Source organism: Micromonospora sp. NPDC005305 (assembly GCF_040607315.1).
Lineage (GTDB): Bacteria > Actinomycetota > Actinomycetes > Mycobacteriales > Micromonosporaceae > Micromonospora.
The window spans coordinates 55599-104227 of sequence record NZ_JBEXGL010000021.1 but is presented as its reverse complement, the minus strand read 5'-3'; the positions used below and the strand labels follow the sequence as shown (position 1 = coordinate 104227).

General features: G+C 73.3%; 56 protein-coding genes and 1 riboswitch (1 of these 57 only partly in view). Of the genes, 20 read left to right on the top strand and 36 right to left on the bottom strand.

Features of this window, described 5'->3' with window-relative positions; all coding sequences use genetic code 11:
* On the top strand, nt 1-271 hold a 271-nt coding region (locus tag ABZS80_RS27090), incomplete at its 5' end, for a C39 family peptidase (RefSeq protein ID WP_355060142.1).
* Nucleotides 272-331: 60 nt separating this feature from the next.
* Here ABZS80_RS27090 and dusB read toward each other — a convergent pair.
* Nucleotides 332-1504 carry a tRNA dihydrouridine synthase DusB gene (gene dusB / locus ABZS80_RS27085; RefSeq protein ID WP_355060140.1) on the bottom strand — a complete coding sequence of 391 codons (1173 nt, stop codon included), beginning with the start codon at nt 1502-1504 and terminating at the stop codon, nt 332-334.
* A gap of 176 nt (nt 1505-1680) precedes the next feature.
* On the opposite strand from dusB, the gene ABZS80_RS27080 reads away from it, so the two are divergent.
* Complete coding sequence (locus ABZS80_RS27080) at nt 1681-2655, top strand: hypothetical protein (protein WP_355060138.1); 975 nt, start codon at nt 1681-1683, stop codon at nt 2653-2655.
* A gap of 53 nt (nt 2656-2708) precedes the next feature.
* On the opposite strand, the gene ABZS80_RS27075 is transcribed toward ABZS80_RS27080, so the two are convergent.
* The 3 genes from ABZS80_RS27075 to ABZS80_RS27065 form a co-directional block, all read right to left on the bottom strand.
* On the bottom strand, nt 2709-4088 hold the full coding sequence (locus ABZS80_RS27075; RefSeq protein WP_151465759.1) for a glycine--tRNA ligase: 1380 nt from the start codon (nt 4086-4088) through the stop codon (nt 2709-2711).
* 113 nt (nt 4089-4201) lie between these two features.
* Nucleotides 4202-4705, bottom strand: a complete 504-nt coding sequence (locus ABZS80_RS27070) for a hypothetical protein (protein WP_355060152.1) — start codon at nt 4703-4705, stop codon at nt 4202-4204.
* Nucleotides 4706-4838: 133 nt separating this feature from the next.
* A complete protein-coding gene (locus ABZS80_RS27065) occupies nt 4839-5180 on the bottom strand; it encodes an antibiotic biosynthesis monooxygenase family protein (RefSeq protein ID WP_355060136.1) in 342 nt (113 codons plus the stop codon).
* A gap of 27 nt (nt 5181-5207) precedes the next feature.
* Here ABZS80_RS27065 and ABZS80_RS27060 point away from each other — a divergent pair, with 27 nt between their 5' ends.
* The 8 genes from ABZS80_RS27060 (at nt 5208) to ABZS80_RS27025 (ending at nt 9670) form a co-directional block, all read left to right on the top strand.
* Nucleotides 5208-5465, top strand: a complete 258-nt coding sequence (locus ABZS80_RS27060; protein ID WP_355060134.1) for a DUF6703 family protein — start codon at nt 5208-5210, stop codon at nt 5463-5465.
* A gap of 70 nt (nt 5466-5535) precedes the next feature.
* Nucleotides 5536-6474, top strand: a complete 939-nt coding sequence (locus ABZS80_RS27055) for a metal ABC transporter substrate-binding protein (RefSeq protein ID WP_355060133.1) — start codon at nt 5536-5538, stop codon at nt 6472-6474.
* Nucleotides 6471-7232 carry a metal ABC transporter ATP-binding protein gene (locus ABZS80_RS27050; RefSeq protein ID WP_355060132.1) on the top strand — a complete coding sequence of 254 codons (762 nt, stop codon included), beginning with the start codon at nt 6471-6473 and terminating at the stop codon, nt 7230-7232. Before ABZS80_RS27055 ends, ABZS80_RS27050 begins: the two co-directional genes overlap by 4 nt.
* Complete coding sequence (locus ABZS80_RS27045) at nt 7232-8104, top strand: metal ABC transporter permease (protein WP_355060130.1); 873 nt, start codon at nt 7232-7234, stop codon at nt 8102-8104. Before ABZS80_RS27050 ends, ABZS80_RS27045 begins: the two co-directional genes overlap by 1 nt.
* 43 nt (nt 8105-8147) lie before the next feature.
* On the top strand, nt 8148-8450 hold the full coding sequence (locus tag ABZS80_RS27040) for a metalloregulator ArsR/SmtB family transcription factor (protein ID WP_262282078.1): 303 nt from the start codon (nt 8148-8150) through the stop codon (nt 8448-8450).
* Nucleotides 8447-8839 carry a Fur family transcriptional regulator gene (locus tag ABZS80_RS27035; protein WP_355060127.1) on the top strand — a complete coding sequence of 131 codons (393 nt, stop codon included), beginning with the start codon at nt 8447-8449 and terminating at the stop codon, nt 8837-8839. The genes ABZS80_RS27040 and ABZS80_RS27035 overlap by 4 nt, the downstream gene beginning before the upstream one ends.
* Before the next feature lie 48 nt (nt 8840-8887).
* Nucleotides 8888-9493, top strand: a complete 606-nt coding sequence (locus tag ABZS80_RS27030; RefSeq protein ID WP_151465203.1) for a hypothetical protein — start codon at nt 8888-8890, stop codon at nt 9491-9493.
* A gap of 9 nt (nt 9494-9502) precedes the next feature.
* Nucleotides 9503-9670, top strand: a complete 168-nt coding sequence (locus tag ABZS80_RS27025) for a hypothetical protein (RefSeq protein ID WP_167537054.1) — start codon at nt 9503-9505, stop codon at nt 9668-9670.
* A 57-nt stretch (nt 9671-9727) separates the two neighbouring features.
* Here ABZS80_RS27025 and ABZS80_RS27020 read toward each other — a convergent pair whose 3' ends face one another.
* The 5 genes from ABZS80_RS27020 to ABZS80_RS27000 form a co-directional block, all read right to left on the bottom strand.
* Nucleotides 9728-11647 carry an acyl-CoA dehydrogenase family protein gene (locus ABZS80_RS27020; protein ID WP_355060150.1) on the bottom strand — a complete coding sequence of 640 codons (1920 nt, stop codon included), beginning with the start codon at nt 11645-11647 and terminating at the stop codon, nt 9728-9730.
* 249 nt (nt 11648-11896) lie between these two features.
* Nucleotides 11897-12400, bottom strand: coding sequence for a DUF6328 family protein (locus tag ABZS80_RS27015; protein ID WP_355060125.1), 504 nt, complete (start codon nt 12398-12400; stop codon nt 11897-11899).
* Between the two features lie 89 nt (nt 12401-12489).
* Nucleotides 12490-13239 (bottom strand): SIS domain-containing protein, encoded by a 750-nt coding sequence (locus ABZS80_RS27010; RefSeq protein WP_151465205.1) that lies wholly within the window; start codon nt 13237-13239, stop codon nt 12490-12492.
* A complete protein-coding gene (locus ABZS80_RS27005) occupies nt 13236-14048 on the bottom strand; it encodes an AAC(3) family N-acetyltransferase (protein WP_355060123.1) in 813 nt (270 codons plus the stop codon). The genes ABZS80_RS27010 and ABZS80_RS27005 overlap by 4 nt, the downstream gene beginning before the upstream one ends.
* Nucleotides 14045-14869 (bottom strand): alpha/beta hydrolase, encoded by an 825-nt coding sequence (locus tag ABZS80_RS27000; RefSeq protein ID WP_355060121.1) that lies wholly within the window; start codon nt 14867-14869, stop codon nt 14045-14047. The genes ABZS80_RS27005 and ABZS80_RS27000 overlap by 4 nt, the downstream gene beginning before the upstream one ends.
* Before the next feature lie 77 nt (nt 14870-14946).
* A riboswitch (TPP riboswitch) is annotated at nt 14947-15053 on the top strand.
* A 74-nt stretch (nt 15054-15127) separates the two neighbouring features.
* On the opposite strand from ABZS80_RS27000, the gene ABZS80_RS26995 reads away from it, so the two are divergent.
* The 3 genes from ABZS80_RS26995 (at nt 15128) to ABZS80_RS26985 (ending at nt 18107) form a co-directional block, all read left to right on the top strand.
* Nucleotides 15128-15706, top strand: a complete 579-nt coding sequence (locus ABZS80_RS26995) for an ECF transporter S component (RefSeq protein WP_355060119.1) — start codon at nt 15128-15130, stop codon at nt 15704-15706.
* Between the two features lie 114 nt (nt 15707-15820).
* Nucleotides 15821-17236 (top strand): ABC transporter ATP-binding protein, encoded by a 1416-nt coding sequence (locus tag ABZS80_RS26990; protein WP_355060117.1) that lies wholly within the window; start codon nt 15821-15823, stop codon nt 17234-17236.
* Between the two features lie 70 nt (nt 17237-17306).
* Nucleotides 17307-18107, top strand: coding sequence for an energy-coupling factor transporter transmembrane component T (locus ABZS80_RS26985; RefSeq protein WP_355060116.1), 801 nt, complete (start codon nt 17307-17309; stop codon nt 18105-18107).
* A gap of 6 nt (nt 18108-18113) precedes the next feature.
* On the opposite strand, the gene ABZS80_RS26980 is transcribed toward ABZS80_RS26985, so the two are convergent.
* Together ABZS80_RS26980 and ABZS80_RS26975 are read right to left on the bottom strand one after the other, a co-directional pair.
* A complete protein-coding gene (locus tag ABZS80_RS26980; RefSeq protein WP_355060114.1) occupies nt 18114-18764 on the bottom strand; it encodes a response regulator transcription factor in 651 nt (216 codons plus the stop codon).
* On the bottom strand, nt 18761-19957 hold the full coding sequence (locus tag ABZS80_RS26975) for a sensor histidine kinase (protein ID WP_355060112.1): 1197 nt from the start codon (nt 19955-19957) through the stop codon (nt 18761-18763). The genes ABZS80_RS26980 and ABZS80_RS26975 overlap by 4 nt, the downstream gene beginning before the upstream one ends.
* A gap of 154 nt (nt 19958-20111) precedes the next feature.
* On the opposite strand from ABZS80_RS26975, the gene ABZS80_RS26970 reads away from it, so the two are divergent.
* Nucleotides 20112-20807 (top strand): hypothetical protein, encoded by a 696-nt coding sequence (locus tag ABZS80_RS26970; protein ID WP_355060110.1) that lies wholly within the window; start codon nt 20112-20114, stop codon nt 20805-20807.
* Nucleotides 20808-20894: 87 nt separating this feature from the next.
* On the opposite strand, the gene ABZS80_RS26965 is transcribed toward ABZS80_RS26970, so the two are convergent.
* Complete coding sequence (locus ABZS80_RS26965; RefSeq protein WP_355060108.1) at nt 20895-21131, bottom strand: hypothetical protein; 237 nt, start codon at nt 21129-21131, stop codon at nt 20895-20897.
* Nucleotides 21132-21483: 352 nt separating this feature from the next.
* Here ABZS80_RS26965 and gndA point away from each other — a divergent pair, with 352 nt between their 5' ends.
* Nucleotides 21484-22926, top strand: a complete 1443-nt coding sequence (gene gndA, locus ABZS80_RS26960) for an NADP-dependent phosphogluconate dehydrogenase (RefSeq protein WP_355060106.1) — start codon at nt 21484-21486, stop codon at nt 22924-22926.
* 3 nt (nt 22927-22929) lie between these two features.
* On the opposite strand, the gene ABZS80_RS26955 is transcribed toward gndA, so the two are convergent.
* The 4 genes from ABZS80_RS26955 to recO form a co-directional block, all read right to left on the bottom strand.
* Entirely contained in the window at nt 22930-23160 is a 231-nt protein-coding gene (locus tag ABZS80_RS26955; protein WP_151464139.1) for a thioredoxin reductase, read from the bottom strand.
* Between the two features lie 139 nt (nt 23161-23299).
* Nucleotides 23300-23485, bottom strand: a complete 186-nt coding sequence (locus tag ABZS80_RS26950; RefSeq protein WP_091269936.1) for a hypothetical protein — start codon at nt 23483-23485, stop codon at nt 23300-23302.
* Between the two features lie 69 nt (nt 23486-23554).
* Complete coding sequence (locus ABZS80_RS26945) at nt 23555-24355, bottom strand: isoprenyl transferase (protein WP_151464144.1); 801 nt, start codon at nt 24353-24355, stop codon at nt 23555-23557.
* Nucleotides 24356-24363: 8 nt separating this feature from the next.
* Nucleotides 24364-25239, bottom strand: coding sequence for a DNA repair protein RecO (gene recO, locus ABZS80_RS26940; RefSeq protein ID WP_151464138.1), 876 nt, complete (start codon nt 25237-25239; stop codon nt 24364-24366).
* Between the two features lie 102 nt (nt 25240-25341).
* Between recO and ABZS80_RS26935 the strand changes: the two genes are divergently transcribed.
* Entirely contained in the window at nt 25342-26121 is a 780-nt protein-coding gene (locus ABZS80_RS26935; RefSeq protein ID WP_355060103.1) for a DUF4097 family beta strand repeat-containing protein, read from the top strand.
* 12 nt (nt 26122-26133) lie between these two features.
* Here the strand turns inward: ABZS80_RS26935 and ABZS80_RS26930 are convergent, their stop codons facing one another.
* The 8 genes from ABZS80_RS26930 to ABZS80_RS26895 all read right to left on the bottom strand — a co-directional run bounded on the left by ABZS80_RS26930 (nt 26134) and on the right by ABZS80_RS26895 (nt 33547).
* A complete protein-coding gene (locus ABZS80_RS26930; protein WP_355060101.1) occupies nt 26134-27267 on the bottom strand; it encodes an acyltransferase in 1134 nt (377 codons plus the stop codon).
* A gap of 192 nt (nt 27268-27459) precedes the next feature.
* Entirely contained in the window at nt 27460-28356 is an 897-nt protein-coding gene (gene era / locus ABZS80_RS26925; RefSeq protein ID WP_355060099.1) for a GTPase Era, read from the bottom strand.
* Nucleotides 28353-28739, bottom strand: a complete 387-nt coding sequence (locus ABZS80_RS26920; RefSeq protein ID WP_355060097.1) for a cytidine deaminase — start codon at nt 28737-28739, stop codon at nt 28353-28355. Before ABZS80_RS26920 ends, era begins: the two co-directional genes overlap by 4 nt.
* Nucleotides 28732-30141, bottom strand: a complete 1410-nt coding sequence (locus ABZS80_RS26915) for a hemolysin family protein (RefSeq protein ID WP_355060148.1) — start codon at nt 30139-30141, stop codon at nt 28732-28734. The genes ABZS80_RS26920 and ABZS80_RS26915 overlap by 8 nt, the downstream gene beginning before the upstream one ends.
* Nucleotides 30117-30590, bottom strand: a complete 474-nt coding sequence (gene ybeY, locus ABZS80_RS26910) for an rRNA maturation RNase YbeY (protein WP_355060095.1) — start codon at nt 30588-30590, stop codon at nt 30117-30119. Before ybeY ends, ABZS80_RS26915 begins: the two co-directional genes overlap by 25 nt.
* 18 nt (nt 30591-30608) lie before the next feature.
* Complete coding sequence (locus ABZS80_RS26905) at nt 30609-31667, bottom strand: PhoH family protein (protein ID WP_091269927.1); 1059 nt, start codon at nt 31665-31667, stop codon at nt 30609-30611.
* Between the two features lie 131 nt (nt 31668-31798).
* Entirely contained in the window at nt 31799-33175 is a 1377-nt protein-coding gene (locus ABZS80_RS26900; protein ID WP_355060093.1) for a serine hydrolase domain-containing protein, read from the bottom strand.
* A 21-nt stretch (nt 33176-33196) separates the two neighbouring features.
* Complete coding sequence (locus tag ABZS80_RS26895; protein ID WP_355060091.1) at nt 33197-33547, bottom strand: histidine triad nucleotide-binding protein; 351 nt, start codon at nt 33545-33547, stop codon at nt 33197-33199.
* A gap of 93 nt (nt 33548-33640) precedes the next feature.
* Between ABZS80_RS26895 and ABZS80_RS26890 the strand changes: the two genes are divergently transcribed.
* Nucleotides 33641-34402 carry an SDR family oxidoreductase gene (locus tag ABZS80_RS26890; protein WP_355060089.1) on the top strand — a complete coding sequence of 254 codons (762 nt, stop codon included), beginning with the start codon at nt 33641-33643 and terminating at the stop codon, nt 34400-34402.
* A gap of 87 nt (nt 34403-34489) precedes the next feature.
* On the opposite strand, the gene ABZS80_RS26885 is transcribed toward ABZS80_RS26890, so the two are convergent.
* The 3 genes from ABZS80_RS26885 to hrcA form a co-directional block, all read right to left on the bottom strand.
* Complete coding sequence (locus ABZS80_RS26885) at nt 34490-35224, bottom strand: 16S rRNA (uracil(1498)-N(3))-methyltransferase (RefSeq protein ID WP_355060087.1); 735 nt, start codon at nt 35222-35224, stop codon at nt 34490-34492.
* A gap of 1 nt (nt 35225) precedes the next feature.
* Nucleotides 35226-36368 (bottom strand): molecular chaperone DnaJ, encoded by a 1143-nt coding sequence (gene dnaJ, locus ABZS80_RS26880; RefSeq protein WP_355060146.1) that lies wholly within the window; start codon nt 36366-36368, stop codon nt 35226-35228.
* Between the two features lie 72 nt (nt 36369-36440).
* Nucleotides 36441-37463, bottom strand: a complete 1023-nt coding sequence (gene hrcA, locus ABZS80_RS26875) for a heat-inducible transcriptional repressor HrcA (RefSeq protein WP_151464126.1) — start codon at nt 37461-37463, stop codon at nt 36441-36443.
* Between the two features lie 232 nt (nt 37464-37695).
* Here hrcA and ABZS80_RS26870 point away from each other — a divergent pair, with 232 nt between their 5' ends.
* Entirely contained in the window at nt 37696-38319 is a 624-nt protein-coding gene (locus ABZS80_RS26870; RefSeq protein ID WP_355060085.1) for a DUF4870 domain-containing protein, read from the top strand.
* A 39-nt stretch (nt 38320-38358) separates the two neighbouring features.
* On the opposite strand, the gene hemW is transcribed toward ABZS80_RS26870, so the two are convergent.
* A complete protein-coding gene (gene hemW / locus ABZS80_RS26865) occupies nt 38359-39582 on the bottom strand; it encodes a radical SAM family heme chaperone HemW (RefSeq protein ID WP_355060083.1) in 1224 nt (407 codons plus the stop codon).
* A 19-nt stretch (nt 39583-39601) separates the two neighbouring features.
* Between hemW and ABZS80_RS26860 the strand changes: the two genes are divergently transcribed.
* Together ABZS80_RS26860 and ABZS80_RS26855 are read left to right on the top strand one after the other, a co-directional pair.
* Complete coding sequence (locus ABZS80_RS26860; RefSeq protein ID WP_355060082.1) at nt 39602-40387, top strand: enoyl-CoA hydratase-related protein; 786 nt, start codon at nt 39602-39604, stop codon at nt 40385-40387.
* A gap of 101 nt (nt 40388-40488) precedes the next feature.
* Complete coding sequence (locus ABZS80_RS26855; RefSeq protein ID WP_355060080.1) at nt 40489-41349, top strand: hypothetical protein; 861 nt, start codon at nt 40489-40491, stop codon at nt 41347-41349.
* Nucleotides 41350-41356: 7 nt separating this feature from the next.
* On the opposite strand, the gene ABZS80_RS26850 is transcribed toward ABZS80_RS26855, so the two are convergent.
* The 8 genes from ABZS80_RS26850 to ABZS80_RS26815 form a co-directional block, all read right to left on the bottom strand.
* The gene (locus tag ABZS80_RS26850; protein ID WP_355060078.1) at nt 41357-41998 is read right to left on the bottom strand and encodes an MOSC domain-containing protein; all 642 of its coding nucleotides are present in this window, start codon (nt 41996-41998) and stop codon (nt 41357-41359) included.
* A 67-nt stretch (nt 41999-42065) separates the two neighbouring features.
* Nucleotides 42066-42896 carry a carbohydrate ABC transporter permease gene (locus tag ABZS80_RS26845; RefSeq protein ID WP_151464922.1) on the bottom strand — a complete coding sequence of 277 codons (831 nt, stop codon included), beginning with the start codon at nt 42894-42896 and terminating at the stop codon, nt 42066-42068.
* Complete coding sequence (locus tag ABZS80_RS26840; RefSeq protein ID WP_355060076.1) at nt 42893-43879, bottom strand: sugar ABC transporter permease; 987 nt, start codon at nt 43877-43879, stop codon at nt 42893-42895. The genes ABZS80_RS26845 and ABZS80_RS26840 overlap by 4 nt, the downstream gene beginning before the upstream one ends.
* On the bottom strand, nt 43876-45168 hold the full coding sequence (locus ABZS80_RS26835; RefSeq protein WP_355060074.1) for a sugar ABC transporter substrate-binding protein: 1293 nt from the start codon (nt 45166-45168) through the stop codon (nt 43876-43878). Before ABZS80_RS26835 ends, ABZS80_RS26840 begins: the two co-directional genes overlap by 4 nt.
* Before the next feature lie 219 nt (nt 45169-45387).
* Nucleotides 45388-45672, bottom strand: a complete 285-nt coding sequence (locus tag ABZS80_RS26830; protein WP_355060072.1) for a GlsB/YeaQ/YmgE family stress response membrane protein — start codon at nt 45670-45672, stop codon at nt 45388-45390.
* Between the two features lie 259 nt (nt 45673-45931).
* On the bottom strand, nt 45932-46219 hold the full coding sequence (locus tag ABZS80_RS26825; RefSeq protein ID WP_151464918.1) for a GlsB/YeaQ/YmgE family stress response membrane protein: 288 nt from the start codon (nt 46217-46219) through the stop codon (nt 45932-45934).
* A 234-nt stretch (nt 46220-46453) separates the two neighbouring features.
* Nucleotides 46454-48331: a translation elongation factor 4 gene (gene lepA, locus ABZS80_RS26820; protein WP_355060070.1), complete on the bottom strand. Its 1878-nt coding sequence runs from the start codon at nt 48329-48331 to the stop codon at nt 46454-46456.
* A 122-nt stretch (nt 48332-48453) separates the two neighbouring features.
* Nucleotides 48454-48629, bottom strand: the 3' end of a protein-coding gene (locus ABZS80_RS26815; RefSeq protein ID WP_355060069.1) for a DUF4240 domain-containing protein. 361 nt of this gene lie beyond the right edge of the window; the window shows 176 of its 537 coding nt (coding positions 362-537); its start codon lies off the right edge, out of view — the gene reads right to left on this strand; its stop codon occupies nt 48454-48456.

The following is a 48629-nucleotide window of genomic DNA, read 5'->3' as shown; positions in this document are numbered from 1 at the left end:
CGACAAGCAGACCGACACCCTGCGCGCCGACATCGTGCGCACCGTCGACGACGGCCGCGCCGTGGTCGCCAACATCGCCGGCACCGCCACCGACATCGACGGCAACACCCACTCCTTCGAGGGTGGCCACTACATCAGCGTCGTGGGCTACCGCGACAACGGGAAGATCGTGACCATCGCGGACTCGGCCGACCCGAACATGGCCTCCTACCGCATCAGCGTGGACAACCTCGCCGACTGGATCGCCACCCGCGGCTACTCGGCGTCCTGATCCACCGGAAGCCACACGACAAGGGCCCGACCCCACCAGGGGTCGGGCCCTTTTCGCGCGTCAGCCGCCGGAGTCGTCCAGCTCGGCGCCGTCCGGCGGGGTGTCGTCGTCGCGGCTGGCCAGCCAGCCGTCCGGCAGGAAGACCTTGCCCGGGGAGTTGGTCCGGCCGCGCGGCTGGCCCAGCGTCTCGACGGGGAACGGCACGGTCGGGTCGAGCTTGCCGAGCAGGTCGTCGAGCTGGGCCAGGCTCTCGATCATCGCGAGGGAGCGCCGCAGCTCGCTGCCGACCGGGAAGCCCTTGAGGTACCAGGCGACGTGCTTGCGGAAGTCGGTGCAGCCGTCGCGCTCGCCCCGGGCCGGGTTGCGGGCGCCGGCCACGAACTGGTCGACCAGCAGCTCGGCGTGCCGGCGCATGGTCGCCGCCACCTCACCGAGGTTCGGCAGCCGCCGCTCGGTGCGGCCGTTGAAGGCGGCCTCCAGGTCGGCGAAGAGCCACGGCCGGCCCAGGCAGCCCCGCCCGATCACCACGCCGTCGACGCCGGTGTGGGCGACCATCCGCAGGGCGTCGTCGGCCTCCCAGATGTCGCCGTTGCCGAGCACCGGCACGTCGAGCGCCTGCTTGAGGGTGGCGATGGCGTCCCAGTCGGCGGTGCCCGAGTAGCGCTGCGCGGCCGTACGCCCGTGCAGGGCGACCGCGGCGACGCCGGCGTCCTGGGCGGCGAGGCCGGCCTCGAGGTACGTCAGGTGGTCGTCGTCGATGCCCTTGCGCATCTTCACGGTGACCGGCACCCCGGCGGGCGACGCGGCGGCCACGGCGGCCCGGACCAGCCGGGCGAAGAGCCGGCGCCGCCACGGCAGGGCCGACCCGCCGCCGCGCCGGGTGACCTTGGGGACCGGGCAGCCGAAGTTCAGGTCGATGTGGTCGGCGAGGTTCCGCTCCACCACGATCCGCACGGCGGCGGCGGTGATCTCCGGGTCGGTGCCGTAGAGCTGGAGGCTGCGGGGGTGCTCGTCGGCGCCGAAGGCGATCATGCGGAGCGTCTTCGGGTTGCGCTCGACGAGCGCGCGGGTGGTGATCATCTCGCAGACGTAGATGCCGCCGCCCTGCTCGCGGCAGAGCCGGCGGAAGCCGACGTTGGTGATCCCGGCCATCGGCGCGAGCACCACGGGCGGCCACACCTGGTGGGGGCCGAGGGTGAGCGGACGCAGCGCAGCACGAGTCGGGGCGGTCACCGCCCAAGTGTAAGGAGGGGTCCCCTCCTAACGCCTCCTGCATAGCAGGGGCCCCCTTTTAACAGGGCGCATATCACAGGGCGCCGGGCGGTGCGGGTTGTGCACAGGGGTTGGGGCGATCCACAGGTGCGGGCCACGGGGCAGGGGCTGAGGGGGCTTGTCGGGGAAGGTGCGGCATGGTCAATCTTTCGCCCGAATGGGAAGAGACGGCTCACCGCCAGCAGCAGATCCTGACCCGGGCCCAGTTGCTCCGCGCCGGGTTCGACGACATGTTCCTCTACCGCCAGGCCCGCCGCGGGCACTGGCAACGGGTTCTGCCCGCGACGTACGGCCTGTTCAGCGGGGTGCTGACGGATGAACAGCGACGGATCTCCGCCGTTCTCTACGCCGGGGCGGAGGCCCAGCTGACGGGCCTGGCCGCGCTGGCCTGGTACGGCTTCCGCTACGGGCCGCCGACCAACGCCGTACACCTGATCGTGCCCCATCACTCACGCCGGAAGTCCTCCGGTCATGCAGTGATTGCCCGAGCACTGACCCTGGATGCGAAGGCCCGGCATACGCCCCTCTACCCCGTCTGCTCGCCGGCGCGGGCCGTGGTCGACGCCGCCCGGGATCTACGCCAGCTCAGACCGGTACGTGCCCTGGTCGCCGAGGCCGTCCAACGCGGCTTCACGGACCTCGCCGCCCTCGACGGGGAGATCACGCGAGCGAGGCGGAGCCGCACGGCGCTGATCAGGAAGGCCTTCGCAGAGGTTGTGGCCGGTACGCGCTCCGCACCGGAGGCCGAGCTGCGGGAGTGCCTGTCCGACAGCCCGCTGCTGCCGGAGGTGCTCTGGAATCCGCGCCTGTTCACCGCCGACGGCCGATCACTTCCCACCCCGGACGCCTACGTGAGTGAGGCAGCGGTGGCGCTGGAGGTGGACTCGCGTGAGTACCACTTCCGCCCGGAGGACTGGGCGCGCACCCTCGACCGGCACAACGAGCTGAGCCGCCTCGGCATCCTGATCCTGCACTTCACGCCCGCGCAGATCCGCCGTGAACCGGCCCGGGTCCGGCAGATGGTCGAGGAGGCGTACGCGGCGCGGCGCGGACTGACCGTCACTGCGGGAGTCCGCGCCGAGCCGCGCCCTCAATCAGGACCGGGGTGTTAAGAAGGGGCCCCTTCTCTACCGGAAACGTTAAGAAGGGGCCCCTCCTTACAGCGTCAGCAGCCGGGCAGGCGCTCGATCAGGTAGCGCTCGACCTGGTCCAGGGAGATGCGCTCCTGGGTCATGGTGTCCCGGTTCCGGACCGTCACCGCGTTGTCGTCGAGGGTGTCGAAGTCGACGGTCACGCAGAACGGGGTGCCGATCTCGTCCTGCCGGCGGTAGCGGCGGCCGATGGCCTGCGAGTCGTCGAACTCGACCACCCAGCGCTTGCGCAGGTCGGTGGCGAGCTGCTTGGCCTTGGGCGACAGCGCCTCGTTGCGGGACAGCGGCAGCACCGCCACCTTGACCGGGGCGAGCCGCGGGTCGAAGCGCATGACGGTGCGCTTGTCCACGCCGCCCTTGGTGTTCGGGGCCTCGTCCTCGTCGTACGCCTCGAGCAGGAACGCCAGCACCGCGCGGGTGAGGCCGGCGGCCGGCTCGATCACGTACGGCATCCAGCGCTCCTGCTTCGTCTGGTCGAAGTACGACAGGTCGACGCCGGAGTGCTTGCTGTGCGTGGACAGGTCGAAGTCGGTGCGGTTGGCGATGCCCTCCAGCTCGGCGAACTCGGTGCCGCCGAACTGGAACCGGTACTCGATGTCGACCGTGCGCTTCGAGTAGTGGGAGAGCTTCTCCTTGGGGTGCTCGTAGAAGCGCAGGTTGTCCTCGGAGAGGCCCAGGTCGAGGTACCAGTTCCAGCGCTCGGAGAGCCAGTACTCGTGCCACTGCTCGTCGGTGCCCGGCTCGACGAAGAACTCCATCTCCATCTGCTCGAACTCGCGGGTCCGGAAGATGAAGTTGCCCGGGGTGATCTCGTTGCGGAACGACTTGCCGGTCTGCGCGATGCCGAACGGGGGCTTCTTGCGGGCGACCGTCTCCACGTTCTTGTAGTTGACGAAGATGCCCTGGGCGGTCTCCGGCCGCAGGTAGTGCAGGCCCTCGTCGCTCTCCACCGGGCCCAGGTAGGTCTTCATGAGGCCGTTGAACATCTTCGGCTCGGTGAAGGTGCCCTTGTTGCCGCAGTTCGGGCAGTTCAGCTCGGTCAGCGACGTGAGCGGCTTGCCGTGCTTGGCCTCGTACGCCTCTTCGAGGTGGTCGGCGCGGAACCGCTTGTGGCAGGACTGGCACTCGGTGAGCGGGTCGACGAACTCGGCGATGTGGCCGCTGGCCTCCCAGACCTTACGGGCCAGGATGACCGCGGAGTCCAGGCCGACGACGTCGTCGCGCTGCTGGACCATGGTCTTCCACCACTGCCGGCGGACGTTCTCCTTGAGCTCGACGCCGAGCGGACCGTAGTCCCAGGCCGACCGGGTGCCCCCGTAGATCTCGCTGGAGGGGAAGACGAAGCCCCGGCGCTTGGCGAGGCTGACGACGGCGTCGATACGGTCGGCTGGCATGTTTCCTCCTACGCCGGCTGGCGGTCGGCGGGGGCGATGTGAGTGGAACCGGACGGTTCGGGACAACGGTACGACCACCGACGTCCTGAGCCCAGCAGAATACCGGGGGCCCGTCAGCTCACCCCGCACACCTCCATGCCGCCGGTCTGCTGGTCGGGCGCCAGCGTGACGGTCTGGGCCTCCCGCCGGCCGCCGGCCAGGGTGACGTCCACCGGCACGGTCAGCGTCGCGGTGTCGACCTCGCCCACCCGGTAGCCGGAGATCTGCGGTTCGGTGGCCACCCGCTGCTCGAACTCCGGCCGGGACTCGCGCCGCCGGGCGTCGTCGCAGAGCCGGTCGTACGCCTTGGACCAGTCCTTGACGACGAGCGCCTGGTAGTAGTCGTCGGTGACCGCCCGGCCCTGTTCCTCGACGGCCTGCACGTTGCTCACGGCGAGCCCGACCACGGCCGCGCCGCCCCCGCCGCAGCAGAGCAGCACGGCCAGCGCGCCGACGCCGAGGCCGAGCCAGAGCCGGGCCCGGCCGCCCTCGGTGGGCGGCGCGGCGAACGGCGGGGCGACTCCGGGACCGGGCGGCGGCGCGGGGACGCCCGGCTCGCCCGGCGACACCGGCGGCATGCCGGGCGGCGGCCCGGGGACGCCGGGTCCGGCCGGGGAGCCCGGCACCGGCGGCACGCCGGAGGGCACGGGCGGGGGTGGTGGGGCGGCCGGCCCGGGAGCGGTCATACGCGCCAGGGTAGTGCCCCCGGCCTCAGCGGTAAGGGCCTGCGGCCCGATCACTGGCCGCCACGACGATCTCCCCGTCCGGCGCGGCACTGGCCAGTGTCTCGTACGCGGAGGGCTCGTCCACCGACCGGGCGAGCAGCGGGACCGCGGTGACCTTGACGTCGAAGCCGCCGAGCGCCCGGCGGTACGCCCCGACCGACTCCCACTCGGTGAGCAGGCACCAGTGGGCGGGGTCGTCGAGCGCCCGGAGCAGGTCGCCGCGCAGGTAGCCCGGGCGGGCGGCGAGCGCGGTGAGCGCGGCGTGCGCCTGCCGGGTGAAGTCGTCCGCCTCGTCGGCGTCCACCACGAACCGGTTGGTGACCAGCACCGGGTTCCTCCTCGTAGAGTCTGTGGCATGCAGCGTACGCAGACTCCCGTGCTGTCCCGGTTGGCCCGGCTCAACCCGACGACGGTGTTCCTGGCCGCGCTGGTCCTGGTGCTGGTCGGGCTCTTCGCGCCCGGGGTGGCGGGCGGGGTGGTGCTGCTGGCGCTGGCCGCGGGGCTGGTGTGGCTGATGACCGTCACCTGGGCGGTGCAGTCGGCGGCGACCCGGGTGCTGCGGCTGCTGATGCTGACCCTGCTGATCGCGATCGCCCTGGCGAAGCTGCTCTGAGCGTTGACCTGCGCAGACATGCAATCATGCGTTTTTGACAATCAATTTCGTTATCGCGGACAGTAGTGACATGACCGTCCGCTCAGCTCGCCGCTCGCTCGCCGCCGCCACCGCCGCCCTGCTCACCATGGGCGGTCTCGCCGCCTGCTCGGGCGGCGGCGGTGGGAGTGACCCGGAGCGGGTGGACGTGGTGGCCGCCTTCTACCCCCTCCAGTTCCTCGCCGAGAAGATCGGCGGCGACGCCGTCACGGTCACCGGCCTGGCCAAGCCCGGCGCCGAGCCCCACGACCTGGAACTCAACCCCCGGCAGGTGGGCCAGGTGGCCGACGCCGAGCTGATCGTCTACCTCTCCGGCTTCCAGCCGGCCGTCGACGAGGCGGTCGAGCAGAACGGCGGCGACCGGGCGTTCGACGTGGCGGGCGTGCAGCCGCTGCTCGATGCCGCCGCGGGCGGCCACGAGCACGAGGGTGAGTCCGGCCACGAGGAGGAGTCCGGCGGGAAGGACCCCCACCTCTGGCTGGACCCGACCCGGCTGGCCACCGTCGGTGACCGGCTCGCCGAGCGGCTCGGCAGGGCCGACCCGGACCGGGCCGCCGACTTCACCGCCCGGGCGGCGGCGCTGCGCGCCGAGCTGGCCGCGCTCGACGCCGACTACACCCGGGGGCTGGCCACCTGCCAGCGCCGGGAGATCGTGGCCGGCCACACCGCGTTCGGCTACCTGGCCGCCCGCTACCGGCTCGAACAGGTCGCCATCACCGGCCTCAGTCCCGACGCCGAGCCCTCCCCGCAGCGCCTCGCCGAGGTGGCGGAGGAGGCCCGGGAGCACGGTGCCACCACCATCTTCTTCGAGACGCTGGTCAGCCCGAAGGTCGCCGAGACCGTGGCCCGGGAGGTCGGGGCGAAGACCGCCGTGCTCGACCCGGTCGAGGGCCGGCCCGCCGACGGCGACTACCTCTCGGCGATGCGTACCAACCTCCAGACCCTGCGGACCGCCTTGGACTGCTCATGACCGCACCCGTGATCCAGGTCGCACACGCCGCCGTCGGCTACGACGGCCGGGCGGTGCTGCGCGACGTCTCCCTGACCGTCACCGCCGGCGAGGTGGTCGCCGTGCTCGGCGCCAACGGCTCCGGCAAGTCGACCCTGATCCGCGCCGTGCTCGGCCTGGTGCCGCTGGACGCCGGGTCGGTCACCCTCTTCGGCACGCCGCAGCGCCGCTTCCGGCAGTGGCACCGCATCGGGTACGTCCCGCAGCGGCTCGGCGCGGGCAGCGGCGTGCCCGCCACCGTCGGCGAGGTGGTGGCGTCCGGGCGGCTGGCCCGCCGGGGTGTGCTCCGCCCGTCGGGGCGGGCCGACCGGGAGGCGGTCGCCGCGGCGCTGCGCGCGGTCGGGCTCGCCGACCGGGCCGGCGACCCGGTCGCCACGCTCTCCGGCGGCCAGCAGCAGCGCACCCTGATCGCCCGGGCCCTGGCCGGCCGGCCGGAGCTGCTGGTGCTCGACGAGCCGACCGCCGGGGTGGACGCGGCCAGCCAGGAGGCGTTCGCCGGCGCGCTCCGCGACTTCCGCGACGGCGGCGGCACCGTGCTGCTGGTCGCCCACGAGCTGGGCCCGCTGCGCCCGCTGATCGGCCGGGCCGTCGTCGTCCACCAGGGCGGCATCTGCCACGACGGCGCGGTGCCGGAACCGGCCGGGCACCACGCCGAGCCGGGTCACGACCACGTGCACCCGCACTGCGACGAGGAGCCCGCCGGGCTGTGGAGCATGTGATGGACCTCTTCCAGTACGACTTCATGCTGCGCGCCCTGGTCGGCGCGCTGGTCATCGGGCTGGCCGCCCCGGCGCTCGGCATCTACCTGGTGCAGCGCCGGCTGGCGCTGATCGGCGACGGCATCGGCCACGTGGCGCTCACCGGCGTCGGCGCGGGGCTGCTGCTCAACCGCTCCCCCGTGCTGGTCGCGGTCATCGCGGCCACGCTCGGCGCGATCGTGATCGAGCTGGTCCGCTCGCGCGGGCGCACCTCCGGTGACCTGGCCCTGGCGCTGCTGTTCTACGGCGGCATCGCCGGCGGCGTGATGCTGGTCGGGCTCTCCGACGCCGGCAGCGGCAAGCTCAACGCGTACCTCTTCGGGTCGCTGACCACGACGTCGCCGGCCGACCTGGTCACCATCCTGGTGCTCGGCGTGGCGATCCTGGTGACCATGCTGGCGCTGCGCCCGGCGCTCTTCGCGGTCTGCCACGACGAGGAGTACGCGCGGGTCTCCGGCCTGCCCGTGCGGGCGTTGAACCTGCTCCTCGCGGTCGGCACCGCGGTGACCGTGACCATCGCCATGCGGGCGGTCGGGGTGCTGCTGATCAGCGCGCTCATGGTGGTGCCGGTGGCCGCCGCGCAGCAGGTGACCCGGGGCTTCCGGGCCACCATGGCGGCGGCCATGGCGCTGGGGCTGTTCGCGGCCGGGGCCGGCGTCTGGGTGGCCGCCACCGCGGACACCGCGCCCGGCGCGTCGGTGGTGCTGCTGGCCATCGGCTCGTTCCTCGTGGTGGCGCTGCTCGCGGCCGGCTGGCGGGCGCTGCGCCGGCGGACCCGCCCGGTCGCCGTGCCGGTGGTCGAGCCGCCGGAACACGAGGTGGCGCTGCGGTGAGGCCGTCCGGGCCGGCGCTTTCGGCATTGGTTACCGTTACGGGGTGACGGTCACGAACGGGTACGACGCCTTCGAGGGCGCAGGTGACCTGCTGCGCGCGCTGTCGGCGCCGATCCGGCTGGCGATCGTGAGCGAACTGGCCGAGGGCGAGCGCTGCGTACACGAGCTGGTGGAGAAGCTCGGCGCCCCGCAGCCGCTGGTCTCCCAGCACCTGCGGGTGCTGCGCGGCGCCGGCGTGGTGCGCGGCTCGCGGCGCGGCCGGGAGATCGCGTACGCGCTGGTGGACGAGCACGTCGCACACATCGTGGCGGACGCCGTCAGCCACGCCGGGGAGGGGCCGTCGTGACCGAGGGGGCACTGCGCAACACCCGCCAGCGGAGCGCGGTGAGCGCCCTGCTGGCCGAGGTCGACGGCTTCCACAGCGCCCAGGACCTGCACGCCATGCTGCGCCAGCGCGGCGAACGGGTCGGGCTGACCACCGTCTACCGGACCCTGCAGGGGCTGGCCGACGCGGGCGAGATCGACGTGATGCGCCCGCCCGGCGGCGAGCACCTCTACCGCCGGTGCAGCGAGGGCCATCACCACCACCTGGTCTGCCGGGCCTGCGGCCGGACCGTGGAGGTGGCCGGCCCCGCCGTGGAGAGCTGGGCCGAGCGCGTCGCCGCCGAGCACGGGTACGCCCAGGTCAGCCACACCGTGGAGATCTTCGGCACCTGCCCGGCCTGCGCCGGCTGACAAAACCGACCCGTGCCCGCGCGGCCGGGCCGTGGCACGCTGTCCGGCGTGAAGATCTACGCCGACCGTTTTCCGACCGCCCTCCGTCAGCTCCTCACCGATCTGCTCGTGGTCGTCTGGGTGTACGCGGCGATCCGCTTCGCGCTCTGGCTGCACGACCTCGTCGAGAAGCTCGCCGTACCCGGACAGAAGCTGGAGGGGGCCGGCGGCGGGCTCGCCGACAACCTGGCCGACGCCGGCGGCAAGGTCGGCCGGGTGCCCCTGGTCGGCGACGAGCTGACCGGCCCGTTCACCAAGGCCGCCGAGGCCGCCCGGGCCGTCGCCGAGGCCGGCCGCGACCAGCAGGAACTGGTCGGCCAGCTGGCCCTCGCGCTGACCGTCGCGGTGCTGGTCTTCCCGCTCGGGCTGGTGCTGTTCGGCTGGCTGCCGCTGCGGGTGCGCTGGATGCGCCGGGCCGGCGCCGCGAAGGCGCTGGCCGCCGCCCCGGCCGGGCGGGACCTGCTGGCGCTGCGCGCGCTCGCCGGGCAGCCCCTCGCGAAGTTGCACCGGATCGCGCCGGACGTGGCCGAGGCGTGGCGCCGCGGCGACGACGAGACGGTCGACGCGCTCGCCGCGCTGGAGTTGCGCGGACTCGGGCTGCGCACCGGCCGGTAAGGTGTGCCGGTGCTGTACTTCCTGATCGTCGTCGCGGTCCTGCTGCTGATCTACGCGGGCGTCCTGGTGAGCTTCGTCCGCAAGGGCCGCCGGATCCCGCCGGCCGCGTACCTGGTGCTGGCCGGCCTCAACGGCCTCATCCTGGCCGGCGTGATCGCCTGGGCGGTCGCCCGCTGACGGCGGTTAGGAGGGGCCCCCTGCTATACCGGAGGCGTTAACAGGGGGCCCTTCCTTTCAGGCGGGCGGGATGCGGCGGCGCACGTCCTGCGCCGTGGACGGGCCGGGCTCCCAGCGGGCCACCCAGGGCTGGTCGGCGGGCGGGGTGACCACACCCTCCTCGATCGAGGCGTAGCGGCCCGCGATGATCCGCTTCGCGGCGGCCACGTCCACCGAGTCGGTGTTCGACCACAGCCCGGTGAACAGCTCGTCGACGCGCAGCCGGGCCTGCCGGCAGAACAGGTCGGCCAGCTCGACGTTCTCCGGGTGCTCGGCGCGCTCGGCGACCGCCCGGACGCAGACCGCCGACATGGCGAACAGCTCCGCGCCGATGTCCACCACCCGGCCGAGGAACGCCTGCTTGCGCTCCATCTTCCCCTGCCAGCGGGACATCGCGTAGAAGGTGGACCGGGCCAGCTTGCGGGAGGCCCGCTCGACGTGCCGCAGGTGCCCGGCGAGCGGGCCGAACTCGTGGTACGCCCCGGGCGTCTGGCCCTTGCCGACGGCCAGGGTGGGCAGCCACTTGGCGTAGAAGACGCCGGCCCGCGCGCCGGCCTTCGCCTTGCGGCCGAGCCCCGCGTCCGGGTCGATGATGTCGCCGGCCACCGAGAGGTGCGCGTCGACCGCCTCGCGGGCGATCAGCAGGTGCATGATCTCGGTGGAGCCCTCGAAGATCCGGTTGATCCGCAGGTCACGCAGGAGCTGCTCGACCGCGGCCGGCCGCTCGCCCCGGGCGGCCAGCGAGTCGGCCGTCTCGTAGCCGCGCCCGCCGCGGATCTGGATCAGCTCGTCGGCGATCTTCCAGGCCATCTCGCTGGCGTACAGCTTCACGAGCGCGGCCTCGATGCGGATGTCGTTGCGGTCGTCGTCGGCGAGCAGGCAGCAGAGGTCGAGCATGGACTCCATGCCGTACGTGGTGGCGGCGATGAAGGCGAGCTTCTTGGCGACCGCCTCGTGCTCGCCGACCGGCCGGCCCCACTGGACCCGGTCGGCGGCCCACTCCCGGGCCACGTTCAACGCCCACTTGCCGGCCCCCACGCACATGGCCGGCAGCGAGAGCCGGCCGGTGTTCAACGTCGTCAGCGCGATCTTCAGGCCCTTGCCCTCGCCGCCGATCACGTTCTCCTTCGGCACGAAGACGTCGTGGAACCGGGTGAGGCTGTTCTCCAGGCCGCGCAGCCCGATGAACTCGTTGCGCCGCTCGACGGTGATGCCCTCGCTGTCACCCTCCACCACGAAGGCGGTGATGCCGCCGCGCCGTCCCTCCCCCGCCGGCACCCGGGCCATGACCACCAGCAGGGTGGCGACCGTGCCGTTGGTGGCCCACAGCTTCACCCCGTTGAGCCGGTAGCCGGCGCCGTCCTCGGTCGGCTCGGCCGTGGTGGCCAGGCGGGCCGGGTCCGAGCCGACGTCCGGCTCGGTGAGCAGGAAGGCGGACACCTCGCCGCCGGCCAGCCGGGGCAGGAAGCGCTCCTTCTGCTCGGGGGTGCCGAACATCTTCAGCGGCTGCGGCACACCGATCGACTGGTGCGCGGAGAGCAGCGCGCCGATCGACGGGTTCACCGAGCCGGCCCGCATCAACGCCCGGCAGTAATGCAGGTTGCTCAGCCCGAGGCCGCCGTGCTTGCGGTCGATCTTCATGCCGAAGGCGCCGAGCCGGGCCAGCCCCTGGAACACCTCGTCGGGGATGCGCGCGTCCCGCTCGATGGCCGCGCCGTCCACCTCGGAGTCCAGGTACGCCCCGAACGCGGCCAGGAACTCCTCGGCCCGCGCCGCCTCCGCCGGATCGGTGCGGGGCCAGGGGTTGATCAGGTCGAGCTGGAAGCGGCCGAGGAACAGTTCCTTGCCGAAGCTGGGCCGGTCCCACGCCGACTCCCGGGCCGCCTCGGCGACCTGCCGGGCCTCCTTCTCGGAGACCTGACCGGCCTCGGTGGGCAGCGGCCCGGCCCCGCCCGCCGCGGCCGCCGCCGAGCCGGCCGGCGGCTGCGGAGGGTCGTCGATGGGCGCCACCCGCCCGGTCGGGCCGCCGTGTCCGGCGGGGTCGGGTCGGCTGTTCTGTGTCGTGGTCACGGCTGCCTCCTGGAGACCTCGGTCCGGCTGCGTCGACGTGCGACGAGAACGACGCTACCCCCGGGTGTTACCCAGGGGTAGCGTCGCGCGCACGTCCGATTTGGCAGGTCCGGGCGGTCAGTCGCCGGCCAGCGACCGCGGGTCGTCGTCCTCGTCGTCGATGTCCTCGTCACCCCAGCTGCGCCGGGCGAACGGCAGGATCACCCAGAACGTCAGGAACCAGAGCCCGGTGCCCGCGCTGAGCAGGAACGCGATCGGGCGGTCCAGCACGAAGTCGGTGATCAGCAGGACCGCGCTGACCATCGAGATCAGCATGAAGCCGAGGCCGCCGCTGGCCATCCGGTGCGCGAAGCGGACCAGCTCCGGCTTGCGGCCCTGGCGGAACAGCGCCCGGTGGAAGGCGACCGGCGAAATGATCATCGCGGTGGCCGCGGCGGCGGCCAGCAGCGCCACGATGTAGACGTCCCGCTGGAACTCGGAGGTTCGGGTGAAACCGTTGCTGAACGGCAGGGTCAGCAGGAAGGCGAACAGGATCTGCACCCCGGTCTGCGCCACCCGCAGCTCCTGGAGCAGGTCGGCGAAGTTGCGCTGCCAGCGCTGCTTCTCGGTTTCCTTGGACACCCGCTACCTCCAGGGAAGACGGTACTGCCGGTGGAGGGTCTCCACCGGCAGCACAGCCTGTGCCCCGTCCCGCCGAGCGTGAAACCGGTTCAGGACCCACGGCGGATACGGCCCGCGTACCGGGCTTCCAGCTCGGCGTTGTGCTCGTCGCCGCCGGTGATGTTGGCGGACAGGTAGACCGGGGGCCGCACCCCCGCCGCGAGCAGCCGGGCGACCACCTCGGCGACGATCTGCTGGGCCAGCAGCGCGGCGGTGATCGAGGAGACCGCGCCGACCGCGCCGCCGCCGGGCAGCGGCAGGGTGGCGTCGCCGTACGGGGCGCCGTTGTCCAGCACCACGTCGGCGAAGTCGGCGAGCTTGCGCCCGGACGGGTGGCGGGAGGTCATCCGGGCCGAGTGCTGGACCGAGGTGATCGCCACCAGCCCGTGCCCGCGCTCCTTCACGATGGCGGCGAACTCGACCATCGCGCCGTTCACGCCGGAGTTCGAGGCGAGCACGAACACGTCCTGCGGCCGGACCGGGGCCAGCTCGTAGAGGCGGTGCGCCACGGCGGGCTCGCGTTCCAGCTTCGGGCCCAGCACGTCGGCCGGCTCGCCGCCGTGCAGCACCAGGTCACGCAGGGCGATCCGGTTGGTGGGGACCAGCCCGCCGGCCCGGCCGGCGATCTCCATGGCGAGGGCCTCCGAGTGGCCGGTGCCGAACGCGTGCACCACCCCGTCGGCGCGCAGCGACGCGGCGATCAGATCCGCCGCCCGGGCCACGTTCTCCCGCTGGTCGGCGGCGACCCGGCCGATCGTCTCGGTCACCACCGCCAGGTACGCCTCAGCAGCCACCGTCATGCTTCCTCCGTCCCTCGGGGTCGGGCCAGCCACTCCACCGCGAAGTCGACCGCCGCCCGCTGCCTCATCAACCGGCCCGTCCCGTCACCGACCGGCCCGAGCCGCACCGCGCCCGTGGTCTCCAGGTCGGCGCCGAGTCGGGCGAAACACTCCTCGTCCAGGCGTACGTCGTCCCACCACACCCACTCCCGGCCGCCGTCGGCGGTCAGCACGGCCGCGCCGCAGCGCTGCCGGGGCGGCGCCGGCTGCCGGTATTCCGCCAGGTGCAGGGAGGTGTTGCTGCCGTGGTCCACGCCGAGCAGCAGCACGTCGGCGTCGAGGTCGTAGAGGCGGGCCAGCGGGGAGCCCTCGCCCAGCATGTCGGCCCGCTCGTGCTCGGCGACGATCCGCGCGGCGGCCGGCCCGAGCGCGGCGAACGAGACGTGCGGGTGGTCGCTGCGCAGCGCCCCCGGCCAGGTGCGGACCAGTTCGGCCAGCGCGCCCATGAAGCGGCTCGGGGTCACCGCCGGGTCGAAGCCCGGCATCCCGTCGCGGATCACCGGCCACCAGTCCGCCGGCACCGGCGGGTTGCTCCACTCCGCCGGGTCGCTGTTCTCCGGCGTGTGGGTGGGCACCACCACCGTGCCGGCCGGGCCGAGCACGTCGCGCAGGGCGAGCAGCACCGCCTCCGGGCCGCCGCAGAGGAAGCCCAGCGGGCGCAGGGAGGCGTGCACCAGCACGGTCCCGCCGGTGCGTACGCCGAGGTCGCGGAGCTGGGCGGCGAGCGACGCACGGGTGTGCGGCCGGGCCCGGGCGGGGCTCGGGGTCATCGGCCGACGCGGGCGAGGACCGCCGCGGCCAGCGGGCCGGGCGCCTCGTCCGGGATCCAGTGGGTGACGCCGGGCAGCACCACGAAGCGGTAGTCGCCGGTGACGTGGGCGGCGCACGCGTCGGCGGCGGTGCGCCCGATCGCCACGTCCCCGTCGCTCCAGACGAACGTGGTCGGCGCGGCCACCGGCCCGACGGCCTTCATGTCCGCCCCGGTCATGGCCCGGTACCAGTTCAACGCCGCGGTCAGCGCGCCGGGCTCGCGCATCGGGTCGGCGTAGCGGGCCACCCGGTCGGCGTCGCCCACCCCGCCGAGCATCCGGCGCAGGGCCGCCGCGCGGAACGCCAGCAGCACCTTCTCCGCCTTGCCCGGCTTGCGGAACAGGGCGATGTAGGAGGAGCGGGCCTTCTGCCGCGGGTCGGTGGCGAGCGCGTGCCCCATGGCCGCCGGGTGCGGCACCGACACCGCGGTCAGCGTGCGCACCCGCTCCGGGTGCGCCGCCGCCAGACCCCACGCCACGATCGCGCCCCAGTCGTGGCCGACCAGGTGGGCGGCGGTCACCCCCAGCGCGTCGAGCACGGCGGCCGCGTCGGCCACCAGCTCCGGGATCCGGTACGCCCCGACCTCCGCCGGCCGGGCGCCGGGCGAGTAGCCGCGCTGGTCGAGCGCGTACGTGCGCAGCCCGGCGGCGTGCAGCGCGGGGGTCACCTCGTCCCACTCGCCGGCGTGCTGCGGGAAGCCGTGCAGCAGCAGGACGGGCTCACCGCCCTCGGGACCGCCGGTGCGTACCTCGAACGTCAGTCCTCGCGCCTCGACCCGCATGATCGCCACCCTAACGGGCGATCGCCCTGCTGGGCTGTGCGGCGGGGTCGGTGCTAGCGTCTGCGACGAGACAACTTCACATCCGACAGGGGAGCGCACAGCGCTGAGAGTGCGGGCCGGTGCCCGCAGACCCTCGAACCTGATCTGGGTAATGCCAGCGCAGGGAGTTCGGTCGACCTCCAGCCGCGCCGCCGTCCGGTGACCACCGGGCGCGGCGTGCGTCTTCTCCTGGTTCGCCTCACAGAACTGGGAGCAACCATGGACAGCACCAACCGGTGGCGCACCATCGACATCGTCGTGGCCTCCGTGCTCGCGGTGGCGTTCGGCATCATCTTCTGGGCCTGGGGCCTGCTCTGGAACGGGCCGGCGGACGCCGTCCCGCTGCCCGGTCGCGCGGTCCTGTACGGCGTCTGGCTGGTGCCGGCCGTGCTGGGCGCCCTCGTCGTCCGGAAGCCGGCCGCGGCGCTCTTCACCCTCACCCTGGCCGCGCTGGTCTCTGTGGCGCTGGGCACGAGCTGGGGCTGGACGATCGTCGTGCAGGGCCCGCTGGAGGCGGCCGCCGCCGAGCTGGCTTTCGCGCTCTTCGCGTACCGCAGCTACCGGCTGCCCGTGGCGCTGCTCGCCGCGACGCTGGCCGGTCTCGCGGCGGCGATCTACGACGTCTTCGTCTGGTACCCGGGCACCACGTGGGGCAGCTTCCGCCTGCCCTACATCCTGCTGACCGCCGCCAGCTCGCTGGTGGTGGCCGGACTGGGCAGCGTCGCCCTCACCCGGGCCCTGGCCAACACGGGTGTCCTCGACCGCTTCCCCGCCGGCCGCGAACGCGCCGCCGTCTGACCGCCCCCGCCGACCGCGTTGATCAAGGAGTTTGCCTCGGCCGAGACGGTTTTCCAGACGCGAACTCCTTGATCAACCAAGCTGGGGCCGGAGGGGCCGGAGGGAGGTGGCGCGGTGGGAGCCGTGAGCCTGCGGGGGTTCGGGTGGCGGCACGCCGGGCGGAAGGGCTGGGCCGTGCGCGGGGTGGACCTGCGCGTCGAGGTTGGCGAGCGGGTGTTGCTGCTCGGGGCTTCCGGGGCCGGTAAGAGCACGCTGCTGGCGGCGCTGGCCGGGTTGCTGCCGGAGGACTCCGGCGAGCAGGAGGGCACCGTCGAGATCGACGGACTCGACCCGCGCAAGGCCCGGGAACGCGTCGGCGTCGTCTTCCAGGACCCGGAGAGCCAACTGGTGATGGCCCGCTGCGGCGACGACGTGGCGTTCGGGTTGGAGAACCGGGGGGTGCCCGCCGACGAGATCTGGCCCCGGGTGGACGAGGCGCTGCGCCGGGTCGGCTTTCCCTACCACCGGGACCGGCCCACGGCCGCGCTGTCCGGCGGCGAACAGCAGCGGCTCGCCCTGGCCGGGGCGCTCGCCCTGCGGCCGGGACTGCTGCTGCTCGACGAGCCCACCGCCAATCTCGACCCGGCCGGCGCCATTCTCGTCCGGCAGGCCGTCGCGGACGCCGTCGACGCCGACACCACCCTGATCCTGGTCGAGCACCGGGTCGCCGAGGCGCTGCCGCTGGTCGACCGGGTGGTCGTGCTGGAGCCCGGCGGCGGCGTGCGGGCCGACGGGCGCCCCGACGCGGTCTTCGCCGCGCACGGCGACGCGCTGGCCGACGCCGGGGTCTGGGTGCCCGGCCACACCGTGCCGCCCTGGCACGCCAGCACGCCGCCCGGCGAGGTGTTGCTCACCGCCGACCGGCTCGGCCTGCCGCCCCGGCTGGCCCCCACCGACCTTCGGGTACGCGCCGGCGAAGCGCTCGCCGTCCTCGGCCCCAACGGCGCCGGCAAGTCCACCCTGGCCCTGCTGCTCGGCGGGCTGCTCCGCTCCGGCACCGGTACGGTCGCGGCCACCCCGGCCCTGGCCGGCCGGGACGCGGGCACTCCCCCGCACCGCTGGCGGGCGCCCGCCCTGGCCCGGCGGATCGGCTCGGTCTTCCAGGACCCGGAGCACCAGTTCGTCACCGGCACCGTCCGGGACGAGCTGGCCCTCGGACCCCGCCGCACCGGCCAGCCCGAGCCCGCCGTGACGGCGACGGTGGACGCCCTGCTGGCGCGGCTGCGCCTGGACCGGCTGGCCGGGGCCAACCCGTACACCCTCTCCGGCGGCGAGGCCCGGCGGCTAAGCGTGGCGACCGCCCTGGCCACCGCGCCCCGCCTGCTGATCTGCGACGAGCCCACCTTCGGCCAGGACCGGCGGACCTGGCGGGAGCTCATCGACCTCTTCGCCGAGCTGCGCGACGCCGGCCACGGCGTCGTCGCGGTCACCCACGATCCCGACTTCGTGGCCGCGCTCGCAGACCGGACCATCACCCTGGAGCGCCGATGAAGGCCGCCGCACCCCGGACCCGGCCAGACCGGACCATCACCCTGGAGCGCCGGACGCCCGGAGGCCGGCCGTGATCGGCGTCGAACCCGTCGCGGCGGCGGGCGCGCCGCTGGCCCGGCGCAACCCGGTGGCGAAGCTGGCCGCCGCGTTGCTCTTCTCGGTCGTCCTGATCGCCACCCTGGACCCGGTCGCCCCGGCGATCGCCATCGCGGTCGAGTTGGCCGTGCTGCCGCTGTTCGGCATCCGCTACCGGGTGCTGGCCCGGCGGGCCTGGCCGCTGCTGGCCGGCGCCGGCGGCATCCTGGTCACCCTGGTGCTCTTCGCCGCCGACCGGTCCGGCCCGGTGCTGCTCACGGCCGGCCCACTGCTGGTCACCCAGGGAGTGCTGGTCACCGCGCTGGGCCTGGTGCTGCGCATGCTCGCGGTGGCGCTGCCGGGGATCATCGTGTTCGCCACCACCGACGCGACCGACCTGGCCGACGCGCTGATCCAGAACGCGAAGGCGCCCGCCCGGTTCGCCATCGGGGCGCTGGCCGCGTTCCGGCTGGTGCCGCTGCTGGAGGAGGAGTGGCGGATGATCAGCATGGCGCGCCGGGCCCGGGGCGTGGACGCCGGCCGCAACCCGGTGGCCAAGCTGCGGCTGTTCGGGTCGACGGCGTTCGCGCTGCTGGTCGGGGCGATCCGGCGGGGCACCCGGCTGGCCGTCGCCATGGATGCCCGGGGCTTCGACGCCGGCACCCCGCGTACGGTCGCCCGGCGGCAGCGCTTCACCCGGGCCGACACGCTGCTGGTCGTCGCCGCCGGGGCGCTTGGCGCGGCGGCAGTGACGGTCAGCGTCCTGCTGGGCACCTTCCGCCCGCTGATCGGCTGAGCCCCGCTACCGGCGCGGGTGGGCCACCCCGCTCCGGTACGCCAGCACCACCGCCTGCACCCGGTCCCGTACCCCGAGCTTGGCGAAGATGCGGTTCACGTGCGTCTTCACGGTCGCCTCGCCGACGAAGAGCCGATCGGCGATCTCCCGGTTGGACAGGCCGAGGGCCATCATCCGCAGCACCTCGGTCTCGCGCGCGGTCAGGTCGGCGAGGCTCGGGTGGGCGACCACCGACGCGGTCGCGGTGTAGTGGTCGATCAGACGGCGGGTGATCGACGGGGAGAGCAGGGCGTCGCCCCGGGCCGCGGTCCGCACCGCCTCGGCCAGTTCCCGGGGCGGAGTGGTCTTGAGCATGAACCCGGAGGCGCCGGCGCGCAGCGCCCGGTAGACGTACTCGTCGAGGTCGAAGGTGGTCAGCATGATGATCCGGATGTCGCTCCGCGCCGCCAGGATCCGCTCGGTGGCGGCGATCCCGTCCACCGGCGCCATGTGGATGTCCATCAGGACCACGTCGGGCGCGAAGCGGGTCGCCAACTGCACGGCCTCCTCGCCGTCGGCCGCGTCGGCGACCACCTGGAGGTCCGGCTGGGCGGTGAGGATCATGCGGAGCCCGCCCCGCACCAGCGCCTCGTCGTCGGCGATGAGGACCCGGGTCATCCGGTGGTCCCTGCCGTGGCCAGCGCGCCGGCTGACGCCTCGGCGTCGAAGGGCAGCGTGACGCGTACCTCGAAGCCGCCCCGCGGGCGGGGACCGGCGCTCACGGTGCCGCCGAACAGCTCCACCCGCTCCCGGATGCCGGTCAGGCCGTGGCCGGTGCCGGCGTGCCGCCGGACCGGGCCGGCACCGTCGTCCGTCACGTGCAGCCGGAGGGCGTCGCCGGCCACCTCGATCGAGACGCCGACGGTCGCGCCCGGCGCGTGCCGGGCGGCGTTGGTCAGCGCCTCCTGGAGGATCCGGTAACCGCTGACGTCCGCGGCGGCCGGGATCGCGTCGAGGTCACCCGTGACGGTCACGTCGACCCGCCCGCCGGCCAGGGGCACCCCGGCGGTCAGCGCGTCGATCCGCCGCAACGACGGCAGTCCGTCCGGGGCCGCCTCCGCGCCGCGGAGGATCACCAGCAGCCGGCGCAGCTCGGTGACCACCTCGCGCCCGACCTCCTGCACCGCGTCGAGGGACGCGCGGGCCTGACCCGCGTCCGAGTCGAGCACCGCCTGCGCCGCGGCGGCCTGCAGCACCATCACCGAGACCCCGTGCGACACGATGTCGTGCAGTTCGCGGGCCACCCGCAGCCGTTCGTCCGTCCGGGCGGCGGCCTCCCGCTCGGCGGCCAGCGCCACCAGCCGGGCCGCCTGCGCCCGCCGCATCCGCACGGCGTATCCGGGGCCGAGCACGGCGAGCCCCACGAACAGGATGAAGACCCAGTCGGAGTCGCCGGCCATGGCGTTCTCGATGCCGAGCGGGAGGAGATAGCCGGCCGCGGCGACCGGGACAGCGGCCCGGCCACCCATCGCGACACAGGCGAAGGTGGCCGCCACCAGCGCCAGCAGCGGCACGACCGGCCACTCCGGCAGGACCGGCGTGAAGCTCTGCGCGGTGAAACAGGCCCCGGCGACCACGGCGGCCGTCCGGGGGTACGACGTGCAGCCGGCCACCGCGAGGCCGTAGCCGACCAGCAGCACGGTGAGGACGACGAGCCAGCCGGTGGAGAGCGCGGCGAGGTCCGGCCCCTCTCCCTCGACGTAGCCGGCCAGCGGGACGTACAGCTCGGCCAGGCCGAACGCGAACAGCGCGGCCCCGGCGAGCGAGGTGGCCACACCGCGCCACCGGGCCCGGACGTCGAGGGCAGACATGCCGGAAGGGTAGCCACGGCGGGCGGCTCTCCGCGTCCACCCAGGGGTGTAGTGACGGCCGCCGACACTCCACCCGGGGATCAACTTCCGCGCGGACGACCCGGCCCGGGTGTGGCTCCTAGCGTCCCTCCCACGACTTCGAGAGGAGACACTGATGGACAACAGCACTGGCGGGCGGACCGGTCGGCGGTTGACCGCGGGCGCCCTGCTCGGCGGCGGCGTGGTGTACGGCGTCGCGAACGCCTTCTACTGGGTGATGTTCCCGGACGACGTGGCCGACACCGCCGGGAACGTGGCGGTGGCCGCCGGGAACCTGGGCGCGTGGCGGGTGGAGACCGTGCTGTTCGCGCTGGCCCATCTGCTGCTGCTGCCGGCGACGCTCGGGTTGGCCGCCACACTGCACCGGCGCAAGCCGTGGGCCGCCGTCATCGGCGGTGCCACGGCGCTGCTCGGGCTCTACTTCGCCACCGTCCACCTGTGGCAGTACAACGCGTTCTTCGGGGCCCTGGCCGGCGGTGGCGTGGACGCCGACGCCGCCCGCCCGGTGACGACCGCGATCGACGGGGATCCGTTCGTGATGGCCTCGTTCGCGGTGTGGCTGCTCGGCTGGCTGGTCGGCCTCCTCGTGCTGGCCTTCGGCGCCTGGCGGGCCCGCCTCGTGGCCCTCTGGGTGCCGCTGCTGCTCACCGCCGGGCAGGTGCTGGACCTGGTCGGCACGGGCGTCCCGGTCAAGCTGGCGGTGAGCGCGCTCATGGTGGCCGGCTTCGTGGGCCTGGCTCTCGGCGTGGCGCGACGGCGCAGTGTCGAGGCGCCGGCCGGGACGGCCACCCCGGCGACCGCCGCCGCCTGAGGGGCGAACGCGGGCGCGGGGGGACCGCCCGCGACCTCGGGTGCAGTTGTCGTCGCCGCGGCGGCGACAACTGCACCCGACACGGCCTCAGCTGCGCCGGAAGGCGTAGAACCGGGTCTGACCGGCGCGCTGGCTGCGCCCCCCGAGCCGGGCCTCGCGACCGGCCGGCGGGCCGGCCTTCGGCGGCGGCGACGTGTCGGCACGGCCGGGCAGGGTCACCGGCGCGACGGGCGCCACGGTGAGCGCGTCGAGATCCGGCGGGGTGAGGTCCACCGGGGACGGCGTGGGCTTCTGGAGCTTCTTCGGACTGCGCTTGGCGGGCATACGCTGCCTCCTGACTGTCGGGCACCCGTGGGCACGGCGAGCGGGGAACACCCGGGCGGTCCGACGAGGCACGCGACGCCACCACCGACGGTGGCGCGGAGGATGCGGACGCCCGGGGCGCACGATCCACGGCGGTACGCACGGTGGACCGGGCCTTCGAGAGGTGGGCGTCAGTTACGCATGCCCGCACGCTAACCCACCACCGCGCCGCCCCGCACCCGAATTACGGACACGGACCGGCGAGGACCGACCGCCACCGCGTCTTCACCCACCGTCGATGTCCCGGCCCGCCCCCGCACCGACCGCGATACGGTCGCAGCACGGGCACCGAAGACGAGGGGTGGCGGTACGCATGGCACAGCAGGCGACGGCGCAGGTCGGGGTCACCGGTCTGGCGGTGATGGGCCGCAACCTGGCCCGGAACCTGGCCCGCAACGGCTTCACCGTGGCGGTGCACAACCGCTCGCCGGAGCGCACCCGCAGCCTGGTGGCCGAGCACGGCGACGAGGGCACGTTCGTGCCGACGGAGTCCCTCGCGGACTTCGTGGGCGCGCTGGAACGCCCCCGCGCCGTGATCGTCATGGTGAAGGCCGGCGCCCCCACCGACGCGGTGATCGACGAACTGGTCCCGTTGCTGGAGGAGGGGGACATCGTCGTCGACTGCGGCAACGCGCACTTCGCCGACACCCGCCGCCGGGAGGAGGCGCTGCGCGGGCACGGGCTGCACTTCGTTGGCACCGGCGTCTCCGGCGGCGAGGAGGGCGCGCTGCGCGGGCCGAGCATCATGCCGGGCGGCTCGGCCGAGTCCTACCGGAAGCTCGGCCCGATCTTCGAGCGGATCGCCGCCGAGGTCGACGGCGTCCCGTGCTGCCGGCACATCGGGCCGGACGGCGCCGGCCACTTCGTGAAGATGGTCCACAACGGCATCGAGTACGCGGACATGCAGCTCATCGCCGAGGCGTACGACCTGCTGCGGGCCGGCCTGTCGGCGAGCCCGGCGGAGATCGCGGAGATCTTCCGGGAGTGGAACGGCGGCGAGCTGGAGTCCTTCCTCATCGAGATCACCGCCGAGGTGCTCGGGCACACCGACGCGGCGACCGGCCGGCCGTTCGTGGACGTGGTGCTCGACCAGGCCGAGCAGAAGGGCACCGGCCGGTGGACGGTGCAGAGCGCGCTGGACCTCGGCATCCCGATCACCGGCATCGCCGAGGCCACCTTCGCCCGGTCGCTCTCCGGGCACGCCGACCAGCGGGCCGCCGCCCGCCGCACGTTCCCCGAGGCGGGCGAGAAGTGGCAGGTGGACGACCGGGACACCTTCGTCGAGGACGTCCGGCGGGCGCTGCTGGCCAGCAAGATCGTCGCGTACGCGCAGGGCTTCGACCACATCCGTGCCGGCAGCCGGGAGTACGACTGGGACATCGACCTGGGCGGCACCGCCACCATCTGGCGGGGCGGCTGCATCATCCGGGCCCGTTTCCTGGACCGGATCCGGGAGGCGTACGACACGGAGCGGGACCTGCCCACCCTGCTGGTCGCCCCCTGGTTCGCCGACCGGGTCGGCGCCGGGGTCCCGGCCTGGCGGCGGGTCGTGGCCGACGCGGCCCGGGCGGGCGTGCCCACCCCGGCCTTCTCGTCGTCGCTCGCGTACTTCGACGCGTTGCGCGCCGAGCGGCTGCCGGCCGCGCTCATCCAGGGGCTGCGGGACAACTTCGGCGCGCACACCTACCACCGGGTGGACCGGGAGGGGTCGTTCCACACGCTCTGGGCGGGTGACCGCTCCGAAGTGGAGGGGTGAGCCTCACCAGGCCCGTTCGGCGGCCTCGGGCGCCGTGGGCGCCCAGCCGGCAGCCGGCTCACCCTGGGCCAGCTCGCCGATCTCGCCGGCCCGCACGGCCGGCGTGTGGCCGAGGTCGGCGCACCAGCGTTCGGCCACCCCCGCGCAGAGGTCGGCGATCCGTTCCCGCTGCGCCGGTTCGGCCAGGTCGGCACCGGCCAGGGCGGCCGTCATCTCGTACCGGAGATCGCGCATCCTCCACCCCCGTGGCCGGCGCGTCCCGGCGGCGCGCCCTGCGCCGATCGTACGCGCGGGCGCCCCGCTCCCGGCCGGAAAGCCGGATGCGGAGCGCCCGCGACACGACCCGCCGCGGCGTCGCGGCGGGCCGTGGACGTCACCAGAACCGACGGCGCTTGGCCTTCTGGGGCCGCAGCATGTCGGCGCCCTTGGTGAGCAGTCGGCTCACCCCGGTCGGGCCGCGGCGGGCCTCCAGGGTGTGGCTGAGCCGGCGCGCGCCGGCCGCCGCCAGCGGCACGGCGACCGCCATGACCGCCCACTGGGCAATCCGCTTCTGAATCATGTGGGTTCACCTCCGCAATCTGCCTGCTGTCGGATTGATACCCACCGGGCGGCGTCGGTAAGCGCGACCTCAGGCCCCGGGGGCCACCGGGTTGGGCAGCGCGCCGCCGAAGCGGCGGTCCCGCTGCGCGTAGAGCTCGCAGGCGTACCAGAGGTGCCGGCGGTCGAAGTCCGGCCAGAGGGTGTCGAGGAAGACCAGCTCGGCGTAGGCGCTCTGCCAGAGCAGGAAGTTGGAGGTGCGCTGCTCCCCGGAGGGGCGGAGGAAGAGGTCCACCTCGGGGACCTCCGGGTGGTAGAGGTATTTCCCGATGGTCTTCTCGGTGACCTTGCCCGGGTCGAGCCGGCCGGCGGCCGCGTCACGGGCGATCGCGGCGGCGGCGTCGGCGATCTCCGCCTGACCGCCGTAGTTGACGCAGAACTGGAGGGTCAGCGTCGAGTTGCCCCGGGACATCTCCTCCGCGGTCTGCAGCTCGGAGATGACGCTCTTCCAGAGCCGCCCGGCCCGACCGGACCAGACCACCCGCACGCCCAGGTCGACGAGCTGGTCCCGGCGCCGCCGGATGACGTCCCGGTTGAAGCCCATGAGGAAGCGGACCTCGTCGGGCGAGCGGCGCCAGTTCTCCGTGGAGAAGGCGTACGCCGACAGGTAGGGGATGCCCAGCTCGATGGCGCCCTCGATGGTGTCGAACAGGCTGTGCTCGCCCTGCTCGTGACCCTTGGTCCGGGGCAGCCCGCGCTCCTTGGCCCAGCGGCCGTTGCCGTCCATCACCACGGCGACGTGCTTCGGCAGCGCCTCGGCCGGCAGGGCCGGCGGGCGGGCGCCGGAGGGGTGCGGAGTCGGTGGCACCGGCTCGCGCCGGCCGGCCCTCATCGATCGGATCACTCGGTAATCTCCCTGTTCACACCAGCGGCGGCGGGCCCGGCGCCGGTGCGCGGCGGGACCACACCCGGCCCCGCGCCGCCGGGCGGCGGGACCGCGCCGGACGCCGGGGCACCCCGGTCGACCAGCGGCAGCGAGCGTAGCGCGCGTTCCAGGTGCCACTGGAGGTGCGCCGCGACCAGGCCGCTGCACTCGCGGCGCACGCCGGTCTCGGTGGCGTCGGCGTACACCCAGTCGCCGGTGGTCAGGGCGGACATCAGCGCGATGGTCGCCGGGGCGGGGTGGGCGGCGCCGGGGGGCCGGCAGTCCGGGCAGACCGCGCCACCGGCCGGCACGGAGAACGCCCGGTGCCGCCCCGGGGTGCCGCACACCGCGCAGGCGGTCAGCGCCGGCGCCCAGCCGGCGAAGGCCATGCCGCGCAGCAGGTAGGCATCGAGCACCAGGGTGGTGGCGTGCTCGCCGGTGGCCAGCGAGCGCAGCGCGCCGAGGGTGAGCTGGAACAGCCGCAGCGAGGGCTCCCGCTCGATCGGGGTGAGCCGCTCGGCGGTCTCGGCGATGGCGCTGGCCGCCGTGTAGCGGGGGTAGTCGCCGAGGAACCGCTTGCCGTAGAGGTCGATCCCCTCGGCCTGGCTGATGGTGTGCAGCGAGCTGCCGTGGTTGCCCTTGGGGTCGCCGGCGAGCTGGAGGTCGACGTGCCCGAACGGCTCCAGCCGGGCGCCGAACTTGCTGGTGGTCCGGCGGACGCCCCGGGCCACCGCGCGGAGCCGGCCGTGCCGGCGGGTGAGCAGGGTGATGATCCGGTCGGACTCCCCCAGCTTCTGCACGCGCAGCACCACCGCGTCGTCGCGGTAGAGCTGTCGGCGGTATCCGGCCATCGGTCCATTCTCCCTCGGGGTGCGATCTCAGGGTCTCCTCGGGGTGGATCGGCGGTCGATCCCGGATGCGCCGCCGGCGGGGTCGGCCGTAGCGTCCTGGCCATGGCTCTGCACCGGACCGCCGTGGCCGCCGCCGCGGCCGCCTCCCTGATCGTCCTCGCCGGGTGCGACACCCTGTCGTTCCGCCGCCTCGACTACGACCAGACCGAGCAGGTGAAGATCACCAAGATCACCGTGCCGGCCGGCGGCGCGGGCGACCTCACGATCCGGGCCACGGGTTCGACCGACCAGGTGCGGATCAAGCGGATCGTCCGCTACGAGGGCGGGGAGCCGAACACCCGCTACGAGATCAAGGGCGACGAGCTGGTGCTGCCGAGCGACTGCGGCTCCCGCTGCACGGTCTCCTGGGAGGTGACCGCCCCGGAGGGGGTGACGGTGCGCGGCGAGGCCAGCTCCGGGAACGTCATGCTGCACCGCGTCGGCCCGGTGGACTTCACCCTCAACTCCGGCGACATCAACGTGACCGAGGCCCGTGGCGAGGTCCGCGCCACCACCACCTCGGGGAACATCGAGGTGGTCGACGCCACGGGCCCGGTCCGGCTGCGCGCCTCCTCCGGCGACATCAGCGCCCGCCGGCTCGCGGCGGGGGTGGACGCGGAGGCCACCTCGGGCAACGTCAGCATCGAGCTGGACAAGCCGGCCGCGGCCCGGTTGCACGCGACCAGCGGCGACATCGACCTGAGCGTGCCCGAGGGCCGCTACCGGGTGCGGGCGGACGCGAAGTCCGGCGACACCGATCTCGCCGTGCTGAACGACCCGGGCGCGTCCCTGCTGCTCGACGTCTCCGCCACCAGCGGCAACGTGACGGTCAACCAGCGCTGAGGGCGGCGCGGGTCAGCCCAGGGTGCGGCCGGACCACTCCGGCGCGCCGCGCGGGCCCGGCACCCGGGCGCCCGCCGCCGCCAGTTCGGCGCCGGCGGGCGCCGGGCTGGCCGGTGCGGCCGCCGCCCGCTCGGTCACGGTCCGCCGGGGGCGGCCGGGCACCAGCTCCGGGGTACGCCGGGCGGCCAGGTCCTCGACCCAGCCGACCAGCAGGGTGATCACGCCGACCAGCGCGAACACCAGCGCCACCCGGATCGCCAGCCCGAGCAGGTCCTGGTGCGACCAGCCGACCACGTCGACCAGTGGGGTGAGCGCCACCACGAACGGCATGTGCCAGAGGTAGACGGTCAGCGCGCGCCGGTTCAGCACGGTGACCACCGGGCCCAGCACCGGAATGCGGTCGACCCAGGCCGCCCCGGCCGGCGCCCGGCCGATCGCCACCAGGATGAACGCCGCCGACCAGAGCGCGTTGCCCAGGTGGATGTCGTTCAGATCGTGGCCGCGCGGGCCGGGGTGGGTGAAGATCCAGCCCAGACCGGCTGCGCCGAGGGCGAGCGCGAGCGGGACGAGCACCCGGTCGGCCATGCGGCGCAGCAGGCCGTCGTGGTGGGCGAAGCCGAGCAGCCAGGCCCCGAAGTACAGGCCGAACTCGCGCAGCACGGTCGGCGGGTTCGCCAGCACGCCGAACTCGATGGCGGCGAGCAGCGCGTACGGGGCCAGCAGGGTGGGCAGCGGGGCCCGGCGGAACAGCCGGAGGGCCACCGGCGAGGCCAGCACGAACCAGAGGTAGTCCCGCAGGTACCAGATCGGGCTCAGCGCGAGGCCGCCCCAGTGGTTGGCCGGCGGGTCGCTGACCGGGAGGAGCCAGAGCAGCACCTTCGGGGTGAGCGGCAGCCCGGTGAGCAGCATGGCCGGCACGAAGACCGCGGCGAGCACCCAGAGCGACGGCAGCAGCCGGCGCAGCCGGCGCCCCACGGCCGGTACGCCGCTCCGGTCCAGCGAGGCGGCCATCAGCGAGCCCGCGAGCGCGAACATCACCGACATGGCCGGGAAGATCAGGGTCAGCGTCGCCCATCCGGTGACGTGGTAGACGACGACTCGAACGATGGCCAGGGAGCGGAGCAGGTCGAGGTATCGGTTTCGCATCAGCTCGCGGGGGCGTCGGGGGCGGGGGGGTAACGCCTCCCTACCCTCCGATCCGCCCGGACGAAACGGTGCGCGGGCGGGGGTAAAAAGTGAAACATTCCATAAAGCAGACCGATCCGGACCATCCCGGCAGCTGCCGCAACGCGAACCGCCGGCCCCGAGGAGTCGGGACCGGCGGTCAGGCGTACGGGGTCAGAAGCCCAGCTTGCGCAGCTGCTTAGGGTCGCGCTGCCAGTCCTTCGCGACCCGGACGTGCAGGTCGAGGTAGACCCGGGTGCCGAGCAGCTCCTCGATCTGCTTGCGGGCGGTGGTGCCGACGTGCTTGAGCCGGCTGCCCCGGTGACCGATGACGATCGCCTTCTGGCTCGATCGCTCCACGTACACGTCAGCGTAGATCTTCGTGAGGCCGCCCTCGGGGATCATCTCCTCGACCACCACGGCGATGGAGTGCGGCAGCTCGTCCCGAACCCCCTCCAGGGCGGCCTCGCGGACCAGTTCGGCGACGAGCACCTGCTCCGGGTCGTCGGTGAGCATGTCGTCCGGGTAGAGCTGCGGCGACTCCGGCAGGTAGCCGGTCATCACGTCGACCAGCGTGTCCACCTGGTGGCCCGAGACGGCGCTCACCGGCACCACGTCGGCGAACTCGCCCATTTCGCTCACCGCGAGCAGCTGCTCCGCCAGCCGCTTCTTGTCCACCAGGTCGGTCTTGGTGACCACGGCCAGCACGGTGGCCCGCAGGCTGGCCAGCTCGCCGGTGATGAACCGGTCGCCCCGCCCGACCGGCTCGTTCGCCGGGATGCAGAGGCCGATGACGTCGACCTCGCTCCAGGTCTCCCGGACCAGGTCGTTCAGCCGCTCGCCGAGCAGCGTGCGGGGGCGGTGCAGGCCCGGGGTGTCGACCAGCACGAGCTGTGACTCCGGCCGGTGCAGCACGGCCCGGATGATGTGCCGGGTGGTCTGCGGCTTGTTCGAGGTGATTGCGATCTTGGTGCCGACGATCGCGTTGGTCAGCGTCGACTTGCCCGCGTTCGGCCGCCCGACGAAGCAGCCGAAGCCGGCCCGGTAGGGACGCTGCTCGACGTCGCTCACTCGACCACCGTGCCGAGGACGGTGCCGTCGGGCGCGGCCACGTGGATCGGCGCGTCGGCGGAGAGGTCCCGCACCGCGGCGTGCCCCGCGCCGTCCAGCGTCGAGGCCTCGGTCACCACGACGGCCGCCTCCAGCCGGCTGGCGCCGGCGGCCACCGCCGAGGCGACCGCGAGCTGGAGCGCGGTCAGGGTCAGCGACGGCAGCGCCACGCTGGCCGCCGCGTACGTCCGGCCGTCCTGGTCGCGGACCGCCGCGCCCTCCACGGCGCCGACCCGGCCCCGGGCCCCCCGGGCCAGGACGACAAGCTTGCCGTCCTCGGCGCTCAGCTCGCCCGGGTCGGACGGGGTGGGCCGGGCGGCCGGCACGGTGGGTGACTCAGGCATCGGCGGGTTGCCTCTCCTCGGAACGGTTCTGGTTGCCACGGGGATCGGCCTGCTCGCCGCGCCCCGCGCTGTCCGGCGCGTCGCCCGGCTCGACCCGGCTGACCAGCACCGTGTCGATCCGGTTGCGCCGCCCGGTGGTGCCCTCGGCGATCAGCCGCAGCCCGGCGACCTCGGCCCCGGAGCCGGGGATCGGCACCCGGCCGAGCGCCTGGGCGAGCAGGCCACCGACCGTCTCCACCTCGTCGGTGGGCAGTTCGGTGTCGAACAGCTCGCCCAGATTCTCCACCGGCAGCCGGGCGGTCACCCGCACGGCCCCGTCCGTCAGGCGCTCGACCGGCGGGCGTTCGACATCGTACTCGTCGGTGATCTCGCCGACGATCTCCTCGAGGATGTCCTCGATGGTGACCAGGCCGCCGGTGCCGCCGTACTCGTCCACGACGATGACCAGGTGGTTGCGGGCCGCCTGCATCTCGGAGAGCAGGTCGTCGACCGGCTTGGACTCGGGCACGAAGGTCGCCGGGCGCATCAGCTCGGCCACCGGCATCTGCCGGGCCTCCGGAGCGCCCTGGATCCGCCGGATCAGGTCCTTGAGGTAGAGCACGCCGAGCACGTCGTCGACGTTCTCGCCGATCACCGGGATGCGGGAGAAGCCGGAGCGCAGGAAGAGCGCCAGTGCCTGCGCGAGGGTCTTGCGCTCCTCTATCCACACCATCTCGGTGCGGGGCACCATCACCTCGCGGGCGATGGTGTCGCCGAGCGCGAAGACCGAGTGGATCATCTGCCGCTCGCCGTGCTCGACGACGCCGCGCTGCTCGGCCAGGTCGACCAGCTCACGCAGCTCGACCTGGGTGGCGAACGGCCCCTCGCGGAAGCCGCGCCCCGGGGTGACCGCGTTGCCGATGAGGATGAGCAGCGAGGCCAGTGGGTTGAGCGCCCGGCCCAGCCAGCGCACCAGCGGCGCGACCGCGCGGCCCACCGCGTAGGCGTGCTGCCGCCCCAGGGTGCGCGGCGCGACGCCGACCACCACGAAGCTGACCACGGCCATCGCCCCGGCGGTGACCAGGGCGGCCCGCCAGCCGGCGCCGAAGGTGTCCACCGCGACCAGCGCGACCAGTGTGGTGGCGGTCAGCTCGGCCAGCAGCCGGAGCAGGAGCAGCAGGTTGAGGTGGCGGACCACGTCGCCGGCGACCGCCTGGAGGGTGCGCGCGCCGCGCGCGCTGTCCCGGGCCAGCTCGGCGGCGCGGGCCGGCGAGACAGCGGCCAGTGCGGCCTCGGTCATCGCGATCAGGCCGGCGAGCACCACCAGCCCCGCCGCGACGGCAAGGAGGGTGAGATCGGGCAGGCCGGCGGGCGCGCCGCCGGCTGCCAGGGTGGTGATCACTGCGATCGGGTCGACCGCCAGCTGGCCAGCAGCCGGGCCTGGAGACCGAACATCTCCCGCTCCTCCTCCGGCTCGGCGTGGTCGTAGCCGAGCAGGTGCAGCACGCCGTGCACGGTGAGCAGGTGCAACTCGTCGGCGGTGGTGTGCCCGGCGGTGGCCGCCTGCTTGGCCGCCACCTCCGGGCAGAGCACGATGTCGCCGAGCAGGGCCGGCTCACCGCCGGCCGGGGCGCTCTCCCCCGGACCGTGGTCGACGCTGCCCTCGTCCATGGGGAAGGCGAGCACGTCGGTCGGGCCGTCGCCACCCATCCAGCGGTGGTTCAGCTCCGACATGTATTCGATGTCGACCAGCAGCACGGAGAGCTCGGCGAGGGGGTTGACCCCCATCTCGTCGAGGGCGTGCCGGGCGACGGCGAGCACGGCGTCGGTGTCGACGTCGGCGCCGGACTCGTTGGCGATCTCGATGGACAACTGTCTTCCTCTGTCGGATTAGCGGCGTCGGCCGGCCCGGCCGCCCTGGGCGGTCCGCCCGGGCACGGCGTGCACGCTCTGCGCCTGCTGGTTCTCCCGCTCGGCGTCCCAGCGGGCGTACGCGTCGACGATCTCGCCCACCAGCTTGTGGCGCACCACGTCGGAGCTGGAGAGCTGGGCGAAGTGCACGTCCTCGACGTTGCCCAGGATCTCCCGGACCACCCGCAGGCCGCTCGTCGTCCCGCCGGGAAGGTCGACCTGGGTGACGTCACCGGTGACCACGATCTTGGAGTTGAACCCGAGCCGGGTGAGGAACATCTTCATCTGCTCGGGCGTGGTGTTCTGCGCCTCGTCGAGGATGATGAACGCGTCGTTGAGGGTGCGGCCCCGCATGTAGGCCAGCGGCGCCACCTCGATGGTGCCGGCGGCCATCAGCTTCGGGATCGACTCCGGGTCGAGCATGTCGTGCAGCGCGTCGTAGAGCGGGCGCAGGTAGGGGTCGATCTTCTCGTTCAGGGTGCCGGGCAGGAAGCCCAGCCGCTCACCCGCCTCGACCGCCGGCCGGGTCAGGATGATCCGGTTGACCTGCTTGGCCTGGAGCGCCTGGACGGCCTTCGCCATGGCCAGGTAGGTCTTGCCCGTGCCCGCCGGCCCGATGCCGAAGACGATGGTGTGGGCGTCGATGGCGTCCACGTAGCGCTTCTGGCCCAGGGTCTTGGGACGGATGGTGCGACCGCGCCGGGAGAGGATGTTGAGCGTCAGGACCTCGGCGGGCCGCTCGCTGCCGCCCTGCTCGAGCATGCCGACGGTACGCCGGACTGCGTCAGTGGTCAGGGTCTCGCCTTTCTCGATCAGTTCGAGCAGCTCGCTGAAGAGTCGCTCGGCGAGGGCGTTGTCGGCGGGAGCGCCGGTGATGGTGATCTCGTTGCCCCGCACGTGGACGTCACTGTTGACCGAGCGTTCGACGAGCCGCAGGATCTCGTCGCCCGCGCCGAGCAGGTTCACCATGATCTTCTGGTCGGGGACCGTGATCCTGGTCTGCACCCGGGGCGGGCCGGGAGGTGGGGTGCCGGTCATAGGTCGGGCCCGTCGGGCCCTACGCCACCTGCTCTCGAACTCGGCGCCGGGCCCTGCTGGCGCGGCGGTCGTGACTCCCATCGTATCGGGTCAACACCGCCCGCACCTCGCCCATTTCCGGCGGTGGGGGATCAGTTCCCGGCGCGGAAGTCGTACCCCTCGAAGGTCTCCTGGTGCCGGGTGAAGCGGTAGGTCGCCCAGTGCAGCCGGACCACCGCGCCGCGCTCGTCCCGGGTCAGCCGGAGCAGCTCACCCACCTCCCGGCCGGCGACCGTGCGGAACACGTCCGGCCGGTCCGGAACCGGGGCGAACACCGCAGGCGGCTTGCCGGCCGGGTCGTCCGCGCCCCGGGCCCGCAGCGCCCCGTCGTGCCAGGAGAAGACGTACTCGAAGCCCTCGCCCCACCAGCGGCCCAGCAGGCCGCGCAGGTGCTCCGGGGCGGGCGCACCGGGCCGCCACGGCTCGACATCGGCCGGGTCGTGCTCGGCGGCGGCGGCGAGCAGCCGGTGCGGCAGCTCGAAGACCTCGACACCGGTGCCGGAGGAACCGAGCACCGCGCAGCCCATCGCGCCGGCCGTGCCGTCGCCGCCGCGCCGGCCGTAGACGGCGGCCAGGAAACCGGGCATGGCCCCGTCGTGCCCCACGTGCATCACCCGCTCCGGCTGCGGCACGAGGATCAGCCCGAGGCCGAACCCGCCCGCCCAGAGCGTCTCGTCGGTGGTGGTCAGCGGCCAGCGCATCTCGTCGAGGGTGGCCGGCGCCAGCACCGCGCCCGCCGGGTCCAGCGCGGCCGGGTCGGCCAGGAAGGCGGCCCACCGGGCCATGTCCGGCGCGGTGCTCCAGAGCTGCGCGGCGGGGGCCACCGCGCCGAAGTCGGTCGGCGGCTCCGGGCGGGCCTCGTCGGAGTACGCGTCGACCAGGAACCCGGTGGCCGCCCGGTCGCCCGGCATGGGGCCGGTCGCGGTCAGCCCGAGCGGGGCGAGCACCCGCTCGGCCAGCACCTCGGCCCACATGCCGCCGCGCAGCCGGGCGACCGCCTCGCCGAGCAGGGCCATGCCGAGGTTGGAGTAGTGGTAGCGGCGGCCGCCGGGCAGCACCCGCTCCACCCGGGCCAGGTCGGCGAGCAGCTCGCTGACGTCGGGCGCGCGCAGGCTGTCCCAGACGTCGCCGTGCGGCTCGCGCTGCAGGCCCGCGGTGTGCGACAACAGCCGGCGTACGGTCAGCTCGCCGTGCGCCGGCAGGTCGAGGTGCCGCCCGATCGGGTCGTCCAGGTCGAGAAGCCCCTCGTCGCGGCACTGCATGACCAGCACCGCCGTGAAGGTCTTGGTGACCGAGCCGATCCGGAAGACCGACTCCGGCGCGAGCGCCGTGTCGTTGCCGGTCCCGCCGACCGTGCAGGTCCAGAGCGGCCGGTCGGCCCGGTGCAGGGCGGCCGAGACCGCCGGGATCCGCCCGTGGGCCTGCGCCTGCCGCACCATCCGGCCGAGCCGGTCCTGCACCGTGATCATGAGAGCAGTCTAGGCAGCGCGTCAGCGGCAGAGCATCGGGCCGAGCGGAGCGCCGCCCAGCAGGTGTGCGTGCACGTGGAAGACCTCCTGGCCGCCGTACGGGCCGGTGTTGAACATGAGCCGGAAGCCGTCCACCGTCAGCCCCTCCTCCTCGGCCACCACGGCCGCGGTGCCCAGCAGCTCACCGGCCAGGCCCGGGTCGCCCTGGGCCAGGGTGGCCACGTCCGCGTAGTGCTCCTTCGGGATCACCAGCACGTGGGTGGGCGCCTTCGGGTCGACGTCCCGGAAGGCCAGCGTGGTGGCGGTCTCGCGGACGATGGTGGCCGGGATCTCCCCGGTGACGATCCGGCAGAACAGGCAGTCGGTTCCCATCGGGGCAGTGTAAGGAAGGGCCCCCTGTTAACGCCTGCTGCATAGGAAGGGCCCCTTCCTAACCGCGGGGATCGGTGCGGCAGGATGGCCGGCATGGCGGGACGGGCGGTACTGGTGACGGGGGCCTCGCGCGGCATCGGCCGCGCCGTGGCGCGGGCGTTCGCGGAGGGCGGGGACCGGGTGGCCGTCCACCACCGGGACTCCGCGGAGCTGGCCGAGGCGCTGCGGGCCGAGCTGCCCGGCGACGGGCACGTGGTGGTCCGCGCCGACCTGGCCGACCCGGACGCCGTACGGGCCATGGTGGACGAGGCGGCGCAGCGCCTGGGCGGCCTCGACGTCCTGGTCAACAACGCGGGCGTCTACGGCCCGCGCGACCTGCCCCACCCGGTCTTCGGGAACACGTACGACCAGTGGCAGGAGCAATGGCGGCTGGTCCTAGAGACCAACCTGACCGGCGCTGCGAACGCCACCTGGTGCGCCGCCCAGCACATGCGCGAGCGGGGCGGCCGGATCGTGAACGTGTCGTCCCGGGGCGCGTTCCGGGGCGAGCCGGAGCAGCCCGCGTACGGGGCGAGCAAGGCCGGGCTGAACGCGCTCGGTCAGTCGTTGGCGCTGGCCCTGGCCCCGTACGGCATCGCGGTGGCGACGGTCGCGCCGGGCTTCGTGGCGACCGACATGACCACCACCCACCTCAGCGGCGAGCGGGGCGACGCCATCCGTGCCCAGTCCCCGTTCAACCGGGTGGCCCGCCCCGAGGAGATCGCCGCGGCGGTGCACTGGCTGGCCAGCCCCGAGGCCGAGTGGGCCTCCGGCACCATCGTCGACCTCAACGGCGCCTCCTACCTCCGCACCTGAATCCACCCCGCCGCGTTGATCAAGAGGTTTGCGTCGGATCCCGGCCGGATCCTGACGCAAACTCCTTGATCAACGAGGATGGGCGAGCTACCAGCGGTGCAGGCGGGTGGACAGGACGGTCAGGGCTGCCACGCCGGCCGTTGACGTGCGCAGGACCGACGGGCCCAGGCGGACCGGGCGGGCGCCGGCCTCCTGGAAGGCGGTCAGCTCGCTGGAGGCGATGCCGCCCTCCGGGCCCACCACCAGCACGATCTCGCCAGCCTCCGGCAGGTCGGCGGTGGTCAGCCGGTCCTCGGCCTCCTCGTGCAGGACGAACGCGGCGGCCGCGCCGGAGATCCGCCGAGCCACCGTGGTGGTGGACTCGTCGGGCGTCCCGGCCACCACCGGCAGCCACGGGCGGCGGGCCTGCTTGGCCGCCTCCCGGGCGGTGGCCGCCCACTTCTCCCGGGCCCGTACGCCGCGCTCACCGCGCCACTGGGTCACCGAGCGCGACGCCGCCCACGGGACGATCTCGTCGACGCCGACCTCGGTCATCGCCTGCACGGCCAGCTCACCCCGGTCGCCCTTGGCGATGCCCTGCACCACGACCAGGCGGGGGACGAACGCGTCGGCGTACCCCCGGGTGGTGACCCGGAGGTCGAGGGTGCCCCTGCCGACGGCGGTGACCACCGCGCCGGCCGTGCCGCCCCGCCCGTCGGCGAGCAGCAGTTCCTCGCCGACGCGCAGCCGCTGCACGGTGGCCGCGTGGTGTCCCTCGGGGCCGTCCAGCGTCAGCGTGTCACCGGTGGGCAGCGCCTCGACCAGGAACAGCGGCGCCGACACGTCAGGCGTGCCCGTTGAAGGCGTCGCGCATCCGGGAGAAGAAGCCGCCCTGCTTGGTCAGCTCGGCGACCTCCTCGCCGCGGGTCTTGGCGAAGTCGCGCAGCGTCCGCTCCTGGTCGGCGTCGAGCTTGGTCGGGGTCCGCACGTCGAGGTGGACGTAGAGGTCGCCCCGGCCGGTGCCGCGCAGGTGCGGCACGCCCCGGGCGCGCAGCCGCAGGGTGCTGCCCGGCTGGGTGCCCGCCTTGACGTCGACCGTCTCCTCGCTGTCGAGGGTCTTGATGGTCAACCGGGTGCCGAGCGCGGCCGCGGTCATCGGCACGGTGACCCGGCAGTGCAGGTCGTCGCCCTTGCGGGAGTAGACGTCGTGCGGCCGCTCGTGGATCTCCACGTAGAGGTCGCCGGCGGTGCCGCCGCCCGGACCGACCTCGCCCTGCTGGGCCAGCCGGATCCGCATGCCGTCCTCGACACCCGCCGGGATCTTGACGGTGAGCGAGCGCCGGGTGCGCACCCGGCCGTCGCCAGCGCAGGTCGGGCAGGGGTGCGGGATGGTGGTGCCGTAGCCCTGGCAGACCGTGCACGGCCGGGCGGAGACCACCTGGCCGAGGAAGGTCCGCTGCACCGACTGCACCTCGCCCCGGCCGCCGCACGCCTCGCAGGTGGCCAGGTGGGTGCCGGCCGCCGTGCCCGCGCCGGAACAGGTGGTGCAGAGCACGGCGGTGTCGACGGTGATCGGCGCCTCGACGCCGAACGCCGTCTCGTTCAGGTCCAGCTCCAACCGCAGGATCGCGTCGGCGCCCGGCCGGGTACGCGGCCGCGGGCCCCGGCTGCCGCCGGCCGCCCCGCCGAAGAAGGCGTCCATGATGTCCTGGAAGCCGACGAACGGGCCGGCGCCGCCCGGGCCACCCGGACCCGCGCCCCCGCCGCCCGGGGCCAGCGGGTCGCCGCCCAGGTCGACGATCTGCCGTTTCCGATCGTCCGAGAGGACCTCGTACGCGGCGTTGATGTCCTTGAACTTCTCCTGTGCCTCCGGGTCCGGATTGACGTCCGGGTGGAACTGCCGCGCCAGCTTCCGGTAGGCGCGCTTGATCTCGTCGTCGGAGGCGTCCCGGCTCACGCCGAGAATGCCGTAGTAGTCCCTGGCCACTGCGTTCGGTGTCCTCATGTTCGTCTCGCGTTGCGCCGGTCGTCGGCCGGAGCCGGCCGTCGGTCTGACTGGTCAGTTCTGGGCCAGCAACTCGCCCACGTAGCGTGCCACGGCCCTCACCATGGCGATATTGCCGGGGTAGTCCATCCGGGTCGGCCCGAGCACGCCGAGCCCACCGACGATGGTGCTGCCCGGGCCGTACCCGGTGCTGACCACCGAGGCGGCGCGCAGGTTGTCGATCTCGTTCTCGTCGCCGATGAGCACCCGGGTGGTGCTCGGCTCGGCCTCCCCGATCAGCTTGAGCAGCACGACCTCCTCCTCGAGCGCCTCGAGGATCGGGCGCAGCGAGCCCTGGAAGTCGAGCAGGCCGCCCCGGGTCAGGTTGGCCGTGCCGGCCAGCGCGATGCGCTCCTCATGCCGTTCGACCAGGGTCTCCAGCAGGACGCTGGAGAGCGTGGCCATGGCCGGGCGCAGCTGCGGGGTCGACTCGTCGACGAGGGCCTGCACGAGCGGCGGGGTGTCGGACAGCCGGCTGCCGACCAGCTTCTCGTTGACCAGCCGGCGCAGGTCGGTCACCTCGTCGGGGGCGACCGGCCCGGGCAGCTCGACCAGCCGCTGCTCGACCCGGCCGGTGTCGGCGATCATGACGACCATCAGCCGGGTGGTGGAGATCGGCACCAGCTCCAGGTGGCGCACCTTGGAGCGGGCCAGGCTGGGGTACTGCACGACGGCGACCTGCCGGGTGAGCTGGGCCAGCAGCCGGACGGTGCGGTGCACCACGTCGTCCAGGTCGACCGCGCCGACCAGGAAGCGCTCGATCGCCCGGCGCTCGGCGGGGCTGAGCGGCTTGACCCGGGAGAGCCGGTCGACGAAGAGCCGGTAGCCGCGGTCGGTGGGCACCCGGCCGGCACTGGTGTGCGGCTGCCGGATGTAGCCCTCCTCCTCCAGCACCGCCATGTCGTTGCGGACGGTCGCCGGGGAGACGCCCAGCTGGTGGCGCTCGACCAGGGCCTTGCTGCCGACCGGCTCCTGCGTGGCGACGTAGTCCTCGACGATCGCGCGCAGCACGGCGAGCTTGCGGTCGTCGAGACCCATGTCCCCCACCTCCTGACGCACCTCGTCCGCCCCGGCGCACGGCGTCCGCCGGGCGTCTGGCACTCGACTGTAGCGAGTGCCAGTCTACGTCGGCCGACCCGTCGACGCGATGATCAGCGACCCACCTCCGGTGCGGCCCGCCGCACATCCGACCCACCACGGCCGAACAGCCGGACATCCCGGGCGATGTCGCTCTGGTGCGCCCTTGCCTCCGGGACCTACCGTGACGTCCATGACTGAACCTCCTCGCCCTCCCGGAGCGGGGGACTCCGGCGCACCGCCGCCGGAGCCGACCCCGCCGTCGGCACCGTACGGCTCGTCGTCGGCCGGCGAACCACCCACCGCACCACTGTCCGGGGCACCGGCGGGGAGCGGCTATCCCCCGCCCGGTGGCTATCCCCCGCCTCCCGGCGGCCAGCCTCCGTCGGGCGGCTACCCACCCCCCGGCGGCTATCCCCCGCCGGGCGGCGGCTACCCGGGCGGCGGCGCCTACGGGCCGCCCGCCGGCTACGCCAACAACGACGACAAGACCTGGGCCCTCGTCGCGCACTTCGGCGGGGCGGCGGCGATGTTCGTCAGCGGCGGCGTGCTGGGGTGGCTTCCCCCACTGGTTGCCATGCTGGCGCGGGGCAACCAGTCCCCGACCGTGCGCCAGCACGCGGTCTCGGCGCTCAACTTCCAGCTGGTGTGGTCGATCGTGGGCGTCGTCGGCTGGATCCTGAGCTGCATCCTCGTCGGGTTCCTCGCCGTCGGCGCGGCCGTCATCATCGGCGTGGTGTTCGGCATCATGGCCGGCGTGAAGGCCAACGAGGGGCAGCCCTACCGCTACCCGATGTCGGCCAACCTGATCAAGTGACCCCGACCCGGCCGGCCCTCGCAGGCCGGCCGGGCCCGGTCAGGGCAGCAGGTCGCGGACGACCGCGTCGGCGAGCAGCCGGCCGCGCAGGGTCAGCACCGCCCGCCCGGCGGCGTACGCGCCGGCGTCCAGCAGGCCGTCGACCCGGGCCCGCTCGGCGCCCGCCCGGCCCGCCTCGTCGAGCCCGGACAGGGGCAGCCCGTCGTCGAGCCGCAGCCGCAGCATCACGTCCTCCATGTGCGCCTCGTCCGGCGTGAGCAGCTCCCGGGCCAGGCCGGGCGACTCCCCGGCGGCCAGCCGCTGCGCGTACGCGGTCGGGTGCTTGACGTTCCACCAGCGCACCCCGCCGACGTGGCTGTGCGCCCCCGGGCCCAGGCCCCACCAGTCGGCGCCGGTCCAGTAGAGCAGGTTGTGCCGGCACCGGGCCGCGTCGGAGCGGGCCCAGTTGGAGACCTCGTACCAGGAGAAGCCGGCCCCGCCGAGGGCCGCCTCCGCGGCCAGGTAGCGGTCCGCCGCCACGTCGTCACTGGGGTACGGCAGCTCGCCGCGGCGCATCCGCGCGGCCAGCCGGGTGCCGTCCTCCACGATCAGGGCGTACGCGCTGACGTGGTCCACCCCCGCGGCGACCACCTGGTCCAGCGAGGCGGCGAAGTCCTCGGCGCTCTCCCCCGGCGTGCCGTAGATCAGGTCCAGGTTCACGTGGTCGAACCCGGCGTCCCGCGCCTCCAGCGCGGCGGCGGTGGCCCGGCCGGCGCTGTGCTGCCGGTCGAGGATCGCCAGCACCCCCGGCGCCGCGGACTGCATGCCCAGCGAGATCCGGGTGTAGCCGGCGGCCCGCAGCGTCCTGAGCGACTTCGGGGTGACCGTCTCGGGGTTGGCCTCGGTGGTGACCTCGGCGTCGGCGGCCAGCCCCCACGTGCGGTCGATGCCGTCGAGGATCCGGGCCAGGTCGTCGGCCGGGAGCAGGGTGGGCGTGCCGCCGCCCACGAAGACGGTGTCCACCCGGGGCGGCGGGCTGTCGCCCAGCGCCCGGCCGGCGAGGGCCAGCTCGGCCAGCACCGTGTCGGCGTACGTCTCCCGGCTGCCCCCGCCGCCCAGCTCGGCGGCCGTGTAGGTGTTGAAGTCGCAGTAGCCGCACCGGCTGGCGCAGAACGGGACGTGCACGTACACGCCGAAGCCGCGCGCGCCGACGGCGCGGCGGGCGGCAGCGGGCAGCGCCCCGTCGCGCGGGACGGGTTCGCCTTCTGGAAGGACGCCGGGCATGGCCACTAGTGTGCCCGGCATGACCTCTCCGGACGCTCTCGTGCGGGTCGCCACGGCCCGCGGGGTGACCACCCTCACCCTGGACAGCCCGCACAACCGCAACGCGCTCTCCACCCCGCTGATGACCGAGCTGCTGGCCGGGCTGGCCGCGGCGGTCGCCGACGACGCGGTCCGGGCCGTCGTGCTGGACCACACCGGCCCGGTGTTCTGCTCCGGGGCCGACCTGAAGGAGACCGCCGCCGCGTACGCCAGCGGGACCGTGCCGGCCGGGATGCTGGGCGACGTGCTGGTCGCGGTCCGGGAGTGCCCGAAGCCGGTGCTCGCGAAGGTGGCCGGGCCGGCGCGGGCCGGCGGGCTGGGCCTGATCGCCGCCGCGGACCTGGCGGTCTGCGCCGAGGAGGCCACGTTCGCCTTCACCGAGGTCCGGATCGGGGTGATCCCGGCGGTGATCTCGGCGACCGTGCTGCCCCGGCTGCACCCCCGGGCCGCCGCCGAGCTGTACCTGACCGGCGACACCTTCGACGGCCGGCGGGCCGCCGAGATCGGCCTGGTCACCGCCGCCGTGCCGGCGGACGCGCTGGACGACGCGGTGGAGCGCTACCGCGCCTCGCTCGTGAAGGGCGCGCCGAAGGCCCTCGCCGGCGCCAAGGAGCTGCTGCGCCGGCCGGCCGCCACCGACCTGCGGGCCGAGATCGCCGAGTTGGCCGCGCTCTCCACCGGGTACTTCCTCTCCGCGGAGGGCCGGGAGGGCGTCCTCGCGTTCCGGGAGAAGCGGCCCGCGGCCTGGGTGCCGGCCGGAGACTGAGGTCGAAGGTACGGGGTCGGCTACGGACCGTGAGGCGTCCGGTCGGCCGACCCGGGAACGGGAGTGGCCGACGTACGCTTGGCGGGCTGTCGGGACTGGGGGTGCGGGTGCGGACGCGAGCGGCGATCGTGGCATCGGGTGTGGTGGTGGCAGTGCTGGCCCTGCTCGGCGTGTGGTTCGTCGCGAAGCAGTTCGGGCATCAGCTGCGGCTGCCGCTGGCCAGCCGGACCTGCACTGTCCAGGCCGACGGCGAGGTCGTGCTCAGCGCCGACCAGATGGCCAACGCGGCCACCATCGCGGCGATCGGCGCACAGCGCGGGATGCCCGAGCGGGCCGTGGTGGTGGCGCTGGCGACGGCCTACCAGGAGTCGCACCTGCGCAACATCGCCCACGGCGACCGGGACTCGCTCGGCCTGTTCCAGCAGCGGCCGAGCCAGGGCTGGGGCACCCCCGAGGAGATCCGCGACCCGCGCTACGCCGCGAAGAAGTTCTACGCCGCGCTCAAGAAGGTCAAGGGCTGGGAGGAGCTGCGGGTGACCGAGGCCGCCCAGCGGGTGCAGCGGTCGGCCTACCCCGAGGCGTACGAGAAGTGGGCCGACGAGTCGCAGGTGCTCACCCGCGCCCTGCTCGGGGACGCGACCGGCGCGGTGGCCTGCACGGTCGGCCCCACGCCGACGATGCGCGGCCCGGCCGCCGCCAGCGCCCTCATGCAGAGCCTGGCCCTGGACTGGGGCCTGCCGGAGCTGAGCTCGGGCACCGACCTGACCGGGCTGACCGTGCCGGCCGCCGACAGCCGCAACGGCTGGCGGTACGCCCACTGGCTGGTCTCGCACGCCGACGACCACGGGGTGAAATCGGTCCGCTTCGGCGGCCTGGAGTGGACGGCCGAGCAGGGCACCTGGGCCAGGGTGAAGGGCGACCCGGCGACCCAGGTGCTGGCCGAGGTCTTCGCCGCGGCCTGACCGTCGATCAGGCGACGGTCCCCAGCCGGCGGCGGACCTTCGCCCGCACCGACTCGGGCAGGTCCGGCACGTCGAGCAGGCGCGGCAGCAGTTCCGGTTCCAGGGTGGTCGCCCGGAACACCTCGCCGATCGTGATCCCGTGCGCCGGCCGGTCGACCACCTCGACGGGATCGCCCGCGCCCACCTCGCCCTCACGCAGCACCCGCAGGTACGCCCCGGGCGCGCCGTGGACGGTGAACCGCTTGATCAGATCGGGCATGCCCCAGAAGCCGGCGAAGGTGCGGCACGGGGTGCGTGGCTTGGTCACCTGCAGCAGCGCGGAGCCGACCGCCCAGCACTCGCCGATCACCGCCCCCGTGACGTCCACGGCCCAAGTGGTGAGGTTCTCGCCGAAGGCGCCCGGCCGCAGCTCCCGGCCCAGCTCGCCGGCCCACCAGCCGGCGTCCTCCTCGGCGTACGCGTAGACCGCCTGGTCGGGGCCGCCGTGGTGGGCCCGCTCGCCGATGAAGTCACCGGCGACGCCGGCGAGGCGGATCTCCACCCGGCCGTCGACCGGCCGCTTGTCGATGCCGCTGCGACCGCTCGGGTCGCCCGCCCACTCCGCCTCGGTCACCGCACCGATGTTGACCGCCGCCAGCCTGCCCGTCATGGCGGCCAGCCTAGGGGCCGCCACCGGGTGCGGGAAAACGGGTTCTCCCCGGCACCCGGCGGACCGGTCAGCCCTTGACCGCCCCGGCGACCAGGCCGGAGACCATCCGGCGCTGGACCAGCAGGAAGAAGACGATCACCGGCAGGGTGAACAGCGTCGAGGCGGCCATCACCGAACCCCAGGCGGTGTCGTCCCGCCCGAAGAAGAACGTCATGGCCACCGGCAACGTGTACTTGTTCTGGTCGTTGACGAAGGTCAACGCGAAGATCAGCTCGTTCCAGGCGGTGATGAAGGAGAAGATGCTGGTCGCCACCAGGCCGGGAGCGACCAGCGGGAAGAGCACCTTGCGGAACGTCTGGGCCCGGCTGGCCCCGTCGATCGCCGCCGCCTCCTCCAGTTCCTTGGGCACCGCGGCCACGAAGCCGCGCAGCATCCAGACCGCGAACGGCAGCGAGAAGCCGAGGTAGGTCAGGATCAGGCTGGGCAGGGTGTTGTAGAGGCCGAGCCGCTGGATCATCAGGAACAGCGGGATGACCAGCGCCTCCAGCGGGATCATCTGCACCACCAGCAGCAGGATCAGGAAGGTGGTGCGCAGTTTGAACCGGAACCGGGCCACCGCGGTCGCGGCGAGCAGCGCGACGAGCCCGCTCAGCACCACGGTGGCCACCGCGACCAGCGCGCTGTTGAGGAAGAAGTCCGTGAAGGTCACGCCCGGGATGAGGTTGCCGGTGAGGATCTCCCGGTAGTGCTCCAGGGTCGGCTCCGCCGGCACGGGGCGCGGCGTGGCCGAGAAGATCTCCTTGTTGGGCTTCAGCGAGGTGGCGACCATCCAGTAGACCGGGAAGGCCGCGAAGAGCGCGACCAGCAGGCCGGCGCCGTTGAGGGCGATCTTCTTCACGACTCGTCCTCCTGCCGGAGCACCATACGGACGTACACGCCGGTCACCACCAGCAGGATCAGGGTGAGGATGACGGCGATCGCGGAGCCCAGCCCGTACTTGGGCGGCGGTGAGAACGCCTCCGCGTACGAGTAGATCGACAGCATGAACGTCGACCGGTCCTGGGTGCCGCCGGCCAGCACGAACTGCTGGGTGAAGACCTTGAAGTCCCAGATCGTGGAGAGCACCACGAGGATGCCGAAGACCGGCCGCAGCATCGGGAAGGTCACCGACCAGAAGACCCGCCACGGGCCGGCCCCGTCCACCCGGGCGGCCTCCTGCAGCTCGCTCGGCACGCTCTTCAGCCCGGCCAGCACGCTGACGGCGATGAACGGGAACGAGTGCCAGACCACCACGAGGGTCAGGATGCCGAAGAAGAGCAGCGGGTCGTTGAACCAGCCGTAGCCGGTCCAGTCGCTGCGCCCGAACAGGGCCGTGGAGAGCCCGTCCGGAAGCTTGTTGAACAGCCAGGTCACCAGGCCGCTGGTGTCGTCGAAGATCCACTTCCAGACGATGGTGCCGGTCAGCGCCGGGGTGGCCCAGGCCAGCATCACGCAGCTCGCCACGAACGTGGCCATCTTCTTCCCGAGCCGGTTGAGCAGCAGCCCGACCAGGGTGCCGAGGATCATGGTGAGCACCACGTTGGCCACGGCGAAGAGCACGGTGTTGCGCAGCACCGTACGGAAGAACGGGTCGCCGAGGATCTGCGCGTAGTTGGCCAGGCCCACCCACGGCCACTCGCGGTCCCCCCGCAGCTGCCGGACGCTGTCCAGCTTGTAGAAGGACATCATCACGACCTGGCCGAGCGGCCAGAGCAGCAGCACCGCGATGATCGCCAGGCAGGGCAGGAGCAGCAGGTACGGGAGGCGGTCCACGCGACGGCGCCGCCGCGCGGGGGTCTCCCGCGCGGCGGCTTCGCCGGTGGCCTCGGTCAGCGTGGTCACTTGGCGTTGAGGATGCTTTCCATCTCGGTGGCCGCGTCGGCGGTGGCCTTCTCGACCGTCTTCTGGCCCTTGATGACCGAGCTGTTCATGGCCTGGGTCACCGTCTTGGTCCGGCTCACCTCCACCCACTTCGGAGTGAGCGGGGTCAGCTTGGTGTTCTGCATGGCGGTGGCGAACGCCGCCATCACCTTGTCGTTGGCGTAGTTGCCGCCGCTGACCAGGTCCTTGTAGACCGGGAAGAAGCCGAGGCTGCTGGCGAACTCCTGGTCCTTCTGCTTGCTGAGCAGCACGGTCAGGTAGTCCCAGGCCAGGTCCTGCCGCTTGCTGTCCTTCCAGAGGGCGATGTCCGAGCCGCCGGCGAAGGCCGGGGCGGCCTTGCCGTCCGGACCGGGGATGGGGAACGTGCCCCACACCTTCTCGATGTCCGGGTTGTCCTTCTTCATCGCGCCGCCCTGCCAGCTACCGGCGAACGCCATGGCGGCCTTGCCGGTGGCGAACTGGGTGCGGGCGTCGACCTCGTTCCAGGCGGCGGCGGCCGGCGGGGCCACCTTGTGCACGGTCACCAGGTCGGTCCAGAACTTGACCGCCTTCTGCGCCTCCGGCGTGTTGTAGCCGGACTTCCAGCTGTCGCCGTCCTTCGTGGCGATCTCCGCGCCGGCCGCCCAGAGGAACGAGTAGAACGGCAGCTCGGAGTTGCCGGGCAGGGCGATGCCGTAGGTGCCCGGCTTCTTGGCCTGGACGGCCTTCGCGACGGTGACCAGCTCGTCCCAGGTCGTCGGCGGCTTCACGCCCGCCTCGGCGAACCAGTCGGTGCGGTAGTAGATGCCCCGCACGCCGGCGTACCACGGGACGCCGTACTGCTTGCCGTCGAGCTGGGCGTTCTTCACCAGGTCGGGAAGGATGTCCTTGCCCTCGGACCAGCCGTTGAACTTCTCCGTGACGTCGGCGAGGGCTTCCTGCGCCGCCCAGCCCTGGGTCTCGGTGTTGCCCAGCTCGGTGACGTCCGGTCCCTCCCCGCCGGCGAGCGCGGCCTGGAACTTCTTCGGCGCCTCGAGCCAGGGGATGTACTGCACCACGACATCGGTCTCGGGGTGCTTCTTCTTGAACTCCGCCTCGACGCCGTCGAGGAACTTGGTCTGGGCGTCGCCGCCCTCACCCATCATCCAGACCGTGAGCTTGCTGTTGTCGGCGGCCTTGTCGTCGTCGCCGGAGCCACCGCACCCGGAGAGCACCATCGCGGCCGAGGCCACGATGGCGGTGACCGGGGCCAGCCGCTTCCACCTGTTCACGCCATATCTCCCTCGGGGCGTTTGGCATTAACCTTCTCCGCCGCACCTTAGTAGGAAAATTTCCTTTACAACAGGGGGTACTCGCGGCGGGCGGCCGAGGCGACGGTATCGCAGCCGCGGGCCCGAGCGGCAGGGGTGCCGTCCGGGCAGCTCAGGGCAGACGAAGGCGGGCGCCCGACCGATTGGTCGGGCGCCCGCCGGCGCGTTTCGGGTTGGGGGTCAGTAGCGCGAGACGCCGCGGCGGCGCCCCACACCGGCCACCAGGGCCACGCCGATGGCGGCGAACAGAATCTGCAGCAGCAGCTCCCGCCAGTCGATGCCGGACGTGTCGGCGAAGCCCGACGCCCGGGCGACGATCGTGCCCAGCAGCGCGGCGCCGACGCCGATCAGCATGTGCAGCCACATCGGCATGTTCTGGCGGCCCGGGACGACCAGGCGGCCCAGAGCGCCGACGATCAGACCAACGATGAGCGCGGTGATGATGCCCCAAACGGTGAGCTCCACGGTCGCCCTCCTTCTTCTGAATGAGTCACACGATGTCGTGTGGTTCCTGTCGTGACCGCTAAGTTCCCGACCCGCCGAAAATCCAAACCGACTCCGGTGACGAATTGCTCGCAAGGGCTCTGGGCTGGGATTTCCCGGCCGGATCCGGGCGCGGGGAAAGCATTTTGCCGGTCCTTGGCGGCTGACCGGGTTCAATGCCCGAACGCCAGCGGGCGCCCGACCGACCGGTCGGGCGCCCGCTGAGGCGTTTCGGGGTGCGTCAGTAGCGCGAGACGCTGCGGCGGCGACCCACGCCGGCCACCAGGGCGACGGCGATGGCGGCCAGCACGACCTGGACCAGCAGCTCCATCCAGTCGATGCCGGAGGTCTCGGTGGCGATGCCGAGGGCGCGGGCCAGGACGGTGCCCAGCAGCGCGGCGCCGACGCCGATCAGCATGTGCAGCCACATCGGCATGTTCTGGCGGCCCGGAACGACCAGGCGGCCCAGCGCGCCGACGATCAGACCAACGACGAGCGCGGTGATGATGCCCCAGACGGTGAGGTCCACGGTCTTCTCCTTCTAAGAAGTTTCACACGGTCTGTGTGGTTCCTGTCGTGACCGGTAAGTTCCCGACCCGCCAAAAAACCAAACCGGCCCGCGCCCCGGGCCGCCGCACGCCGGTTCCCCGCCCACGGTGATCACGCAGGTGGGAGCGGTCCCGGCGGGGAGAAAAATTCTCCGGGTACGCGGAACGGCCGGCGACCCGCTCGTGCGGGACGCCGGCCGTGTGGCGCGGGGGCGTTACTTCTTGCCGGCGGCCTTGCCGTCGCCGGAGTCGGAGGAGAGCGCGGCGATGAAGGCCTCCTGGGGGACCTCCACCCGGCCCACCATCTTCATCCGCTTCTTGCCCTCCTTCTGCTTCTCCAGCAGCTTGCGCTTCCGGCTGATGTCACCGCCGTAGCACTTGGCGAGCACGTCCTTGCGGATGGCGCGGATGGTCTCCCGGGCGATCACCCGGCTGCCGATCGCCGCCTGGATGGGCACCTCGAACTGCTGGCGCGGGATCAACGTGCGCAGCTTCGCCGCGATCGTCGTGCCGTAGTTGTACGCCTTGTCCTTGTGCACGATCGCGCTGAACGCGTCCACCGGCTCGCCGTGCAGCAGGATGTCGACCTTCACCAGGTCGGACGCCTGCTCGCCGGACGTCTCGTAGTCCAGCGACGCGTAGCCCTTGGTGCGGCTCTTGAGCTGGTCGAAGAAGTCGAAGATGATCTCGGCCAGCGGCAGGGTGTAGCGCAGCTCCACCCGGTCGGCGGAGAGGTAGTCCATGCCGAGCAGGCTGCCCCGGCGGCCCTGGCACAGCTCCATCACCGCGCCGACGTAGTCGTTCGGCGTGAGCACGGTGGCCCGCACCGTCGGCTCGTACACCTCGGCGATCTTGCCGGTCGGGTATTCGCTCGGGTTGGTCACCACGATCTCCTCGCCGTCCTCCTGGATGGCGCGGTAGACCACGTTCGGCGCGGTGGAGATGAGGTCGAGGTTGAACTCCCGCTCCAGCCGCTCCCGGATGATCTCCAGGTGCAGCAGGCCGAGGAAGCCGCAGCGGAAGCCGAAGCCGAGCGCGCCCGACGTCTCCGGCTCGTACACCAGGGCGGCGTCGTTCAGCTTGAGCTTGTCCAGCGCCTCACGGAGGTTGGGATAGTCGGACCCGTCGATCGGGTAGAGGCCGGAGTAGACCATCGGCTTCGGGTCCTTGTAGCCGCCGAGCGCCTCCTTGGCCGGATTGGCGTTGATGGTGACCGTGTCGCCGACCCGGGACTGGCGGACGTCCTTCACGCCGGTGATCAGGTAGCCCACCTCGCCGACCCCGAGCGCGTCGGCCTTCACCATCTCCGGGGAGATGACGCCGATCTCCAGCAGCTCGTGGACGGCGCCCGTGGACATCATCTTGATCCGGTCCCGGGCGCTGATCAGCCCGTCGATCACCCGGACGTAGGTGACCACGCCCCGGTAGACGTCGTAGACCGAGTCGAAGATCATGGCGCGGGCCGGGGCGTCGGCCTTGCCGACCGGCGGCACGAACTGCCGGACGATCTCGTCGAGCAGGTGCGGCACGCCCTCACCGGTCTTGCCGGAGACCCGGATGCAGTCCGCCGGGTCGCCGCCGATCAGGTGGGCCAGCTCCTCGGCGTACTTCTCCGGCTGGGCGGCCGGCAGGTCGATCTTGTTGAGGACCGGGATGATGTGCAGGTCGTTCTCGAGCGCCAGGTAGAGGTTGGCCAACGTCTGCGCCTCGATGCCCTGGGCGGCGTCGACCAGCAGGATGGCGCCCTCGCAGGCCGCCAGGGACCGGGACACCTCGTAGGTGAAGTCCACGTGGCCCGGGGTGTCGATCATGTTGAGCACGGCGGACTCGCCGGTCCGGTCGCCCTCCCGGATGGTCCACGGCATCCGGACGGCCTGGCTCTTGATGGTGATGCCGCGCTCGCGCTCGATGTCCATCCGGTCGAGATACTGGGCGCGCATCTGCCGGGGGTCGACCACGCCGGTGAGCTGCAGCATCCGGTCGGCCAGGGTCGACTTCCCGTGGTCGATGTGAGCGATGATGCAGAAGTTCCTGATGCGCGCCGGGTCGGTGGCACCAGGAGCGTTCGCGCCGGGATCGAGCGTCGGTGGCACAGCGGTCCGTTCTGGTCGGCTGACGTGAGCGGGCCGGCGCGCGCCGGCCCCCTCTATGCTCCCACGTCGCCCGGCGCGTGCCGGTGCTCCCCCGTCACTCCTCCGGCGTCACTCCTCGGGCGTCACTCCTCGGGCGGCTCGACGAAGAGGGCGGCGAGCTTCGGCAGGTGCCGCCGCGCCTCGTCCTCGTCGTCGAAGTCCCAGAAGTCGTTCAGGTCGGGTGCCCGGACCGGGTCCCGGTCCGTCGGCAACTCCGCCGCCGTGGACTTCCGGTACGCCTCCCACGGCACCGCCAGCA

What these genes read in the sequence shown, in the direction of transcription:
- ABZS80_RS27070 (WP_355060152.1), bottom strand. Translation starts at nt 4,705, where the DNA reads ATGCCGCCGGTGTCGCCGGGCGAGCCGGGCGTCCCCGCGCCGCCGCCC.
- hemW (WP_355060083.1), bottom strand. Translation starts at nt 39,582, where the DNA reads ATGCCCGGCGTCCTTCCAGAAGGCGAACCCGTCCCGCGCGACGGGGCG.
- ABZS80_RS26980 (WP_355060114.1), bottom strand. Translation starts at nt 18,764, where the DNA reads ATGACCCGGGTCCTCATCGCCGACGACGAGGCGCTGGTGCGGGGCGGG.
- ABZS80_RS26950 (WP_091269936.1), bottom strand. Translation starts at nt 23,485, where the DNA reads ATGATTCAGAAGCGGATTGCCCAGTGGGCGGTCATGGCGGTCGCCGTG.
- ABZS80_RS26935 (WP_355060103.1), top strand. Translation starts at nt 25,342, where the DNA reads ATGGCTCTGCACCGGACCGCCGTGGCCGCCGCCGCGGCCGCCTCCCTG.
- ABZS80_RS27005 (WP_355060123.1), bottom strand. Translation starts at nt 14,048, where the DNA reads ATGACCCCGAGCCCCGCCCGGGCCCGGCCGCACACCCGTGCGTCGCTC.
- ABZS80_RS26870 (WP_355060085.1), top strand. Translation starts at nt 37,696, where the DNA reads ATGACTGAACCTCCTCGCCCTCCCGGAGCGGGGGACTCCGGCGCACCG.
- ABZS80_RS26900 (WP_355060093.1), bottom strand. Translation starts at nt 33,175, where the DNA reads ATGATCACGGTGCAGGACCGGCTCGGCCGGATGGTGCGGCAGGCGCAG.
- ABZS80_RS27000 (WP_355060121.1), bottom strand. Translation starts at nt 14,869, where the DNA reads ATGCGGGTCGAGGCGCGAGGACTGACGTTCGAGGTACGCACCGGCGGT.
- ABZS80_RS27060 (WP_355060134.1), top strand. Translation starts at nt 5,208, where the DNA reads ATGCAGCGTACGCAGACTCCCGTGCTGTCCCGGTTGGCCCGGCTCAAC.
- ABZS80_RS27080 (WP_355060138.1), top strand. Translation starts at nt 1,681, where the DNA reads ATGGTCAATCTTTCGCCCGAATGGGAAGAGACGGCTCACCGCCAGCAG.
- ABZS80_RS26920 (WP_355060097.1), bottom strand. Translation starts at nt 28,739, where the DNA reads ATGCCTGAGTCACCCACCGTGCCGGCCGCCCGGCCCACCCCGTCCGAC.
- ABZS80_RS27045 (WP_355060130.1), top strand. Translation starts at nt 7,232, where the DNA reads ATGGACCTCTTCCAGTACGACTTCATGCTGCGCGCCCTGGTCGGCGCG.
- ABZS80_RS26970 (WP_355060110.1), top strand. Translation starts at nt 20,112, where the DNA reads ATGGACAACAGCACTGGCGGGCGGACCGGTCGGCGGTTGACCGCGGGC.
- ABZS80_RS26965 (WP_355060108.1), bottom strand. Translation starts at nt 21,131, where the DNA reads ATGCCCGCCAAGCGCAGTCCGAAGAAGCTCCAGAAGCCCACGCCGTCC.
- ABZS80_RS26890 (WP_355060089.1), top strand. Translation starts at nt 33,641, where the DNA reads ATGGCGGGACGGGCGGTACTGGTGACGGGGGCCTCGCGCGGCATCGGC.
- ABZS80_RS26930 (WP_355060101.1), bottom strand. Translation starts at nt 27,267, where the DNA reads ATGCGAAACCGATACCTCGACCTGCTCCGCTCCCTGGCCATCGTTCGA.
- ABZS80_RS26895 (WP_355060091.1), bottom strand. Translation starts at nt 33,547, where the DNA reads ATGGGAACCGACTGCCTGTTCTGCCGGATCGTCACCGGGGAGATCCCG.
- ABZS80_RS27055 (WP_355060133.1), top strand. Translation starts at nt 5,536, where the DNA reads ATGACCGTCCGCTCAGCTCGCCGCTCGCTCGCCGCCGCCACCGCCGCC.
- ABZS80_RS27010 (WP_151465205.1), bottom strand. Translation starts at nt 13,239, where the DNA reads ATGACGGTGGCTGCTGAGGCGTACCTGGCGGTGGTGACCGAGACGATC.
- ABZS80_RS26955 (WP_151464139.1), bottom strand. Translation starts at nt 23,160, where the DNA reads ATGCGCGATCTCCGGTACGAGATGACGGCCGCCCTGGCCGGTGCCGAC.
- ABZS80_RS27050 (WP_355060132.1), top strand. Translation starts at nt 6,471, where the DNA reads ATGACCGCACCCGTGATCCAGGTCGCACACGCCGCCGTCGGCTACGAC.
- hrcA (WP_151464126.1), bottom strand. Translation starts at nt 37,463, where the DNA reads ATGGGTCTCGACGACCGCAAGCTCGCCGTGCTGCGCGCGATCGTCGAG.
- ABZS80_RS26975 (WP_355060112.1), bottom strand. Translation starts at nt 19,957, where the DNA reads ATGTCTGCCCTCGACGTCCGGGCCCGGTGGCGCGGTGTGGCCACCTCG.
- recO (WP_151464138.1), bottom strand. Translation starts at nt 25,239, where the DNA reads ATGGCCGGATACCGCCGACAGCTCTACCGCGACGACGCGGTGGTGCTG.
- ABZS80_RS26995 (WP_355060119.1), top strand. Translation starts at nt 15,128, where the DNA reads ATGGACAGCACCAACCGGTGGCGCACCATCGACATCGTCGTGGCCTCC.
- ABZS80_RS26905 (WP_091269927.1), bottom strand. Translation starts at nt 31,667, where the DNA reads ATGACCGGCACCCCACCTCCCGGCCCGCCCCGGGTGCAGACCAGGATC.
- ABZS80_RS27075 (WP_151465759.1), bottom strand. Translation starts at nt 4,088, where the DNA reads ATGCCAGCCGACCGTATCGACGCCGTCGTCAGCCTCGCCAAGCGCCGG.
- gndA (WP_355060106.1), top strand. Translation starts at nt 21,484, where the DNA reads ATGGCACAGCAGGCGACGGCGCAGGTCGGGGTCACCGGTCTGGCGGTG.
- ABZS80_RS26850 (WP_355060078.1), bottom strand. Translation starts at nt 41,998, where the DNA reads ATGACGGGCAGGCTGGCGGCGGTCAACATCGGTGCGGTGACCGAGGCG.
- ABZS80_RS26860 (WP_355060082.1), top strand. Translation starts at nt 39,602, where the DNA reads ATGACCTCTCCGGACGCTCTCGTGCGGGTCGCCACGGCCCGCGGGGTG.
- ABZS80_RS26945 (WP_151464144.1), bottom strand. Translation starts at nt 24,355, where the DNA reads ATGAGGGCCGGCCGGCGCGAGCCGGTGCCACCGACTCCGCACCCCTCC.